At 72.8% G+C, this 53,975-nt stretch carries 53 protein-coding genes and 1 pseudogene (1 of these 54 running past the window's edge); 34 read left to right on the top strand and 20 right to left on the bottom strand.

Features of this window, described 5'->3' with window-relative positions; genetic code table 11:
* On the bottom strand, nt 1–1,174 hold the 5' portion of the coding sequence (locus ACIP4Y_RS22045) for an ABC transporter substrate-binding protein (RefSeq protein WP_401395993.1). It extends 26 nt beyond the left edge of the window; the window shows 1,174 of its 1,200 coding nt (coding positions 1–1,174); its start codon is at nt 1,172–1,174; its stop codon lies off the left edge, out of view.
* Nucleotides 1,175–1,201: 27 nt separating this feature from the next.
* Nucleotides 1,202–2,233 (bottom strand): ABC transporter ATP-binding protein, encoded by a 1,032-nt coding sequence (locus ACIP4Y_RS22050; RefSeq protein WP_401395996.1) that lies wholly within the window; start codon nt 2,231–2,233, stop codon nt 1,202–1,204.
* Nucleotides 2,234–2,343: 110 nt separating this feature from the next.
* Here ACIP4Y_RS22050 and ACIP4Y_RS22055 point away from each other — a divergent pair, with 110 nt between their 5' ends.
* Nucleotides 2,344–3,084: a FadR/GntR family transcriptional regulator gene (locus ACIP4Y_RS22055; RefSeq protein WP_401395999.1), complete on the top strand. Its 741-nt coding sequence runs from the start codon at nt 2,344–2,346 to the stop codon at nt 3,082–3,084.
* Between the two features lie 37 nt (nt 3,085–3,121).
* Nucleotides 3,122–3,880, top strand: coding sequence for a cache domain-containing protein (locus ACIP4Y_RS22060; protein ID WP_401396002.1), 759 nt, complete (start codon nt 3,122–3,124; stop codon nt 3,878–3,880).
* Nucleotides 3,881–3,956: 76 nt separating this feature from the next.
* Here the strand turns inward: ACIP4Y_RS22060 and ACIP4Y_RS22065 are convergent, their stop codons facing one another.
* The gene (locus ACIP4Y_RS22065) at nt 3,957–4,607 is read right to left on the bottom strand and encodes an FMN-dependent NADH-azoreductase (protein WP_401396005.1); all 651 of its coding nucleotides are present in this window, start codon (nt 4,605–4,607) and stop codon (nt 3,957–3,959) included.
* Between the two features lie 130 nt (nt 4,608–4,737).
* Between ACIP4Y_RS22065 and ACIP4Y_RS22070 the strand changes: the two genes are divergently transcribed.
* Both ACIP4Y_RS22070 and ACIP4Y_RS22075 read left to right on the top strand, forming a co-directional pair.
* Nucleotides 4,738–5,127, top strand: a complete 390-nt coding sequence (locus ACIP4Y_RS22070; protein ID WP_358643568.1) for a helix-turn-helix domain-containing protein — start codon at nt 4,738–4,740, stop codon at nt 5,125–5,127.
* A gap of 120 nt (nt 5,128–5,247) precedes the next feature.
* Nucleotides 5,248–6,567: a S41 family peptidase gene (locus ACIP4Y_RS22075; protein WP_401396008.1), complete on the top strand. Its 1,320-nt coding sequence runs from the start codon at nt 5,248–5,250 to the stop codon at nt 6,565–6,567.
* A gap of 6 nt (nt 6,568–6,573) precedes the next feature.
* Here ACIP4Y_RS22075 and ACIP4Y_RS22080 read toward each other — a convergent pair whose 3' ends face one another.
* The gene (locus ACIP4Y_RS22080; RefSeq protein WP_401396011.1) at nt 6,574–8,052 is read right to left on the bottom strand and encodes a glutamate--cysteine ligase; all 1,479 of its coding nucleotides are present in this window, start codon (nt 8,050–8,052) and stop codon (nt 6,574–6,576) included.
* Between the two features lie 240 nt (nt 8,053–8,292).
* Here ACIP4Y_RS22080 and ACIP4Y_RS22085 point away from each other — a divergent pair, with 240 nt between their 5' ends.
* Nucleotides 8,293–9,282, top strand: a complete 990-nt coding sequence (locus tag ACIP4Y_RS22085) for a hypothetical protein (RefSeq protein ID WP_401396014.1) — start codon at nt 8,293–8,295, stop codon at nt 9,280–9,282.
* 47 nt (nt 9,283–9,329) lie between these two features.
* Here the strand turns inward: ACIP4Y_RS22085 and ACIP4Y_RS22090 are convergent, their stop codons facing one another.
* Entirely contained in the window at nt 9,330–10,127 is a 798-nt protein-coding gene (locus ACIP4Y_RS22090) for an SAM-dependent methyltransferase (RefSeq protein ID WP_401396017.1), read from the bottom strand.
* A gap of 547 nt (nt 10,128–10,674) precedes the next feature.
* On the opposite strand from ACIP4Y_RS22090, the gene ACIP4Y_RS22095 reads away from it, so the two are divergent.
* The 4 genes from ACIP4Y_RS22095 to ACIP4Y_RS22110 all read left to right on the top strand — a co-directional run bounded on the left by ACIP4Y_RS22095 (nt 10,675) and on the right by ACIP4Y_RS22110 (nt 15,557).
* Complete coding sequence (locus ACIP4Y_RS22095) at nt 10,675–11,082, top strand: YciI family protein (protein ID WP_358643576.1); 408 nt, start codon at nt 10,675–10,677, stop codon at nt 11,080–11,082.
* An 8-nt stretch (nt 11,083–11,090) separates the two neighbouring features.
* Nucleotides 11,091–12,236 carry a DUF6596 domain-containing protein gene (locus ACIP4Y_RS22100; protein WP_358643648.1) on the top strand — a complete coding sequence of 382 codons (1,146 nt, stop codon included), beginning with the start codon at nt 11,091–11,093 and terminating at the stop codon, nt 12,234–12,236.
* Between the two features lie 139 nt (nt 12,237–12,375).
* Nucleotides 12,376–13,980 (top strand): ABC-F family ATP-binding cassette domain-containing protein, encoded by a 1,605-nt coding sequence (locus ACIP4Y_RS22105; RefSeq protein ID WP_401396021.1) that lies wholly within the window; start codon nt 12,376–12,378, stop codon nt 13,978–13,980.
* Between the two features lie 125 nt (nt 13,981–14,105).
* Nucleotides 14,106–15,557 (top strand): WGR domain-containing protein, encoded by a 1,452-nt coding sequence (locus ACIP4Y_RS22110; RefSeq protein WP_401396024.1) that lies wholly within the window; start codon nt 14,106–14,108, stop codon nt 15,555–15,557.
* A 7-nt stretch (nt 15,558–15,564) separates the two neighbouring features.
* Here ACIP4Y_RS22110 and ACIP4Y_RS22115 read toward each other — a convergent pair whose 3' ends face one another.
* The 3 genes from ACIP4Y_RS22115 to ACIP4Y_RS22125 all read right to left on the bottom strand — a co-directional run bounded on the left by ACIP4Y_RS22115 (nt 15,565) and on the right by ACIP4Y_RS22125 (nt 18,586).
* On the bottom strand, nt 15,565–16,293 hold the full coding sequence (locus ACIP4Y_RS22115) for a Type 1 glutamine amidotransferase-like domain-containing protein (protein ID WP_401396171.1): 729 nt from the start codon (nt 16,291–16,293) through the stop codon (nt 15,565–15,567).
* 113 nt (nt 16,294–16,406) lie between these two features.
* On the bottom strand, nt 16,407–17,978 hold the full coding sequence (locus tag ACIP4Y_RS22120) for a glycerol-3-phosphate dehydrogenase/oxidase (protein WP_401396027.1): 1,572 nt from the start codon (nt 17,976–17,978) through the stop codon (nt 16,407–16,409).
* On the bottom strand, nt 17,975–18,586 hold the full coding sequence (locus ACIP4Y_RS22125; protein WP_401396030.1) for a TetR/AcrR family transcriptional regulator: 612 nt from the start codon (nt 18,584–18,586) through the stop codon (nt 17,975–17,977). Before ACIP4Y_RS22125 ends, ACIP4Y_RS22120 begins: the two co-directional genes overlap by 4 nt.
* 135 nt (nt 18,587–18,721) lie before the next feature.
* Between ACIP4Y_RS22125 and ACIP4Y_RS22130 the strand changes: the two genes are divergently transcribed.
* The 3 genes from ACIP4Y_RS22130 (at nt 18,722) to ACIP4Y_RS22140 (ending at nt 21,660) form a co-directional block, all read left to right on the top strand.
* Nucleotides 18,722–20,311, top strand: coding sequence for an FAD-binding oxidoreductase (locus tag ACIP4Y_RS22130; RefSeq protein ID WP_401396033.1), 1,590 nt, complete (start codon nt 18,722–18,724; stop codon nt 20,309–20,311).
* A gap of 37 nt (nt 20,312–20,348) precedes the next feature.
* The gene (locus ACIP4Y_RS22135; protein WP_401396036.1) at nt 20,349–21,230 is read left to right on the top strand and encodes a diacylglycerol kinase family protein; all 882 of its coding nucleotides are present in this window, start codon (nt 20,349–20,351) and stop codon (nt 21,228–21,230) included.
* Between the two features lie 61 nt (nt 21,231–21,291).
* A complete protein-coding gene (locus ACIP4Y_RS22140) occupies nt 21,292–21,660 on the top strand; it encodes an NUDIX hydrolase (RefSeq protein ID WP_401396039.1) in 369 nt (122 codons plus the stop codon).
* A gap of 219 nt (nt 21,661–21,879) precedes the next feature.
* Here the strand turns inward: ACIP4Y_RS22140 and ACIP4Y_RS22145 are convergent, their stop codons facing one another.
* The gene (locus tag ACIP4Y_RS22145) at nt 21,880–22,341 is read right to left on the bottom strand and encodes a GreA/GreB family elongation factor (RefSeq protein WP_358643591.1); all 462 of its coding nucleotides are present in this window, start codon (nt 22,339–22,341) and stop codon (nt 21,880–21,882) included.
* A 313-nt stretch (nt 22,342–22,654) separates the two neighbouring features.
* Complete coding sequence (locus tag ACIP4Y_RS22150; RefSeq protein WP_401396043.1) at nt 22,655–23,032, bottom strand: STAS domain-containing protein; 378 nt, start codon at nt 23,030–23,032, stop codon at nt 22,655–22,657.
* 241 nt (nt 23,033–23,273) lie between these two features.
* Here ACIP4Y_RS22150 and ACIP4Y_RS22155 point away from each other — a divergent pair, with 241 nt between their 5' ends.
* From ACIP4Y_RS22155 to ACIP4Y_RS22170, 4 genes are all read left to right on the top strand, one after another.
* Complete coding sequence (locus ACIP4Y_RS22155) at nt 23,274–24,575, top strand: LPXTG cell wall anchor domain-containing protein (protein WP_401396046.1); 1,302 nt, start codon at nt 23,274–23,276, stop codon at nt 24,573–24,575.
* A gap of 178 nt (nt 24,576–24,753) precedes the next feature.
* Nucleotides 24,754–25,626 carry a trypsin-like serine protease gene (locus tag ACIP4Y_RS22160; RefSeq protein ID WP_401396049.1) on the top strand — a complete coding sequence of 291 codons (873 nt, stop codon included), beginning with the start codon at nt 24,754–24,756 and terminating at the stop codon, nt 25,624–25,626.
* Nucleotides 25,627–25,765: 139 nt separating this feature from the next.
* Complete coding sequence (locus ACIP4Y_RS22165; RefSeq protein WP_401396052.1) at nt 25,766–26,740, top strand: urea transporter; 975 nt, start codon at nt 25,766–25,768, stop codon at nt 26,738–26,740.
* A 154-nt stretch (nt 26,741–26,894) separates the two neighbouring features.
* Complete coding sequence (locus ACIP4Y_RS22170; RefSeq protein ID WP_401396055.1) at nt 26,895–28,610, top strand: LCP family protein; 1,716 nt, start codon at nt 26,895–26,897, stop codon at nt 28,608–28,610.
* A gap of 24 nt (nt 28,611–28,634) precedes the next feature.
* Here ACIP4Y_RS22170 and ACIP4Y_RS22175 read toward each other — a convergent pair whose 3' ends face one another.
* A complete protein-coding gene (locus tag ACIP4Y_RS22175) occupies nt 28,635–29,414 on the bottom strand; it encodes a DUF1206 domain-containing protein (protein ID WP_401396058.1) in 780 nt (259 codons plus the stop codon).
* Nucleotides 29,415–30,076: 662 nt separating this feature from the next.
* Between ACIP4Y_RS22175 and ACIP4Y_RS22180 the strand changes: the two genes are divergently transcribed.
* Nucleotides 30,077–30,739 carry a ScbR family autoregulator-binding transcription factor gene (locus ACIP4Y_RS22180; protein ID WP_358643605.1) on the top strand — a complete coding sequence of 221 codons (663 nt, stop codon included), beginning with the start codon at nt 30,077–30,079 and terminating at the stop codon, nt 30,737–30,739.
* 461 nt (nt 30,740–31,200) lie between these two features.
* Here the strand turns inward: ACIP4Y_RS22180 and ACIP4Y_RS22185 are convergent, their stop codons facing one another.
* A complete protein-coding gene (locus ACIP4Y_RS22185) occupies nt 31,201–32,022 on the bottom strand; it encodes a DUF1684 domain-containing protein (protein ID WP_401396061.1) in 822 nt (273 codons plus the stop codon).
* Nucleotides 32,023–32,373: 351 nt separating this feature from the next.
* Here ACIP4Y_RS22185 and ACIP4Y_RS22190 point away from each other — a divergent pair, with 351 nt between their 5' ends.
* Complete coding sequence (locus ACIP4Y_RS22190) at nt 32,374–34,557, top strand: MMPL family transporter (RefSeq protein ID WP_401396064.1); 2,184 nt, start codon at nt 32,374–32,376, stop codon at nt 34,555–34,557.
* Nucleotides 34,558–34,732: 175 nt separating this feature from the next.
* On the opposite strand, the gene ACIP4Y_RS22195 is transcribed toward ACIP4Y_RS22190, so the two are convergent.
* Nucleotides 34,733–35,131, bottom strand: a complete 399-nt coding sequence (locus ACIP4Y_RS22195) for an ACT domain-containing protein (protein WP_401396066.1) — start codon at nt 35,129–35,131, stop codon at nt 34,733–34,735.
* A 320-nt stretch (nt 35,132–35,451) separates the two neighbouring features.
* Between ACIP4Y_RS22195 and ACIP4Y_RS22200 the strand changes: the two genes are divergently transcribed.
* The 7 genes from ACIP4Y_RS22200 (at nt 35,452) to ACIP4Y_RS22230 (ending at nt 40,734) form a co-directional block, all read left to right on the top strand.
* Nucleotides 35,452–36,174, top strand: a complete 723-nt coding sequence (locus ACIP4Y_RS22200; protein ID WP_401396069.1) for an FAD binding domain-containing protein — start codon at nt 35,452–35,454, stop codon at nt 36,172–36,174.
* A gap of 112 nt (nt 36,175–36,286) precedes the next feature.
* Nucleotides 36,287–37,723, top strand: a complete 1,437-nt coding sequence (locus ACIP4Y_RS22205; protein ID WP_401396072.1) for an MFS transporter — start codon at nt 36,287–36,289, stop codon at nt 37,721–37,723.
* A gap of 50 nt (nt 37,724–37,773) precedes the next feature.
* The gene (locus ACIP4Y_RS22210; RefSeq protein WP_401396075.1) at nt 37,774–38,235 is read left to right on the top strand and encodes an AAA family ATPase; all 462 of its coding nucleotides are present in this window, start codon (nt 37,774–37,776) and stop codon (nt 38,233–38,235) included.
* A gap of 186 nt (nt 38,236–38,421) precedes the next feature.
* Nucleotides 38,422–39,291, top strand: a complete 870-nt coding sequence (locus tag ACIP4Y_RS22215; RefSeq protein ID WP_401396174.1) for an MBL fold metallo-hydrolase — start codon at nt 38,422–38,424, stop codon at nt 39,289–39,291.
* A gap of 289 nt (nt 39,292–39,580) precedes the next feature.
* Nucleotides 39,581–39,838, top strand: coding sequence for a DUF6400 family protein (locus tag ACIP4Y_RS22220; protein ID WP_401396078.1), 258 nt, complete (start codon nt 39,581–39,583; stop codon nt 39,836–39,838).
* Nucleotides 39,825–40,082, top strand: coding sequence for a hypothetical protein (locus ACIP4Y_RS22225; RefSeq protein WP_401396081.1), 258 nt, complete (start codon nt 39,825–39,827; stop codon nt 40,080–40,082). Before ACIP4Y_RS22220 ends, ACIP4Y_RS22225 begins: the two co-directional genes overlap by 14 nt.
* Nucleotides 40,083–40,194: 112 nt before the next feature.
* Complete coding sequence (locus ACIP4Y_RS22230) at nt 40,195–40,734, top strand: hypothetical protein (RefSeq protein WP_401396084.1); 540 nt, start codon at nt 40,195–40,197, stop codon at nt 40,732–40,734.
* Between the two features lie 211 nt (nt 40,735–40,945).
* On the opposite strand, the gene ACIP4Y_RS22235 is transcribed toward ACIP4Y_RS22230, so the two are convergent.
* Both ACIP4Y_RS22235 and ACIP4Y_RS22240 read right to left on the bottom strand, forming a co-directional pair.
* Nucleotides 40,946–41,521, bottom strand: a complete 576-nt coding sequence (locus tag ACIP4Y_RS22235) for a Dps family protein (RefSeq protein ID WP_401396087.1) — start codon at nt 41,519–41,521, stop codon at nt 40,946–40,948.
* Nucleotides 41,522–41,633: 112 nt separating this feature from the next.
* The gene (locus tag ACIP4Y_RS22240; RefSeq protein WP_401396089.1) at nt 41,634–42,077 is read right to left on the bottom strand and encodes an SsgA family sporulation/cell division regulator; all 444 of its coding nucleotides are present in this window, start codon (nt 42,075–42,077) and stop codon (nt 41,634–41,636) included.
* Between the two features lie 211 nt (nt 42,078–42,288).
* Between ACIP4Y_RS22240 and ACIP4Y_RS22245 the strand changes: the two genes are divergently transcribed.
* The 4 genes from ACIP4Y_RS22245 to ACIP4Y_RS22260 all read left to right on the top strand — a co-directional run bounded on the left by ACIP4Y_RS22245 (nt 42,289) and on the right by ACIP4Y_RS22260 (nt 44,493).
* The gene (locus ACIP4Y_RS22245; protein ID WP_401396092.1) at nt 42,289–43,281 is read left to right on the top strand and encodes a pirin family protein; all 993 of its coding nucleotides are present in this window, start codon (nt 42,289–42,291) and stop codon (nt 43,279–43,281) included.
* Between the two features lie 20 nt (nt 43,282–43,301).
* Nucleotides 43,302–43,640 (top strand): GNAT family N-acetyltransferase, encoded by a 339-nt coding sequence (locus ACIP4Y_RS22250; protein WP_401396095.1) that lies wholly within the window; start codon nt 43,302–43,304, stop codon nt 43,638–43,640.
* Nucleotides 43,641–43,915: 275 nt separating this feature from the next.
* Nucleotides 43,916–44,263: a hypothetical protein gene (locus tag ACIP4Y_RS22255; protein ID WP_401396098.1), complete on the top strand. Its 348-nt coding sequence runs from the start codon at nt 43,916–43,918 to the stop codon at nt 44,261–44,263.
* Nucleotides 44,264–44,295: 32 nt separating this feature from the next.
* Entirely contained in the window at nt 44,296–44,493 is a 198-nt protein-coding gene (locus ACIP4Y_RS22260; RefSeq protein ID WP_401396183.1) for a hypothetical protein, read from the top strand.
* Nucleotides 44,494–44,559: 66 nt separating this feature from the next.
* Here ACIP4Y_RS22260 and ACIP4Y_RS22265 read toward each other — a convergent pair whose 3' ends face one another.
* The 4 genes from ACIP4Y_RS22265 to ACIP4Y_RS22280 form a co-directional block, all read right to left on the bottom strand.
* Nucleotides 44,560–45,297 carry a YoaK family protein gene (locus tag ACIP4Y_RS22265; RefSeq protein ID WP_401396101.1) on the bottom strand — a complete coding sequence of 246 codons (738 nt, stop codon included), beginning with the start codon at nt 45,295–45,297 and terminating at the stop codon, nt 44,560–44,562.
* Nucleotides 45,278–45,802: a DoxX family protein gene (locus ACIP4Y_RS22270; RefSeq protein WP_401396104.1), complete on the bottom strand. Its 525-nt coding sequence runs from the start codon at nt 45,800–45,802 to the stop codon at nt 45,278–45,280. The genes ACIP4Y_RS22265 and ACIP4Y_RS22270 overlap by 20 nt, the downstream gene beginning before the upstream one ends.
* A gap of 53 nt (nt 45,803–45,855) precedes the next feature.
* Entirely contained in the window at nt 45,856–46,518 is a 663-nt protein-coding gene (locus ACIP4Y_RS22275; protein WP_401396107.1) for a hydrolase, read from the bottom strand.
* Nucleotides 46,519–46,609: 91 nt separating this feature from the next.
* Entirely contained in the window at nt 46,610–48,478 is a 1,869-nt protein-coding gene (locus tag ACIP4Y_RS22280) for an amidohydrolase (protein WP_401396177.1), read from the bottom strand.
* A 405-nt stretch (nt 48,479–48,883) separates the two neighbouring features.
* Here ACIP4Y_RS22280 and ACIP4Y_RS22285 point away from each other — a divergent pair, with 405 nt between their 5' ends.
* The 5 genes from ACIP4Y_RS22285 to ACIP4Y_RS22305 all read left to right on the top strand — a co-directional run bounded on the left by ACIP4Y_RS22285 (nt 48,884) and on the right by ACIP4Y_RS22305 (nt 53,657).
* A complete protein-coding gene (locus ACIP4Y_RS22285) occupies nt 48,884–49,855 on the top strand; it encodes an alpha/beta hydrolase (RefSeq protein ID WP_401396110.1) in 972 nt (323 codons plus the stop codon).
* A gap of 20 nt (nt 49,856–49,875) precedes the next feature.
* Entirely contained in the window at nt 49,876–50,595 is a 720-nt protein-coding gene (locus ACIP4Y_RS22290; RefSeq protein ID WP_401396112.1) for an alpha/beta fold hydrolase, read from the top strand.
* Between the two features lie 349 nt (nt 50,596–50,944).
* Nucleotides 50,945–52,057 (top strand): Gfo/Idh/MocA family protein, encoded by a 1,113-nt coding sequence (locus tag ACIP4Y_RS22295; RefSeq protein WP_401396115.1) that lies wholly within the window; start codon nt 50,945–50,947, stop codon nt 52,055–52,057.
* Complete coding sequence (locus tag ACIP4Y_RS22300) at nt 52,054–52,983, top strand: PmoA family protein (protein ID WP_401396117.1); 930 nt, start codon at nt 52,054–52,056, stop codon at nt 52,981–52,983. Before ACIP4Y_RS22295 ends, ACIP4Y_RS22300 begins: the two co-directional genes overlap by 4 nt.
* Entirely contained in the window at nt 52,980–53,657 is a 678-nt protein-coding gene (locus ACIP4Y_RS22305; protein WP_401396180.1) for a cupin domain-containing protein, read from the top strand. Before ACIP4Y_RS22300 ends, ACIP4Y_RS22305 begins: the two co-directional genes overlap by 4 nt.
* A gap of 228 nt (nt 53,658–53,885) precedes the next feature.
* Here the strand turns inward: ACIP4Y_RS22305 and ACIP4Y_RS22310 are convergent.
* Nucleotides 53,886–53,975 (bottom strand): annotated as a pseudogene (locus ACIP4Y_RS22310) (chitinase); the annotation flags it as partial.

The following is a 53,975-nucleotide window of genomic DNA, read 5'->3' on the forward strand; positions in this document are numbered from 1 at the left end:
GCACCCACCTGGCGTACGGCACGCACTTCACGTCCGTGCGGCCGTCCAGGCACTGCTCGATGGGCGTGTTCCAGAAGGCGATCCGCTTCCAGTAGTTCTCGTCGGCGGCGTGGTAGACGGTGCAGAAGTTCTTGTCCGAGGTCTGCGCGCACGCCTTGGAGTTGGCCGGGGCCTCGCCGAAGTACTCGGCGACCTGGGCGTTGACCTTGGGGGAGACGATCCAGTCGAGCCACTTGTAGGCGCAGTTGGGGTGCTTGGCCTTCGCGGAGACCATCCAGGTGTCCGACCAGCCGGTCGAACCCTCCTCCGGGACCAGCGCCTTGACCTTCGCGCCCTCGGAGGAGGCGAGGTTGGCGATGACCTGCCAGGTCGTGCCGACCACCGAGTCACCGCTCTTGAAGGCGGAGACCTCCTTCAGGTAGTCGCTCCAGTACTCGCCGACGTCCGCGTTCTGCCGCTTGAGCAGCGCCACGGCCGCGTCGAACTGCTTCTGGTCGAGGGCGTACGGGTCCTTGATCTTCAACTCGGGTTTGGTGGCCTTCAGGTACAGGGCCGCGTCGGCGATGTAGATCGGCGAGTCGTACGCGGTGACGTGCCCCTTGTACCGCGAGGCGTCGTCGAAGACGGCCGACCAGGAGGTGGGCGCCGGCTTGACCTTCGCGGTGTCGTACATCAGCAGGTTGGCGCCCCGGCCGTGCGGGATGCCGTACATCTTCCCCTTGACGGAGTTCCAGGCGCCGTTCTTCAACCCCTCGAAGACGTCCTTGTAGTTGGGGACCAGGTCGGTGTTGACGGGGGCCGCCTCACCGGAGGCGATCAGGCGCAGAGAGGCGTCGCCGGAGGCGGAAACGGCGTCGTACTCGCCGGTCTTCATCAGCTTCACCATCTCGTCCGAGCTGGCGGCGACCTTGGAGTGGACCTGGCAGCCCGTCCGCTTCTCGAAGTCGCCGACCCAGTCCGCCTTGGGGTCGTTGGAGCCGTCCTCGACATAGCCGGCCCAGGCGATCAGGTTGACCTGACCCTCGGTCGTGCCGAGCTTCGTCGGTGCCTTGAGGTCGGGCGGGTTGAGGCCGGTGGCGGACGTACCGCCGGAGCCGGTGGAGTCGCAGGCGGTGGCGAGCAGCAGGGCGGCGGCGCAGACGGCCGAGGAGCGCAGGGTACGGGTGAGGCGCACGGCGTTCTCCAGGGGGAGGGGACGGTGTCAGGAGGGCAGGCGGACGGCGTGCCGGCGGTGCCACTGGAGGCGGACCCGGGTGCCGCGGTAGGCGGCGACGTCGGCGGAGGAGGTCTCCAGGTTCTGCTGGAGCGCGGTGAGCCGGCCGCCGCCGTCCAGGTCGACCAGGAAGCGGGTGGCGTCGCCGAGGTAGACGACCTCGGCGACGGTGCCGGTGGCGGTGGTGTGCCCGGGCTCGTCCGGCTCGGCGGCGTCCTTCAGGACGCGGATCTTCTCCGGGCGGATGTTGTAGGTGCCCGGGGAGCCGGTGATCCGGTGGGCCGCCTCGCCTTCGAGGAGGTTGGAGGTGCCGACGAAGGAGGCGACGAACGGGGTCGCAGGGCGCTCGTAGATCTCCGCGGGGGTGCCGATCTGGGCGATGCGGCCCTGGTCGAAGACGGCGATCCGGTCGCTCATCGTCAGGGCCTCCTCCTGGTCGTGGGTGACGAAGACGAAGGTGATGCCCACCTCGCGCTGGATCGCCTTGAGTTCGACCTGCATCTGCTCGCGCAGCTTCAGGTCGAGGGCGCCGAGCGGCTCGTCCAGCAGCAGCACGCGGGGCCGGCCGACGAGGGCGCGGGCGAGGGCGACGCGCTGGCGCTGCCCGCCGGACAGCTGGGCGGGCCGGCGCTGGCCGTAGCCTTCGAGGCGGACCTCGGCGAGTGCCTTGCGGGCGCGGACCAGGCGTTCGGCCTTGGGCACCTTGCGGACCTTGAGCCCGTAGGCGACGTTCTGCTCGACCGTCATGTGCGGGAAGAGCGCGTAGTCCTGGAAGACGGTGTGTACGTCCCGCTCGAACGGGGCCAGGCCGGTGACCTCCTGTCCGGCGAGTTCGATCCGGCCCTGGTCCGGTGTCTCGAACCCGGCGACGAGCCGCAGGACCGTCGTCTTGCCGGAGCCGGACGGGCCGAGCATCGAGAAGAACTCGCCGTCCCGGATCTCCAGGTCGACCCCGGCCACGGCGGTGCTCTCGCCGAACGACTTGCGCAGGCCCTGCAACCGGATCGCAATCCCCTGCATGCGGGAACCTTTCTGGCGCGCTGAACGTTGACCGCAAACATATGAAGTCATAGGTCATAGCTCAAGGTCCCCTTAGGGTAAAGCTTGAGTCAACGCACGAGGTGGTGACCGTGAGGCAGCACGAGATCGACGCAGGCGCCCGCAAGGCCGTCTTCAGTCCGGTGGACAACCGGGCCCGCGTGGACGCGGTCGTCCGCCGCATAGGCGACGCCATCGACCTGGGCCTCCTCGCCGACGGTGAGCAGCTCCCCGGCGAGAGCGAACTGGCCGGCCGGCTCGGCGTCTCCACGGTCACCCTGCGCGAGGCGCTCATGGCGTTGCGGCAGCAGGGCCTGGTCACCACCCGCCGGGGCCGCGGCGGCGGCAGCTTCGTCTCGCTGCCCGAGATCCCCGCCGACGACCGGCTCAGGTCCCGGCTGCGCGGCTGGAGCACCGAGGAGCTGCGCGACCTCGGCGACCACTGGGCCGCCTTGTCCGGTGCCGCCGCCCGGCTCGCCGCCCAGCGCACCGAACCCGCGGACCTCCAGCCGCTGCGCCGCACGGCCGGGGAACTGGCGGAGGCCGGGGACACGGCGGCGCGCAGCCGGCTGTACGGCCGCTTCCACGTCGAACTCGCCGCCGCCGCCCAGTCGGCCCGGCTCACCCGCGAACAGGTCGCCCTGCAGAGCGAGGTGGGCGCCCTGCTGTGTCTCGTCCTGGCCGACGACGCATATCGTGAAGAAGTTGCGGAGCGTCACCGCTCCGTGATCTCCGCCGTGCAGGATGGGGCCCACGAAACGGCCGGCACGCTGGCCGAGCGGTGCGTCAGGGAGTCGACGGCGCGGCTCGTCGCCGTACGTCTCGCGCTCTGACCGCGCCGCGTCCGGTTCCCGTCCGCTGGAGGACACGATGGGCGTCAGCCCCGGGGCCACCGTCGCCACGGACCCGGAGACACGGGTGGCCGCGCAGGTGTGCGGCGCGCTGGAGGCCGTCTTCGCGGCGGTCGCCGCCACCCGGGCCGACACCGCGGCCCTGCTGCACCGGGTGGCCGCCGAGGGCCGCAGGCCCGCCAGCCGCGACCTCGCCGCCCTGCGTCCCGGACTGCATCTGCGGCTGCGGCACGAGGAACTCGTCTCCGGTGTCGGCTTCGTCGCGGCCCCCGGCCTGCTGGCCGACGTACCGGCCTGGCTGGAATGGTGGCAGACGGGCGCCGACGGCGCCGTACGCCCGCTCCTGCTCGATCTCGACCCCGGCCGGTCGGCCTACTCCGACTACACGCACTGGGACTGGTTCGCGCTGCCCCGCGACACCGGGCGCCGGGCCGTGGCCGGACCCTACGTGGACTACCTCTGCTCCGACGAGTACAGCCTCACCCTGTCCCAACCGGTGCGGATCCGAGGGCGGTTCGCCGGAGTGGCCGCGGCCGACGTGTATCTGCGGCACTTCGAGGCGGCCGTGCTGCCGCTGCTGCGGGGACTGCCCCGGCCGGCCCGTCTGGTGAACGCCCGCGGCCGGGTCGCCGCCTCCGCCGACCCCGCCCATCTGGCCGGCTCCCTCACCAAGGGCCCGGACTTCGGCGAAGTCCTCACCGCCGCGCGGCCCGGTGTGTACGACGGCCTGCGGCTGGTGCCGTGCCGGGGCGTCCCCCTGGTGCTGGTCCTGGCCTGAACGCGGCCGTGCGCACCACGGACCCCGGGCCGGCGCGGTGCCGGTCCGGGGTCCGCGGTGCGGTACGGGGGGACGCTCAGGCGGCGAGACGCTCCGCCAGCTGCCGGGCCTTGGCGGCCGCGGCCTCGAAGGCACGGTCACGGGAGGCCTCGTACAGCGGGACCAGCTCGGCCATCGCCGGGTTCTTCGTCGCCATGGTCAGCTCCGGGACGATGAACTCCAGGTCCAGGCCGAGGGCGTCGGCCAGGACGGCCTTGAGGTAGTTCTGCACGTACTCGTAGCCCTCGCGCGGGGTGCCCGGCGCGTACGAGCCGCCCCGGCTGGCGATGACGGTGACCGGGGTGCCCTTGGCGGACGGGTTCTCGCCCGCGGTGCGGCCCATGAGGATCACGTTGTCCAGCCAGGCCTTGAGGGTCGACGGGATCGTGTAGTTGTACATCGGGGCGCCGATCAGGATCGCGTCGGCCTGCTCCAGCTCCTCGATCAGCTTCACGCGCTCGGCGAAGACGGCGGCCTGCTCGGGCGTGTGCGCGCTCTGCGGTACGAAGCCGGCGAGGTGGGCCTCGGCGGTGATGTGCGGAACGGGCTCGGCCGCCAGGTCGCGGTAGATGACCGTGCCCTGCGGGTGCTGCTCCTCCCAGTGCTTGCGGAAGGCCTCCGTCACGGCGCGGGACGCCGACGCCTCGGCCGGGAAAACGGACGAATCGATGTGCAGCAGGGTGGCCATGTATGTCTCCAGAGAAGCTCAGGACAGCCGGACGCCGCAGCGCGCTCGGCTCACGTTTAGTACTGGACTATGTTTAACACACTGACTTACTTTTTCTCAGCCCCATACCGGGAAGTAGTACCCTGAGGTCATGGCGGCGGAGCAGAACCACGACAGCGCGGCGTGCAAGCGGGTGGACGATGGCATCACCCGGGTCTTCCAGCTGCTCGGCAAACGCTGGAGCGGCCCGATCGTGGCCGTCCTGGTGGAGCAGCCCGCGTACTTCGCCGATCTCCGGCGTGCCATCCCCGGCATCAGCGAACGCATGCTGTCCGACCGGCTCGCCGAACTCGGCGCGGCCGGCCTCGTCCTGCGCGAGGTCGACGAGGGCCCCCCGCTGCGCGTGTCCTACCGGCTGACCGATGCGGGCGCGGCCCTGGAGCCCGCCCTCCGCGCACTCGCCGAGTGGGCGAAGTTCCATCTGCCGGAGGCGTCGGCCTGCCCCGAGACGAGCCTGGAGCGGCCCGCCGTACACCGCTAGCGTCGGCTGCGCCCTGGGGCTGTCCCCCGGGCCGGAGCGCCGGTCCGCCGGATGGCGGGGGAGCCGGGGCGTCCGACACGGTGGGGGTCCGCCCACCCGCCCGACCCGGAGGACCCCACCGTGCGCATCGTCACGGCCGTCGCCGCCGCCCTCACCATCGCCGCCACCGCCTTACCCGCCGCCTCCGCCGCGCCGGCCGGCCCGCCCGCCACCGACGGGGTGTGGCGCACCGACGGCTACGGCACCCTGTTCGTCCTCGGCGGGGGAGCCCTGCGGGAGTACCAGACCACCTCCCTCAGCTGCATCGAGGGCGACTCCGCACGGCAGACCGGCCCCGGCAGCTACCTCACGGCCGACGGCACCGCACTCACCGTACGGACCACCCCCGACCGCGTTCACGCCCGGCTCGCCGCGGACAGCGCCGTCGGGCACCGGCGGCTGACCCGGCTCCGGGCCCTGCCCGCGAACTGCACCCGGCCCGCGTCCGCAGACCCGCGGACAAGCTTCGACGTGCTGTGGCAGACCTTCGAGGAGAACTACCCCTTCTTCACGCAGAAGGGCGTCGACTGGCACGCCGTCCGCGACCGGTACCGGCCCCAGGTGCACCCCGACACCACCAAGGCCGAACTCTTCGGCATCTTCAGCCGCTTCGCCGAGGTACGGCCAGGCACTGAGCTGCCGAGCAAGGAACTGGACGCCAAGGCCAAGCAGTTCATTGTCACCCGCGATCTCCACGACGCCGTGCACCGGCAGGACTTCGCCGCGGGCCGGATCACCTACGCCGACCTGCCCGGCGACCTCGGCTACCTGCGGATCTCCGGCTTCGGCGGCTACGCCGGCGACGGCGCGCCGTTCACCGCCGAGCGGGCGGAACTCGACCGGACGCTCGACACCGTCCTGACCCCGGCCCGCACCCGGCGCCTGCACGGCCTGATCATCGACCTGCGCGTGAACGGCGGCGGCTCCGACGCCCTCGGCGTCCGCATCGCCGCCCGGCTGACCGACACCCCGTACACCGCGTACGCCAAACGCGCCCGCAACGACCCGGCCGATCCCACCCGGCACACCCGGCCCGAACCCGTGCCCGTCGTCCCGGCCCGCGCGCCCCGGTACACCGGCCCGGTCGCCGTCCTCACCGGCGGATCGACCGTCAGCGCCGGCGAGACCTTCACCCAGGCCCTGCTCGACCGCCCCGGACGCACCGTGCGGATCGGACAGCCCACCCAGGGCGTCTTTTCGGACGTCATGATGCGCGCCCTCCCCGACGGCATGCTCTTCATCCTGCCGAACGAGGAGTACCTGACCCGCACCGGCCGCACCTTCGACGGTACGGGCATCCCGCCGCAGCTGACCGAACCGGTCTTCACCGAGGAGGAGTTCAGGCAGAACCGCGACTCGGCGTTCGACCGCGCGGTGAGCGTCCTGCGCCCGCGCCGCTGACCCCGCTCAGTCCACCGGCCAGGTGTGCACCGGGGCGTTGAGATGCATGTAGTCGATGTACACCTGGGTCATCCGGCGCAGCGCCTCGTGCCGGCCGGCGTGCGTGGTGCCGGCGACGTGATGGAACATCTCCTTCTGCCACACCGCTCCGTTGCGTGCCGTCACACAGCGCTGCTCGATGACGCCGAGCAGCGGCTCCCGCCACGCCGCGTCCATGCCGGAGTGCTCCAGCCCGCGGTGCGCGAGCGGCAGCAGCCGCCGCAGCACCAGCTCCGGCACCGGCACTTCACCCATCCCGGGCCAGTACAGCAGCGCGTCGATGCCCTGCCGGGCGGCGGCGTGCAGATTGTCCTCGGCGGCCGCGAAGGACATCCGCGACCACACCGGCCGGTCCTCCTCCACCAGGGCGCGGGTCAGCCCGTAGTAGAACGCACCGTTCGCGAGGGTGTCGGCCACCGTGGGTCCGGCCGGCAGCACCCGGTTCTCCACCCGGATGTGCGGCAGGTCGTTCGCGACGGCGTACACCGGCCGGTTCCAGCGGTAGATCGTGCCGTTGTGCAGGGTGAGTTCGGACAGCTCGGGGGTGTCGCCGCGGTCCAGCGTCTCCACCGGATCCTGCTCGTCGCACAGAGGGAGCAGGGCCGGGAAGTAGCGCAGGTTCTCCTCGAACAGGTCGAAGACGCTGGTGATCCAGCGCTCCCCGAACCACACCCGCGGCCGGACCCCCTGCACCTTGATCTCCTCCGGGCGGGTGTCGGTGGCCTGCTCGAACAGCGGGATCCGCGTCTCGTGCCACAGCTCCTTGCCGAACAGGAACGGGGAGTTCGCCGCGAGCGCCACCTGCACCCCGGAGATCGCCTGCGCCGCGTTCCAGTAGCCGGCGAACTCCTCCGGCGACACCTGCAGATGGAACTGCGTGCTGGTGCACGCGGCCTCCGGTGTGATGGTGTCCGCATACGTCCGCAGGCGGTCGGCCCCGTCGATCTCGATGCGCAGGTCCTCGCCGCGGGCCGCGAAGATCTGGTCGTTGAGCAGCCGGTAGCGGGGGTTCTCCGACAGGGCCTCCTCGGTGATGTCCTCCTGCCGCAACGTGGGCAGGATCCCGACCATGAGCAGCCGGGCGCCGACCGACCGGGCGCGCTGGTCAGCGTGGTTCAGCGCGGCCCGGATCTCCGACTCCCAGGCGTCCGGACCGCCCGCCGTCAGCCGCCGGGGCGGGACGTTGATCTCCAGGTTGAACCGGCCCAGCTCGGTGGACCAGAACGGGTCGGAGATCGCCTCCAGCACATCGGTGTTGCGCATCGCCGGCTCGGCCCCGTCGTCCACCAGGTTCAGCTCTATCTCCAGGCCGACCTGCGGCCGCTCCGACTCGAACCGCGCCTCGCGCAGCATCTGCGCCAGCGCGTCCAGGCACTCGTGCATCTTGATCCGGTACCGGCGGCGGTCCTCGCGGGTGAAGACGAGCGCCGGGACGTCGCGCCCCATCGGCCCTCCAGGTCCCCTCGTCGGACACCTCTCCACCCAGCGTCGCACCATCGCCCGAGGGGCACCAAGCGAGTGGGGGGCGCGGAGGTAAGGGCGTGCCGGGCGGTGTGCGGGCGTAACCGAGCGGAAGTGCGGATTCTCCTTGTTGTGCGGGCCGATCATGCGTCCGCGCCTTCCTCCCCGTGATCACTTGTCAGTAGGGTGCGGCAGTCCACACGCACCGCCTTCGAAGGAGCCCTCGTGTCCGCGCCCTCAGCCCGCCCCTCCCGCCGCCATCTGCTGACCGGGAGCGCCGGCCTGGCGCTCGCCGCCTCCGCCGCGTCGGTGGTCTCGCCGCCCCGGGCCGCCGCGGCCGAACCGAAGTCCGCCGCGCTGTACCCGCTCAAGCCGACACACCTGCTGGAGGCCGAGACGCTGGTGGAGTACCTGCGGCTGCGTGCCAACCCCTGGGACCACAACCGGTACAACGTGGAGACCGACGGCAGGACCCTGGGCAGAACCACGGTGACCTGGGGCCGTCCCGGACACCCGGAGGAGTTCGAGAACCTGTCCCAGTGCGCGTCGTTCATGACGCTGCTGCTGGAGCGCGCCTACGGCGCCGACACCGCCTACGGCTGGGCCACCCCGTCCTACTTCGACCAGTACTTCCCGACCAAGGGCGCCCCGGCCGGCACCACCCGCACCGGTACCTACCCCACCGCAGAGGACCTCCAGGCCGGTTTCCTCAACGCCTCCGACGTGCCGCACTTCGACCCGGTGACCAAGCCGGTCAACCTGCGCCCCGGTGACATCGTGGCCTGGGACAAGAACCCGGACGAGAAGACCGTCCCCTACACCGGGCACACCGTGATGATCCGCGCCTACCTGGGGACCTACGCCTCCTCCGTCGACAGCAAGCTCGACATACCCGGTGTCGTCCCGCACCTCTTCCAGATCGTCGACTGCACCGACAACCCGCACGGCGGCCCGGACCTCGCCAGCCAGACCAGCATCGACCGCTACCGGGCCTACCCCGACACACGGGCCGAGCTGAGCGACGACAACCGCACCTGGACGCAGCACAACGGCGTGGGCTACGGCCACATGGTCTTCTACGCCGACCCTGCCACGGGCCTCTTCGCGGGGTACCGCTGGAGCCTCAACAGCTCCCAGCCGTACCCGGCGGTGGCGCAGCCGGTCGAGGGCAAGCGGCAGATCGCCGCGGGGCGCGTCAACGCGTTCGTGGTGTAGGACGGCACTGCCGGCGGACCGGGCCCGGCGACCGACACCCCGGCCGGTCAGGCGGTCTTGCGGGCCACGCCGCCGTAGAAGCCGATCTCCTCGGACCGGGGCGGCGGCGGGGTGTCCGGGCGCCAGTACGGGACCTGGGCCAGGCCCGGCTCGACCAGGTCGAAGCCGTCGAAGAACAGCTCCACCTCGGCGCGGGTACGCAGGTTCAGGGAGGCGGTCGCCCTGGTGTAGACCGCCTGGGCGGCGCTGCGGTCGGCGAAGTCGCCGGTGGCGTGCGAGAGCACCAGGAAGCTGCCGGCCGGCAGCGCGTCGCGCAACGTGGCGACGATCTCCTCTGGCCGGTCCGCGTCGGTGAGGAAGTGCAGGACGGCGACGAGAAGCAGGGCGACCGGCTGGTCGAAGTCGATGAGCCGGCGGACGTCGCGGTGGTCCAGGACCGACCGTGGGTCCCGCAGGTCGCCGAGGATGATGCGGGTGGTCCCGGAGCGGCTGAGCAGGGCGTTGCCGTGCGCGGCCACGATCGGGTCGTTGTCGACGTAGGCCACGCGGACGTCCGGTGCCACCGACTGGGCGACCTCGTGCACGTTCGGCGACGTGGGCAGGCCGGTGCCGATGTCCAGGATCTGGCGGACCCCGCTGCCGACCACGTACCGGACGGCGCGCTGCAGGAAGGCACGGTTCGCCCGGACACCGATCCGCGCCTCGGGTGCCGCGGCGGCGAGTTCGTCGCCCGCCCGCTGGTCCACCTCGTAGTTGTCCCTGCCGCCCAGTAGATAGTCGTAGATCCGGGCGGGATGCGGTCTGCTGGTGTCGATGCCCACGGCCTCGAAGCCGTCCTGTGTCACGCCGAGCTCCTCTCCACGACCGGCACGCCTCGCTCCGCACACGGCCGGGCACAGCCTCCCACGCCACCTTCAAACTTCCGCGCGCACCTTGGGAGTTCCCGCAGAGGTGATCCGGTCGGGCGGTGCCGTGGACGGGGCGGCGGTGTGGGCCGACCGTGCCGCCTCACCCGGCCGGACCCGTCGGGCTGGCGCGTGCGGGCGCGGTGCCGGAGGGTCGGAACAGGATCGATCATCGGAGGGTCTGCGACGGGACCGGTGGTTCGGTACGTCCGCCGAGGTCGTGAACCCCACGGACCGGCACGCCGCCTCGGCCCCGAGCGGCGGTGGGCCGACCGGCAGGGACGGGGAACGGTGAATCCATGCGCTCGGGCCGTTCCCCGCCCCGTCGGACTCCGGCTGGTGACCGGGACCCGGCGACGGCTCGCCCGGGCTGTTTTTTCGCGAGAGTCAAAAAAATCTCGCCGGCGATGTCGAGAACCCCCGACCGGCTGCGTCCCAGGGGTGAACGCGACCACAATGTGTCGCACGACCACCAGGGAGAAGCACGATGGCCAAGTACTTGCTGCTGAAGCACTACCGCGGCGCTCCGGCTCCGATCAACAACGTGCCGATGGACCAGTGGACGCCGCAGGAGATCTCGGCGCACGTGCAGTACATGCAGGACTTCGCCGCACGGCTCGAGAAGACCGGCGAGTTCGTCGACGGTCAGGCGCTCGCCCCCGAGGGGACGTGGGTCCGTTACGACGGTGAAGGGCGCCCGCCGGTCACCGACGGCCCGTTCGCCGAGACCAAGGACCTCATCGCCGGCTGGATGGTGATCGACGTCGACAGCTACGAGCGTGCCGTCGAGCTGGCCGGGGAACTGTCGGCCGCCCCCGGAGCGGGCGGGAAGCCGATCCACGAGTGGCTCGAGGTCCGCCCGTTCCTGGCCGCGCCGCCCACCGTCACGGAGTGATCTCCTCGATGGACGAGGCCCTGCTCAGGAGCCTCACGCCGAGGGTGCTCGGGATCCTCGTCCGCCGCGGAGCAGACTTCGCGGCGGCCGAGGACGCCGTACAGGACGCCCTGGTCGAGGCGATCCGCGTCTGGCCGGCCGACCCGCCGCGGGATGCCAAGGGCTGGCTGGTCACCGTGGCCTGGCGCAAGTTCCTCGACCAGGCCCGGGCGGACACCGCCCGCCGCCGTCGTGAGGACCTCCACGACGAACAGCCGGCGCCCGGGCCCGCGCCCGCGGTGGACGACACACTCCAGCTCTACTTCCTGTGCGCCCACCCGTCCCTGACGCCGGCCTCCGCGATCGCGCTCACCCTGCGCGCGGTCGGCGGTCTCACCACCCGCCAGATCGCGCAGGCCTACCTGGTGCCGGAGGCGACCATGGCCCAGCGCATCAGCCGGGCCAAACGCACCATCTCCGGCGTACGGTTCGACCAGCCCGGCGACGTCGCCACCGTGGTGCGCGTCCTGTACCTCGTCTTCAACGAGGGCTACTCCGGCGACGTGGACCTCGCCGCCGAGGCGATCCGGCTCACCCGGCAGCTCGCCGCCCGGATCGACCACCCGGAAGTGGCGGGGCTGCTCGCCCTCATGCTGCTCCACCACGCCCGCCGCGCCGCCCGGACAGCGCCCGACGGCAGCCTGGTGCCCCTCGCCGAGCAGGACCGCAGCCGGTGGGACACCGGGTTGATCGCCGAAGGCATCCGGATCCTGCAGGCGGCCCTCGCCCGCGACCGGCTGGGCGAGTTCCAGGCGCAGGCCGCCATCGCGGCACTCCACGCCGACGCGCCCACCGCCGAGGAGACCGACTGGGTACAGATCGTCGAGTGGTACGACGAGCTGGCCCGTCTGACCGACAGCCCCGTCGTCCGGCTCAACCGCGCGGTCGCCGTCGGCGAGGCCGACGGGCCGCGGGCCGGCCTGACGGCGCTCGCCGGGCTGGACGCCTCGCTGCCCCGCCACGCCGCGGTGGCGGCCTACCTCCACGAGCGCGACGGCGACCTGGCCACGGCGGCACGGCTGTACGCCGAGGCGGCACACAAAGCGCCCAACCTCGCCGAGCGCGACCACCTCACCCGCCAGGCCGCCCGCCTCAACGCCCGCCGCCGGCCCTGAGGAACGCGGCCGGAAAAACGGCATGCGCCGGTGCGGGCGCCCGCGTTACCGTGGCGGCATGTCTACGCCCCGAATCTCCTAGCCGAGAACCCGCTTCCACGCCAGAAGTGTGTCCTCTTGCTTTTCGGAGCGTTTCCACATGATCACCGTTCGTGACGCCGAGCTGCGCGCCGGCGCCCGCCTCCTGCTCTCCGGCGTCTCCTTCACCGTCTCCCCCGGGGACCGGATCGGCCTCGTCGGCCGCAACGGCGCCGGCAAGACCACCCTCATGACCGCCCTCGCCGGGCAGTCCCGGCCCGCCGCCGGCGTCGTCACCCAAACCGGGCCGGTCGGCTTCCTGGCGCAGGACTCGCGCGCCGCCGACCCGGCCGTGAGCGTCACCGACCGGATCCTGTCCGCCCGCGGACTCGACAGCGCGCTGCGCACTCTGCGCGAGGCCGAGACGGCGCTGGCCGAGGCCGCCGACGCGGCGGCGCTGGACCGGGCGATGCGCGCCTACGCGCACGCAGAGGCCGCCTTCCAGGCGGGCGGCGGTTACGCCGCCGAGGCCGAGGCGGCCCGCGTCGCGGCCGGACTGGGCCTGCCCGAAAGGGTGCTGGGCGAGCCCGTCGGTGCCCTCTCCGGCGGACAGAAGCGCCGCGTGGAACTGGCCCGCATCCTGTTCGCCGGCACCGACCGCACCCTGCTGCTGGACGAGCCGACCAACCACCTCGACGCCGACTCGCACGCCTGGCTGCGCACCTTCCTCCAGGCACACCAGGGCGGTCTCGTACTGATCAGCCACGACACCGCCCTGCTCACCGACGTCGTCAACCGCGTCTTCCACCTGGACGCCACCCGGGCCGCCCTCGACATCCACAACACGGGCTGGCGGACGTACCTGAGCCGGCGGGAAGCGGACGAGCGGCGCCGCACCCGGGAGCGGACGAGCGCCGAACGCAAGGCCGCCGCCCTGCACGCCCAGGCCGACCGGATGAAGGCCCGCTCCGCCACCGCCACCATGGCCCGGAGCATGACCCGGCGCGCCGACCGGATGCTGGCCGAGCTGGAACCGGCCCGTCGCACCGAGAAGACCGCCCGGATCCGGCTGCCCGAGCCCGCCCCGTGCGGGCGCACACCGCTCGGCGCGATCAGCCTCGCCAAGTCCTACGGCGGCCACCGCGTCCTCGACGGGGTCGACCTGGCGGTGGACCGGGGCAGCCGGCTGGTCGTGCTCGGCCTCAACGGCGCCGGCAAGACCACCCTGCTGCGCATCCTCGCCGGCGCCGAACGGCCCGACGGCGGACGCGTGGTGCACGGCCACGGACTGCGCCTGGGCTACTTCGCCCAGGAGCACGACACCCTTCGCACCGGGCGCACGGTGCTGGAGAACCTCACCCTGGCCGCACCGCACCTGAGCCCGGGTGAGGCACGGCGCGCGCTGGGCGCCTTCCTGTTCACCGGCGACGACGCCGACAAGCCCGCCGGTGTGCTCTCCGGCGGGGAGAAGACCCGGCTGGCGCTGGCCGGCCTGGTGCACTCCGGGGCGAACGTGCTGCTGCTCGACGAGCCGACCAACAACCTCGACCCGGCCTCCCGCGACGAGGTGCTGGCCGCGGTCGGCTCGTACCCCGGCGCGATCGTGATGGTCACCCACGACGAGGGCGCCGTCGACGCGCTGCGACCGGACCGGGTGCTGCTCCTGCCGGACGCGGCCGAGGACCTGTGGAACGAGGACTACCGGGACCTGATCGCCCTGGTCTGACACCGGGTTGCGTCCCTGGGCCGGCCGCCGGGCCCAGGGGCGTTGTCAGTGGGTCCCTTTACCGTGAGGAGCAGTTGAGGACCTGCGGGAACGGCCGGGGGTCCGCACTCGGGGAGGGGTCTGCCATGTCCACGGGGTCCGCGGTGTCGACGACGTATCTGGAGCTGTCGCAGGAGGGCGGCGGTGCCCACAAGTTCTACGAGGTGACGGTCGACGGGCAGGTGGTGACGGTGCGGTACGGCCGGATCGGCGCCGCCGGGCAGACGCAGACGACGACGTTCCCGACCGCGGAGAAGGCACGGGCCGCCGCAGCGAAGAAGGTGGGGGAGAAGGTCCGCAAGGGATACGCCCCGGCAGTCAGGGGCGGGCGCCCCCCGCGTGCGGTGACCCGCCGTCAGGTCAGCTCCGCCCCGTCCACCGCACGGGCCGTCGCACCGGTGCTGTGGCGGTTCCGCACCGGCTCCGCCGCGTTCGGCATCCATGTCGACGACGAGCGCTGCTGGGTGGGCAACCAGGCGGGTGACGTCTACACACTGGACCACGAGGGCGCCGTGCTGGCCCGCTTCAGCCTGCCGGACGGGGTGAAGTGCCTGGTCGCCGACGACTTCTGGATCTACGCCGGCTGCGACGACGGCAAGGTCTACGACCTCTCCTCCAAACTGCCCTTCGCCGCCTACGACATCGCCGCCGACGTCGACATCTTCTGGCTGGACATCCACGAGGGCGTCCTGGACGTGTCCGACCGCGACGGCCGGCTCACGGTCATCGACCACGAGGACGAACACCAGTGGTCCCGCCGCAGCCAGGGCGAGCACGCCTGGATGGTCCGCGCCGACGACCGCGCCGTCTACCACGGCCACCACCGCGGCGTCACCGCCTACGCACCGGACGGCGGCGGCGAGTTGTGGCACACGCCCACCAAGGGCGGCGTGCTCTTCGGCTGGCAGGAGCAGGACGCGGTGTACGCCGGCACCGCGCACCGCGTGGTCCAGCGGCTGTCGAAGGACACCGGCGCCATCGAGGCGACGTACGCGTGCGACAGCGCGGTGTACTCGTGCGCCACCTCGCCCGGTGGCCGGTTCGTCTTCGCCGGGGACTCCGCCTCCTCCGTCTACTGCTTCGACCAGGACGGCACGCGGCTGTGGAAGCTCGGCACGGGCAGCGGCTCGGCACTGTCGATGCAGTATCGCGACGAGCGGCTGTACCTGGTCACCACGGACGGCTCGCTGGTGTGCGTCGACGCGAGCGAGGCGGCGATCTCGGCGGCCCAGCAGGGCACGGTGCCGGTGGTACGGGACGTCAAGCTGGCCGCCGCCCTGCCGACGTACGCCCCGGCCACGGCCGTGGCCGCGGTGTCCACGGTCGCCCAGGCGCCCGCCGGAGCGGTGGTGGTCGAGTGCGTCCAGGAGGCGGGCCGGCTGCGGGTCCACGTGCTCTCCGACGGCTACGACTCCTCCTGGAACGTCCAGTTCCCACGCGCGATACGCGAGCCCGGCGCCCGGTACGTGGTCGACGCCCTGCACTCGGCGGCGGGCGGCTTCTACCGTGTCCGCGGCGACATCCGCCGCCTGCTCTGACGCGGTGTCACGCCACCGTACCGAGCGGGCGGCAGGGCACCGGGTGCTCGTCGGTGCCGCCCGGCTCACCCGGTGTCCCCGGCTCCACCCGGTAGAGCCGGGCCCCTGGCCTCCGCGTCACCGCCTGCTCCAGACGCCCGTCCGTGAACAGGGCGCCCACGCCGTCCTCCAGCGCCCAGCCGCCGGGCAGCGTTCCGCCGGCGACGGCCTGCCGGTAGGAGGTGCGGCGGCCCGGTTCGCTGTCGTAGTGCGGGCACACGGAACCCGGCAGCAGGCCCAGCCCGTCCCGCAGGGAGGCCAGCGGGCCGAAGGAGTCGGTGTGCGCAGCATCGGCCCAGCAGTTGGCGCCGGCGCTGATCCCGCACAGCAGCGTCCCCCGGTCGCAGGCCTCCCGCAGCAGCCGGTCCACTCCGTGCACGCGCCAGACCGCCAGCATGTTCGCCGTGTTGCCGCCGCCGACGTACACCACGTCCTGGGCGAGCAGGAACGCGCGCAGCGCGTCGTCGTCCAGTTCGCGCCGGAACAGCGGTAGCACGGCGGGCGTGCAGTCACGGGGGCGGAACGCGCTCAGGAACCGGTCGACGTATCCGGGGGCGTCGCCACTCGCCGTGGGCACGAAGCACACCCTCGGGCGGGGGTTCCTCGCATGGGTGAGCAGCCAGTCGTCCAGCAGCCCGTCCTCGTCCATGGAGAACCCTCCGCCGAGGAGCACCACACGACGACCGGGAACGAGCATCACGGAGGCCCCCTTCGGCGGACTGGCGGACGGGCTGTGCCGAACGATGCCGGGGCCGGGGGCCCTGCGCAATCGAATACCGGGCGGGCGGGGGTCCCGTCCGGTCACCCGGGTCAGGAGTGCACCGGCGCCGCCCTGCCGAGGATCTCCCGCGCCGCGGGGAGCGCCTGGGTGCGGTCCTCCGGGACCACGCCGATGCGGGTGCGGCGGTCCAGGAGGTCGGACTCGTCCAGTGCGCCCTCGTGCTGGACGGCCCAGAGGAGTTCGGCGCGGGTGACGGGATGGCCGGGGAGTACCGGCTCGGCCAGGGCGGGGTCCTGGGCGGCGAGGGCGTGGACCGCGACGGCCTCCGTGCCGTAGCGGCGGACCAGGCGGCGGGGTACGGGCAGCGCGCGCAGCCGTTCGGGCGCGGCGGCGCCGATCAGCGGCAGCGCGGCGGTGGAGGAGGGCGCGGCGCGCAGGCCCCGGGCCTCGGCCGCGGCGTCCACGGCGTCCTGTGCCATCCGCCGGTAGGTGGTGAGCTTGCCGCCGACCACGGTGGTGACACCCTCGGGGGAGGTCAGTACGGCGTGCCGGCGGGAGATGTCGGAGGTGCGGTCCGGTGAGCCGCCCGCGGAGGTGTCGAGCAGCGGGCGCAGTCCGGCGAAGGCGCCGACCACCTCGTCCCGGCCGACCGGCGCGTCCAGGGCCGAGCCCAGCACGTCCAGCAGGAAGCCGATGTCGGTCTCGGGCACCTCCGGCACGTCCGGGATCCCGCCCTCGACCGGCTCGTCGGTGAGACCGACGTAGACCCGGCCGTCCCCCTGCGGCAGGACCAGCACGAAGCGGTTGGTCTCCCCGGGGATCGGGATGTGCAGGCCGGCCGGCAGCGCGCCGAGCCGCTCCGAGCGCAGGACCAGATGGGTGCCGCGGGACGGCCGGATCCGGATGCCGTCGGCGAGGGTGCCCGCCCACACCCCGGTGGCGTTGATCACGGCGCGCGCCCTGATCTCGCCCTCCTCGCCGGTGAGTTCGTCCCGGACACGGGCGCCCGTCCCGGTCAGCTCCAGCGCGCGCACCCGGGTCAGAACCCGGGCGCCGTGCGCGGCGGCCGTCCTGGCCAGGGCCGTCACCAGACGGGCGTCGTCGGTCACCTTGCCGTCCCAGGACAGCAGTCCGCCGCGCAGCCCGGCCGCGCGGACCGGGGGCGCCAGGTGCCGGGCCTCCGTCGCCGACAGCCGGCGTGGAGCCGGCAGTACCCGGCGCGGGGTCCGGGCGGCCAGCCGCAGCATGTCCCCGGCCCGGAACCCGGCCCACGCGAGCGAGGCCTGGGCCCGGGACACCAGCGGGGTCAGCGGCAGCACGAACGGCTGGGCGGCCACCAGGTGCGGGGCCGTCCGGGTCATCAGCACCCCGCGTTCGACCGCGCTCTCGTGGGCGACGTCGAACTGCGCCGAGGCCAGATAGCGCAGCCCCCCGTGGATGAGCTTCGAACTCCAGCGGGAGGTGCCGAAGGCCAGGTCGTGGCTGTCCACCGCGACGACGTCCAGTCCGCGGGCCGCCGCGTCCAGCGCGACTCCGGCCCCGGTGGCGCCGAGCCCGACGACCAGGACGTCGGCCGTCCGGCCGTCCGCGGCCTCGGCCAGTTCCCGGTGGCGCCGGTGTGCGCTCAGGGACGAGCCGGGCGCGGCCTCGGTGTGGCTCATGGCGTCAGGGTCCTCTCCAGGAGGGTGCGCAGCTCATCGAGGAACGCGGCGGAATCCAGTTCCGGGTCGTCCTCGTCGGTCATCGTGCGCAGGGACAGGGTGAAGGACTGCACGGTCAACAGCAGTGCGCGCGCCTGCCGTTCGGTGTGGCCGGGTCGTACCGAACCGTCCGCGTGGCCCTCGCGCAGCGCGTTGCCCAGCAGGGCCAGCAGCGCCTCCTGGCTCGCGCCGCGCCGGTCGAGGACGTACGGCAGGAGCAGTTCCGGATCGACGTCGACGATCTTGCGGAACAGCGGGTGCGCCCGGAACGCCTCGACCCCGGCCACCATTCCGTCCACGATCCGGGCGCGCGTGCCGGTGCCGGGCGCGGGCTCCGGTATGGCCCGGGTGGCCACGTCGATCCACTCCCGGGTCATCAGATCGCCCACCAGGGTCCGCAGGTCCGGCCAGCGCCGGTACAGCGTCATCCGGGAGACACCGGCGCGGCGGGCCACGTCGGCGAGCGTGGTGCGCCGTACCCCGACGGCCAGTACACAGTCGCGTACCGCGTCGAGCACGGCGTCGTTGTCCGAACCGTTGCCCGAACCGTTGTGACGAATAGGCGTCATGTGTCACAGTGTAACGCCCCGGTGCCCGGACGGAAGGGGCCCGGCCCCGGAGACGGCAGCCGAGCCGCGCGGACCGCGCATCCCGACCAGACCAACACCCCGACCAGCACACCGACCTGTGAGGACGACCGTTCAATGGACATGCTGTGGAACGGCTGGGGCGACCCGGCCAAGGCGGCACCGCTGCCCGAGACGGTGACCGGGCTGCTGCGCGACCTGCTCGGTGTCAAGCCACGCAGCACCCCCGCCCTCGGCCTGGAGGACATCCGCCCGCCCGCCCCCACGGCCGCCCCCGCCGCCCTGCGCGCCCTCGCCGCGGCCGTCGGCGACGAGCACGTCCGCACGGACGCGGAGAGCCGCGTCCGGCACACCCGCGGCAAGTCCACCCCCGACCTGCTGCGCCTGCGCGCCGGCGACGTCACCGACGTCCCGCAGGCCGTCGTCCTGCCCGCCGACCACGACGAGGTCCTCGCCGTCCTGCGCGCCTGCGCCGCACACGGCCTCGCCGTCGTGCCCTTCGGCGGCGGCACCTCGGTGGTGGGCGGCCTCGCCCCGCAGCGCAGCGCGTTCGTCGCCCTGGACCTGCGCCGCATGAACGGCCTGCTCGACCTGGACCCCGTCTCCCGCACCGCCGTCCTCCAGCCCGGTCTGCGCGCCCCCGAGGCCGAAGCCCTGCTCGCCGAACACGGCTTCACCCTCGGCCACTTCCCGCAGTCCTTCGAATGGGCCACCATCGGCGGCTTCGCAGCGGCCCGCTCCAGCGGCCAGGCCTCCGCGGGGTACGGCCGCTTCGACGAGATGGTGCTCGGGCTGACCCTCGCCACCCCCGAGGGCACCATCGAGACCGGCCGCGCCCCCCGCTCCGCCGCCGGACCCGACCTGCGCCAGCTCATCCTCGGCTCGGAGGGCACCTTCGGCGTCATCACCTCCGTCACCGTACGGATCCGCCCGCTGCCCGAGGTGCGGGTGTACGAGGGCTGGCGGTTCGGCTCCTTCGCGGAGGGCGCCGCCGCACTGCGCCGGCTCGCCCAGGACGGACCCCGGCCGACCGTGCTGCGCCTGTCCGACGAGACCGAGACGCTCATCGGGCTCGCCCAGCCCGACGCCATCGGCGCCGACCTGACGCAGGGCGGCGCCGGCTGCCTGGCGATCACCGGGTACGAGGGCACGGCCGAGGACACCGCGTACCGCCGCGAGCGGGCGGCGGCCGTCCTGACGGACTGCGGCGGCACCCTGGCCGGCACCGAACCGGGCGAACGCTGGGCGCACGGCCGCTACTCCGCGCCGTACCTGCGCGACGCCCTGCTCGACGTCGGCGCCTTCGCCGAGACGCTGGAGACCGCGGCCTTCTGGTCCCGCGTCCCCGAGCTGTACACGGCCGTCCGCACCGCCCTGACCGACACCCTCACCCGGGCCGGCACCCCGCCGCTGGTGATGTGCCACATCTCCCACGTGTACGAGAACGGCGCCTCCCTGTACTTCACCGTCGTCAGCGCCCAGGGCGAGGACCCGGTGGCCCACTGGACGCCGGCCAAGCACGCGGCCAACGAGGCCGTACTGGCGGCCGGCGGCACCATCTCCCACCACCACGGGGTCGGCACCGACCACCGCGACTGGTACGTCCGCGAGGCCGGCCCGCTCGGCGTCTCGGCCCTGCGCGCCGTCAAGCGCCGGCTGGACCCCGAGGGGCTGCTCAACCCCGGCGTCCTGCTGCCCACCGACTGACCCACCCGATCCGACCGCCTGCCTCGGAGGCCCACCGATGCGCCAGTTCACCGCCGTCGTCAACCCCACCGCGGGCGGCTCCACCGGGGCGGCGTCCCTGCTCCAGCTGGCCCGGCTGCTCCGCGCGGCCGGCGCCGAGCTGGAGACGGAGTACAGCCAGAGCCTCGCCCACGCCCAGGACATCGCCCGCGCGGCCGGCGAGCGTGGCCGGATCGTCCTGGCCGTGGGCGGCGACGGCATCGCGGGCGGCATCGGCGGCGCGCTCAGCGGCACCGGGAGCGTGCTCGGCCTCGTCCCCGCCGGACGAGGCAACGACTTCGCCCGCGCGCTGGACCTGCCCGCCGAGCCGGAAGCCCTCGCGGACATCCTGCTGCACGCCGAACCCCGGCCCGTCGACACCATCGAGGTGGAGTCGGCCGTCCACCCGCGCACGGTGGTCCTGGGCAGCGTGTACGCCGGAGTCGACGCGGTGGCCAACCGGTACGCCAACAACGCCCGTCTCCTGCGCGGTGCCGCCTCCTACTACGCGGGCGGCCTGCGCGCCGTCACCACCTGGCGGCCGGCCGACTACCGGGTCACCGTCGACGGCGAGGAGCACCTCCACCGCGGCTACACCGTCGTCGCGGCCAACTCCCCCTACTACGGCTCCGGCCGGCTCATCGCGCCCGGCGCGCGCGTCGACGACGGGCTGCTGGACATCGTGCTGATCCGCGAGGCGCCGCGCCGGCTGTTCTTCACCTTGATGAACGAGCTGAAGACCGGCGCCCACGTCCGCCGCCCCGAAGTACGCGTCCTGCGCGGCCGGGAACTGCGCATCGAGGCCGGCCGGCCCGTCCCGTACGGCGCCGACGGCGAAGTGGAGGCCATGCTCCCGGTCACCGTACGGGTACGGCCCGGGGACCTGCCGGTGCTGTACTGAGGCCCACGGCGCATCACCCGCCCACCCCTGGGTAGGCAAGGAGTGCGGGGAGGGGAGCCGTATGACGCCGGAGCAGGCCGAGTGTGTGGTGCGGGCGGTCGTCCTGTACGACGGCCGGGTGCTGCTGGTGCCGGAGGGAGACGGCTGGGGACTGCCCTCGGGCACCCCGGAACCTGCCGAGACCGCCCAGGCCACGGCGGCGCGGATCGTGTACGAGGTCACCGGGTACCTCGTCGACGGCACCGAACCGCTGGAGCCGGGGGAGGCGACGGGGGAGACGGCCGTGGTCTGCCAGTTGCTGAGCGAGTCACCGTCGTCCGGCGGTCGCTTCACGTCGGACCAACTGCGCTGGGCCCCGATAGAGCAGACCACCGACACACCGCTGCCGGACACCGTACGCGCCTACCTCCAGGGGCACACGCAGGTGTGAACACCCCGGTGCGACGGGGCACGTGTGAACAGGTCCGCCCGCCGGACCGGTGTGAACAGCCCGTACGACGAAGCCTGTGTGATGACGTCCGACATCGGCGCGCACCGGATTCCGGAGCCACAAGGGCGGTGTGTCCGAACCCAAGGGCGCGTTGACGGACGACCTGCGCGGCCGGTTCCTGCCCGAGTTCCTCAACCGGCGCAGGGCCGGGCGCCCCGGTCATTCCCCGATCGACACGACGACCGCCGTCGCCGGTCCGTCCGGGGTGTCGTAGTGCACGGTGTCCCCGGGCCGGCGCCCGAGCAGCGCCCGCCCGAGCGGGCTGTCGGCGGTGACCAGCGTCTGGTCCAGCGCCTCGGCGACCTCACCGATCTGCAGGGTCTCCGTCGCGCCGTCGGAGAAGCGCACGCCGACCGTGCTGCCCACGCCGACCACGTCGGTGGGGGCGGGCCCGGCCTGCGCCGCCTGTCGGAGCCGTACGGTGATGTCCTCGATACGGCGGTCCAGGCGCTCCAACTGGTCGGCGCGCCGCAACTCGTCGGCCTGGTCGGCCTGGTCGCCCACCGAGGTGGCGTCCCGAAGCGTGCCGGCGACCAGCCGGCGCTCGGCCTGGAGGTCGGTCAGCTCCTGCTCCAGGGCCCGACGGGCCTGGGCGCTGATCGGCTCCGGATCACCGGTCATGGGGTCTGCTCCTCTGCGCGCGGACGGGCAGCCGGATGAAGTGTGGAAAGTCCGGCATTTCGCATCATAGCCATGGGTGTGCCGGGCGCCCGGCTCCGGTGGATTCACGCCGAATGCAGGGATATCGTGCTTATGTCCTCGGGCGGAGCCGATCGTGCTCCGTTCATTGCCGTCAGGAGGTGTCCATGTCCTCGAAGCGACGTCGGAAGAAGAAGGGGCGGCGCAAGCACGCGGCCAACCACGGGCGACGCCCGCAGTCCTGACACCCAGTCCCCTACGGGGAAGGGGGGGACCGGTTGAGGCGGGCGGCCTGTCAGCCCTCCAGGGCTTCGCCGACGCTGGGGTAGCAGGGGAGGAGGGGGGTGAGGCCGACGATCTCCAGGGTGCGCAGGACCGGCCTCCGCACGCCTGCCAGCCGTAGCCAGCCCGCGGGAGCGTGGGCCTGATGGCCGGCGATGAGCACGTTGATGCCGCTGGAGTCCATGAACGGCACGCCGCTGAGATCCGCCACGGTGCGCGCCCCGTCGGGGTCCTCCGGGGTGAGGGCCTGGCGGAGGGCGCCGGACGTGTGGTGGTCGACCTCGCCGATCACCGTGACGACGGTGACACCGTCGACGACCGACCGGGTGACCGACAGCCCGTCCGGTTCTGCCTGTTCGTTCGTGTCTGCCGCGTCTGCCGTGTCTGCCACGTGATCCTCGTCCACGCTCGCCCGATCCTTGCCCTGAGCTTTTCTCTCCGGGAGGCTGCCCAGGATCGCACGGAGGATGCCGGTCGGTCCTGCCGTGCTCCCGCGACACCGGTGAATTCCCTGCAACCTCTCACGCCTCTCGTGTGTCCAGTACATGACGGCCGAGCCGTACCGGGCCCGGCCGCCGGCTTGCGGCATGCCGATGTGCATACCCCTGTGCATACCGAAGAGGAGATTCACCGTGCGCTCACCCCTGCGTTCCACGGCGGCGGCCGTAGCCGCCGCAGCGATCGGCATCGGCGTTCCCGCCCTCGCCGTCCCCGTGGCGCACGCCGAGGAACTCGCCCCCGACCTGGTGATCTCCACCCTCCCGACCGCCTCTCCCAAGCCGGGCGAGCTCTACGACCACGCCGTCACCGTCACCAACAAGGGCACGGCGCCAGCGGCCCACGTCACCTTCCGGATCCGGCTGACCCGCGGCCTGGACTTCCCGGACCAGGCCAAGGGCTGCACCTACTCCACCCTCGCCGACCACGTCCGCCAGGCACTGTGCGAACTGGACCCGGTCGTCCAGCCCGGCGCCTCGATCACCACGCCGGTACGGTTCAAGGCCCTGCCGCAGGCGCTGATGGAGGCCGTCGAGTACGGCACGGGCCGCACCGGCGAGACGCCGGGGGAGGGCTTCGGCGACAGCTACCGGCGGCTGGCCCTGACCGCGGACAGCACCGCCGACCTGGCGGCGGAGGGAGACCTGGTGGAGGGCGCGCCCGGCAGCCGGGTCACGGTCACCGCGACCCTTCGCAACTACGGCCCCGGCTGGATCCGCGAGGAGGAGAGCGACGACCAGCCGGCCCTGATGGTGCGCATCCCGGAGGGAACCGCCGCCAAGGAGGTGCCCGAGGACTGCCAACCGTTCGGCATCGACGGGCCGACCGGACCCTCGGAGCCGGGTCACCCGCGGTACGTCTGCCGGCCCGCCGACCACACCATCGACGCCGACCAGTCCCTCGACTACACCTTCGTCCTGGAGATCGGGAAGACGGCACGCAACACCAAGGGCCGGGTGACGGCCAGTTCGGTGTACGGCATCCACCCCGCGTTCGACAAGAACCCGGCCAATGACACCGCTTACCTCGCCGTCGACGTCACCGGCAGCGAGGACCCGGGCACCAGCACCACCGGCGGAACCACGACCGGCGGCGACACCGGCAGCGGCGGATCCGGCACGGGAGGCGGCGGCGACCCGCACGGCCAGTCGACGGGCGGCTCCGGCACGACGGGCACGACGGGTACCACGGGCACGACCAGTACGACGGGGGCGACGGGGGCGACGGGCACGTCCGGCGGCACGTCCGGTACGACGGGCACCTCGGGGTCGGCGGCCACCGGCTCCACGACCTCCGGTTCCGGCACCGCGACCGGCGGCACCCTCGCCAGCACCGGCAGCGACGGCATGCCGCTCCTGGCCGCCGGCGCGGTGGGCGCGGCGGCCCTCGGCGGCCTCGTGCTGGTGGCCGTACGCCGCCGGAGCACCGGGAAGTGAGCGGTGGCTCCCAGTCCCACCGGGAGCCAGCGGCCGGCCGTGCCGTCAGCCCGACGCGCGCAGGTCCCGCGGGGCAAGACGGCACGGCCGTCTTGCCCCGGGCCGCCCCGCCCACTTCAATGCTCCCTACCCCCGCAGGAGAACACCTGTCTCACACCAGCCAGTGAAGGGGTTCTTCTTGACAGCCGTACGCGCCACCGCCGTCACCGCCGCCGCCTGCGCCACCGTGCTCGCCGCGGCGCTGCCCTCCTCCGCGATCAACTCGTACAACGCCACGCCCGCACCCGAACGCACCGAGGTCGGCGCGCTCGTGGCCACCTGGGACGACGACAACGACCCGGCGACCCCGGACCGCGTCGACTGGGTCTGCTCCGGCACCATGATCGACGCGAACACCTTCCTGACCGCCGCGCACTGCACCAGCGACTGGCCGGCCGGCGTCCGCTTCTTCGTCTCGCTGGACCAAGACGTCCAGGCCGGACTCGACGCCGCCGCGAAGAGCCACCCCGCAGACCCGGCCGCCCAGGCGAACGCCGTGGCCGTCGAAGGCATCGCGCACACCCACCCCGACTACCCGGGCCCCGCCTCCGACCCGCACGACATCGCGGTCGTCGAACTTCCCGCCGCCAAGGTCGCCGCCCGCTGGTCCTTCACCCCGGCCGCCCTGCCGACCGCCGACCAACTCGGCGCCCTCGGCCCGCAGGGCCTGAACTCCACCCACTGGTTCGTCGCCGGCTACGGCACGCAGGAGGCCGCCAACGGGCCCGGCGGCCCGACCCACCCCGGCGGAGGCGTCCGCATGAAGGCCCCGGTGACCTTCTACGCCCTGAACGCCGCCTGGATCCGGCTGGGCATGACGGCTCCCCAGGGCAACGGCGGCGCCTGCTACGGCGATTCCGGCGGGCCTGACTTCGCCGTCCTGGGCGGCCGCACCGTCCTCGCCGCCACCACCATCACCGGCGACACGCCCTGCTACGCCACGAACGTCACCTACCGCCTGGACACACCCGGAGCCCGCGCCTTCCTGGCCCCCTTCGTGAAACTGCCGTAGGTACCGCAGGGGCTGGGCCGGGCCGGGCCGTGCCCCGGCCCCCGGCCGCGCCGCCGCATTCCCAGCTCGACAAGTCGTACCGCATGTCGGAATATGTATGCCGCACAGCGGAAAAGGTGCGTCGAGGGAGGGGCGGGGCGTGCGGCGGTCGGACGGGGGCCGGCGGCGGCGGGGGAGGGGCGCGGCATTCGCGCGGCCCCTGCTGCGCGGCCCGGCCCAGGTGATGTTCCTGGCCGACGCGCGGTCGGGCGCCGTCTTCTGCCTCGCCCTGTGCGCGGCCGACTGGCGCTACGGCTGCTACGCGTTGGGCGGCGCCGCCCTCGGCGCCGGCACCGCCCGGCTGCTGCACGTGGCCCGCGACCGGGTCGCATCAGGACTGGAGGGCTTCAACTCGTGCCTGCTCGCCCTCTGTTTCGCGGTGTTCCTGGGCGCGGGCCGACTGTCCACGGTGCTGCTCGCCGCCGTGGGCTGCGCCGTGACCTCGGTCATCACCGCGGCCGCGGTCCGGCTGCTGCACGTGTGGCACCTGCCCCCGCTGACCCTGCCGTACTGCCTGCTGGCCGGTGCGGTCACGATCGCCGCGCCCGCCTTCCGGCGCATCCGGCCGGACGGCGGCAGCCTCGCCGTCCTGCCCCGCGCCTCCTCCGGTCCGACGGAGCTGCGCCCGGGCGAGCTGTGGCGGGCGTTCTTCCGCAACGTGTCCGAGGTCTTCTTCCTGGACGAGTGGTACGTCGGCGCGCTGCTGCTCGCCGGCCTGCTTGTGGCGAGCCGGGCGGCGGCCCTGGTGGCCTGTGCCGGCAGTGCGAGCGGCATCGTGACCGCGTGGGCGCTCGGCGCACCGGCGGCCCGGATCGCCGACGGCACGATGGGTTACAACGCGGTGCTCGTCGCCCTCGCCCTGTGCGGGGTGTTCCTCACGGCAGCGCCGGCCACGCTGCTGTACGCGCTGCTCGGCGCGGCGACGGCGACAGCGGTGACACCGGCCGTCGCCCATCTGCTCGCCCCGTCCGGCGGCCACGTTTTCACCTGGCCGTTCGTGCTGACGACGCTGGGCTTCCTGACCGCCGCCCGCTCCTTCCCCCGGCTGACCCCCGCTCTCGGCAGCGGCACGTAGACTCCCGCTTCCCGAGCCGCTGCGGGCGAGTGCGGCTGCGCTGAGCTGGGCCGCCTGTGACTCGGGTGTGCATCTGCGCTGTTCGGACAACCTGTTTGCTAGATTGCGCAACTACGCAATCGAGCGCTGGTGCGACCGTTCAGGGGAGTGGGAGATGAGCGACCCGTGGGACGGGCCGGCCGGCCAGGCCACGCGCAGCCGCGGCACACAGGTTCCCGGGCAGCGCGGGGCCGAGCCGGACGGCGCGCGTCCACCGGGCGGCCGGGCCGCGGCCCGGGCTGCCTTGCGTGCGCGCGGCGGCTCACGGTCCCGGCGCCGGGCCCGCCCGGCGGGCCGCGGCAAGCGGATCCTGAAGATCACCGGGATCTGCCTGTCCGTCCTCGTCGTGGTCACCGCCGGCGCGGGCTGGTGGTTCTACCAGCACCTGAACGGCAACATCCACAGCGTCTCGCTGGACGGCAAGGGCGGCACGGAGAAGGCCGACGCCTTCGGCCGCACCCCCATCAACATCCTCGTCATGGGCTCGGACGGCCGTACCAGCGCGACGGACTGCAAACTCGGCGGCGGCTGCGCGAAGACCGGGGTGCAGACCGGCAGCAACGCGGACGTGCAGATGGTGCTGCACATATCCGCCGACCGCTCCGACGCCACCGTGATGAGCATCCCCCGGGACACCATGACCCGGGTCCCGGCCTGCAAGGACAGTGAGACCGGCCGGTCCACCGCCGGCTACTACGGCCAGATCAACAGCGCGCTCCAGTACGGCCCCGCCTGCCAGGTGGCCACGGTCCACCGGCTCACCGGCATACCCATCGACCACTTCGTCAAGCTCGACTTCTCCGGCGTCGTGAAGATGTCCGACGCGGTCGGCGGCGTCTCCGTGTGCGTCAGCGACGACGTCTACGACACCTACTCGCACCTGAAGCTCTCCAAGGGCACCCACACCCTCAAGGGCGTCGCGGCCCTGGAGTTCGTACGGTCCCGGCACGGCTTCGGCGACGGCAGCGACCTCGGCCGTACGATCTCGCAGCACATCTTCCTGAGCGCGATGATCCGCAAGTTCAAGAGCGCGGGCACGCTCACCGACCCCACCGCGGTCTACCACCTCGCCGACGCCGCCACCAAGGCCCTGACCGTGGACGACGGCCTGGGCACCGTGGCGAAGCTGAGCGCGCTCGCGGACGACGTGAACAAGGTCCCGACCAAGCGGATCACCTTCACCACCATGCAGACGGCCCCCGATCCGGCCGACAGCGACCGGGTCGTGGTGGGCGCCGGCGCCCGGTCCCTGTTCTCCACGATCGCCGCCGACCAGTCCCTGACCACCGGCTCCGGCAAGAAGTCGGTGGCGGCCTCGGCGACCGCGAAGGCGACGGCCACCGCCTCCGCCGTGCCGGCCGCGCAGATCACGGTGACCGTGGAGAACGGCACCACGGTCGCCGGCCGCGCCTCAGCCGTCGCCGCCGCCCTCACCGACGAGGGCTTCAGTCCAGGCACGGCCACGGCCAACGCCCCGAGCCCCGCGACGAGCACCACCCTCACCTACGGCGCCGGCCACAAACCGGAGGCGCAGACCGTGGCCAAGACGCTCGGCCTGCCCTCCTCGCACCTGAAACAGGGCACCGGCACCGGCCTGACCCTCGTGATCGGCAGCGACTGGCCCAGCGGCAACAGCTACCCGGGCGGCGGTTCCTCGCCCGCGCCCGCCGACACCAAGGCCGCCGTCGGAGGCGCCCACGCCTCCACCGCCGACCAGGCCAGGACCTGCGCCAAGGTCAGCCCCTACAGGACGGTCAGCCTCGACGGCGTCGCCATGACCCCGGCCCAGGCGTACGCGGCGGCACGGAACAAGCCCGACTCCGACGCCTGAGCGGCACGGCGGGCATCCGTCGGATCAGACCTTGCGCCAGCGCGCGTTGCACCAGGAGAAGGCGCCGAACGCGGCCAGGCCGAGCGCGACCAGGGCGAGCAGCCACGGCCCGGCCGGCAGGTCCCGGAACCCGCGCAGGGTGTCGTCCATGCCCCTGGCCTTTCCCGGCTGGTGCTGGACGGCGGCGACGACGGCGAACACCCCGGCCGCGGCGAAGACGACACCCCGGGCGCTACCGCCGGTCACCCCGAGGGCCTCCACGACCGTGCGGGTCCGGCCGGACATGGCGTGGGTCTGCAGGTTCTTGCGGAACGACCGCTGCACGGCCCGTACCGCGATCCACAGCCCCGCGATCACCACCCCGGCACCCGCGATGCCGAGGAGCCACTGGCCGCCGGGCCACTCCAGCACCCGGGCGGTGACGTCGTCGGTGTGCCGGTCGGAGGACCCGCTGCCGCTGCCCCGGTCCCCGGCCGCGTAGGCGAGCACCGAGTACGAGACGAAACAGTAGAAGACGAAACGGAGCAGATCCGCCGCCCGCCGGGAGAGCTTGGACCCGTCGGGGCCCGGCCCGCCGAACACCGCTTCCGACAGCCGCCACACCGCCATCCCGGCCAGCCCGATACCCACGATCCACAGCATCGCCGACCCGAACGGCCGGCCGGCCAGCTCACCGAGGGCGCCGCCGCGGTCGGCCTGCTGCCCGCCGCCGTCACCGCCGAAGGCGATCTGCAGCGCGATGACCGCCACGAGTACGTAGATCAGCCCGCGGGCCGCGAAGCCCGCCCGGGCCGCTACGGCCATGGCCGTGCTGTCCGCTGCCCGGCGCGCCCCGAACCGTCCCTGCAGTGCCCATGAGCGTGCGTTCATATACCGCCGATGCCCCCGCACCGCGGTCCGACACCTGCTCGCCGGGGGCGCGTCGGCAGCATGCCGCGGTTGCGTGCCCATGGCCACAAGGGGAACGCCGACGCGCCGGACCCGGCCACAGCCCCCGGCCCCGGGACAGAGCGGAGCGCTGCGGTGCGGTCGGTCAGCGAGATGACCGGCCCGCACTGGTCGCCGGAGCCGGGGCGGAACAGCGGGAGGAGCCGCCCGGAGGCGCCGCCGTGGACCGACATCCCCAGGCCCCTGCGCGGATGCACCGGCCGGATCGAGCTCCAGGAGGCCACCGGCAGGTTCTCCGCGGTGTCGAAGGTGAAGGCGGCCAGCATCAGGGCCCCGAGCACAGCGGTCCCGCGCCATGGCTCCGGTCGCGTCGTGACCCCGCGGTCGCGTCCCGACCCGGCCCACCGCGCCTGTTCCGTGACACCGCCCGTGGACCCACCACACCGGCCACACCGGTCGCGCCGCAACCGCATTGCGGGCCCACAGACTACGGCCAACCGCCCCGGCTCGCCTTCCCGTTGACATCGGTGCGGTATGGTACGAGCTGGTTGGTTTAATTTTCAGCTTGAGGGAGGGTCATGGCTCAGCAGGAGCGAGCTGTCCGGACCCGACGCGCTGTTCTGGAGGCCGCCGCGGCCGTCTTCGCCGAACGCGGCTACGCGGCTGCCACCATCGCCGAGATCCTCAACCGGGCCGGTGTCACGAAGGGCGCCCTGTACTTCCACTTCGACTCCAAGGCGGCCCTCGCCCGTGGGGTGCTCCAGGAGCAGATGCGGACCGAGTACCACCTGCCCCGCGAACTCAAGCTCCAGGAGTGGGTGGACGCGGGCATGACCCTGGCCAAGCGGCTGCCCAAGGAACCCATACTGCTCGCCGGGGTCCGGCTCTCGGCCGACCTCCAGGGCCAGGACGTCCTGGGCAGCGCCTGGCCGGCCTGGGCCCGGCTGACCTCGTGCGTCCTGACGGAGGCCAAGCAACGCGGCGAGGTGCTCCCGCACGTCGTGCCCGAGGAGACCGCGCAGGTCTTCCTCGGCGCCTGGATCGGCGTGCAGTTCGTCTCGCAGGCCGTGGCCGGCTGGGCCGACCTGGACGAGCGCATGTCGGCGCTGTACGGCCACCTCCTCCCCGCGATCGCCGCCCCGGCCGTCCTCGTCCGCTTGGACACCGCACCGGACCGGGGCGCCCGCGTGATCGCCGAGGTCCACGAGAAGTCGGCGGCCCTCGCCGGCGTCCCCGGCTGACACACTCCCCCCGTACGGCCGTCTCCCATGCGGCGCGACGGGCACACGTGTCGGCGCGTACCAAACCGCTGGGACGGTTTAGGCACTCCCTGATCGGCCGACAGCCGCCCGTCCGGGAGCGCTCGTGGCCGTGGCATCATCACCGTCGTCCGCACGATCCCCGCCCACCGGAAGGGCACGGGCCACGATGACCGACTGGGAGCGGGACGAGACGCCCGTCGCGGGCACGGCCCCTGGCTACCGGCAGGGCCGACTGCCGTAACCGACCGGGCTGGTGCGGAGTCTCGCCGAGGTGCTCGCGGCCGACGGCACCGGAGCCTGCCCGACGTGGGCTGCGGACCCGGACCCCGGCATGATCGCCGTGACCGAGCGCCGGGCCGCCGCCGCGGGGCCGGCCGGGCGGACCCGCTGGCTGCGGCTGCCGTACGGTCCCGGCCGCGCGTACGGCGGCTGGCGTGGGGTCAGGGCCGGCCGCCGCGCTCCAACGGGATCCGCTCACCGGCCTCGACCGCGACCGGGAGCCGGTTCTCGGTGGGCGGCAGCGGGCAGGTCGCCAGGTCGGTGTAGGCGCACGGCAGGTTCGCGGCGCGGTTGAAGTCGAGGATGACCGTGCCGTCGGGGCCGGGCGGGGCGATCTGAAGGGAGCGGTTCGCGGCGTACGTCGTCACGCCCGAGGTGCTGTCGGTGAACAGCACCATGAGGCCGCCGGGCGCCGAGCCGTTGAACGCCGTCAGGCGGTGGCGCGCGCCGGCCAGCTCGAACTCGACCTGGCCGGGGGAGTCGTACACGTGCTCCAGTCCCTCCACCGCGGCGCCGACCGTGACGGGTCGAGGCTCCGCGAAGGGCAGGAAGCGGCCGGTGACCGCCCAGCGCGGATCCGGGTCGTAGGCGGGCGTGTACCGGAAGGCGGTGCGCAGCGCGTTGCCCGGATGGCGGGGGCGCAGGATGTCGTGGCCGCCGCGCCGGGCGACCTCCAGCACGGCGTCGCCCCAGCCGACGTACCGGCTGTCCCGCTCGGGGAGGACCCCGAACGCGTACCGGCCGTGCACCACCAGGCCGTCCACCGTCAGTTCCTCGCCCTCGGCCAGCTCGACCACCACCCCGTCGGCGGTGGCCGACCAGGCGCCGGGGGCGTCGGTGAACCGCGCCGGTTCGGGGCTCAGCCAGTGCAGGCCGGTGATGGCGAGGAAGCCGTGCGGTCCGGCCAGCACCTCCTCCTTGGCTCGGTGCCACTCCTCCCACTGCTTGACGAAGTCCGCTCGGTCGATGTCCTGCACGGTCATGTCCGCTCCCTCGGTACGGCGCTGCCGGTCGGGTCCCGCCCAGCTGTCAACCACCGCGCACCACCGGTTCATCCCGCCCCGCCGGTCTGCTGCGCGCCGATCTCCCGCACGACAGCCCGCTGTTGACGGGCCGTTCACCGTCTGGCCTCGGCTTTGTCCGGAAAATTGGCCGGTTTGCCTGTCTGGCCCCGGCCGCGCGCGTCTCGTGCGGGAACGCGTGTTCACGGTCACTAGGATGTGAGACCAAGACAACCATGCGACCGGCCCGTTGGATCCGGGCCGGTCGGGTCGCCGATGCCAGGGACCGCTCCCCGGGCTGCGGTGATCTTCCTTCCCAGGAGGACCCTCCGCATGTTCCGACGAATAGGCAACGCCGTCGTCCGTCATCCCATTTGGACGATAGTGGCGTGGCTGATCGCCGCGGTGGCGATTGTCGCCACCGCCCCGAGCCTGCCCTCGAACAGTGACGAGAGCAGTTTTCTGCCCAAGAGTTACGAGTCCATCAAAGCGGCGGACCTGCAGCAGAAGGCGTTCCCCAGCGCCTTCACTCCGTCCGCCATCGCGCTCTACCAGCGCACCGACGGCGGCAAGCTCACCGCCGCCGACCAGAAGGACGTCGCCCGGATCACCACCGAACTGGGCAACAAGCACATCGACCAGGTGCAGAAGGTCGTCCCCGGCCAGCCGTCCAAGGACGGCAGGTATGCCCTGACCCTGGTGCAGATGGACAGCAAGAACGCCGGTCAGCCCAAACAGGCCGACGCGGCGAAGGAGTTGCGTGACGAGGCCAAGAAACTGGCCAAGGGCACGCATCTCGACGTCAAGCTCGGCGGCTCCGCCGCGCAGGCGCTCGACCAGCAGGACTCGTCCAAGCGCGGCGAGGCGTTGATCGGCATCGGGACCTTCGTCATCATCCTGGTGACGCTGCTGATCATTTTCCGGGCACCGATCCTCGCCATTTTGCCCCTGATACTGATCGGTCTGGTGTCCGCCGTCGCCAACGGGCTGATCGCCTACGCCACCAAGCTGTTCAACCTCGAGGCCAACAGCTCGATCTCCTCCATCCTGATCGTCGTGCTCTTCGGCGTGGGCACGGACTACTTCCTGTTCCTGATATTCCGCTATCGCGAGCGTCTGCGCGCCGGTGACGAACCCAAGCTGGCCATGATCAACGCGGTGGGCCGGGTCGGCGAGGCCATCGCCTCGGCGGCGGGCGCGGTCATCATCGCGTTCCTCGCCCTGGTGCTGTCCACGCTGGGCTTCCTGAAGCAGATGGGCCCGGCGCTCGCCATCGCGGTCGGCGCCACCCTGGTCGCGGGCCTCACCCTGATCCCCGCCGTGGTCTCGCTCATCGGACCGAAGGTCTTCTGGCCTTCGAAGTCCTGGCAGAAGGAACCGCAGAACGCCCGCTTCGCCGCCCTCGGCCGGGGCGTCCAGCGCCGCCCGGCGCTGACCGCCGTCGCGTCCGGACTCGTCCTGCTCGCCCTGTCGACCGGCATCCTCGGCTACAAGGCCACCTTCGACCTGGCGTCCGGCTCCATGCCCAAGACCAAGGAGTCGATGGTCGTCCAGGACGAGATGCAGAAGGCGTACTCGGCGGGCGCCGCTGCACCCACCGACGTCTACCTGTCCAGCACCGACGGCAAGCCGCTGGAGCGGACCGCCTTCGACGCCTACGCGCAGAAGCTCGGCGCCGTGGACGGCGTGGCGAACGCCCGAATGACCCAGCTGAACAAGGACGGCACCACCGCGGACTTCACCGTCACGCTCAAGTACGAGGCGTCGACGGACAAGGCGATCGACGCCGTGGGCCGGGTCCGCGACGTCGCGCACTCCGCGGCGCCCGACGGCACCGAGGCCCTGGTCGGCGGCATGTCCTCGATCTACAAGGACATCGACGCGGCGGTCAACCACGACTACCGGACGGTCTTCCCCGTCGCCGCCCTCCTCATCATGGTCATCCTGGGCCTGCTGCTGCGCAGTGTGGTCGCCCCCTGGTACCTCATCGCCTCCGTGGGCCTCGGCTTCGGCGCCACCCTCGGTGCCACCGTGTGGATCTTCCAGGAGGGACAGGGTCACTCGGGCCTGATGTTCATGCTGCCGGTGATCATGTATCTCTTCGTGGTCGCGATCGGCACCGACTACAACATCCTCATGATCGCCCGGCTGCGGGAGGAGGCCCGCGAGGGCCGGGAGCCGCGTGAGGCGGCCGGCATGGCGCTCCGGCACGCCGGGCCGACCGTGGCCGCGGCGGGCTTCATCCTGGCGGCGACCTTCGCCACGATGATGCTCGCGGGCAACTCGCTGCTCTCGGAGATGGGCTTCGCGGTCTCCTTCGGCATCGCGGTGGCCGCCTTCATCATGGCGATGTTCTTCACGCCGAGCCTCACGGCCCTGATCGGCCACGCGGCCTGGTGGCCGGGCCACGGGGACCGGGCGGAGGTGCCGGCCGCCGGCACCGGAGGCTCCGGCCCCGTCCGGGGTGACGAGGAGCGGGACGGCACCGCCCACGATCCCGCCGGGCGCCGCGGCTAGGGCCTTTCTTATCAGGCCGGCTCCGACCGACCGCACCACCCGGCCGACCAGGCCCCGCGACACCGGCAAGAGCCGGAAGCGAGGCCCTGGCGGCACACGGTGTGACCGATGAGTCCTGCCGGGCCCCGCGGCCCGGCAGGACTTTTTCCTGCCCGCGACCGAGTGCCCGTACAGCTCAGCGGTCGGCGTCCGCCAGCCCGCGCAGGACCTCCACCGCCTGCTCGGCCTGCCCGTACGGCACGAAGAGGTGGTCGTGGTGGAAGCCCGCGACGACGTTGCAGCTCAGGCCCGCGTCGGCGAGAGCCCGGGCGACCGCGGCGGTCAGACCGACCGCGTGCAGCGCGGAGTGGACGCGCAGGGTGATCCACCCGGCCACATAGTCGTACGCCATCCCGGCCGCGTCCGCGTCCGCCTGCGGCACCACGAGGGTCAGGCCCTCCCGCTCGGCGACCGTGACCACCGGAGCAACCCCGGAGGGCACGCCGCCCTCGGCCATGGTGAAGACATAGCGGCCCGGGTTCAGCTCCGGCCGCATGTCGCTCAGCAGTGTGCGCAGATCAGTGTCACCGGTCACAACACCCACCCTAAGGGCCGTCAGGCCGGTCGGCCGCTCAGGCGTCCTCCGGGCGGGCGGCCGGACCCTGCGCCGTGGCCGGCCGGACGGCGACCGACCTCGAACAGCACACCGGGCAGGGCGTGCGTACGCGAGGCAACAGCCGCTTTCCCCTTCCCCAACTCCCGGACAGCGCCAGGCACCCCGGCCGTGGAGCGCGCGGCGCATGCTCGTGTGAGCCCTGTATGCGCCCCCTGCCCTGCGACAAGACTGCGCTGTCGGCGGGCGGCGGCCGCCACCGTCCGCCCGTCGTCCGAGCCGAGAAAGGCAGGTGGCCCGCCGTGCTGTTGCGTCTGCCCACGTCCGTGTCGGAAGCCCGGGAATGCCTGGCCGAGGGGGCCGTACCGATCGGCGGGGCGACGCTCGTGTGGGCCACCTGGCAGCGGGACGGGTTCCCCGAACTGGCCTTCTCGCTCCGCGAGTTGCCGGAGGCCAACGTTCTGGGCCCGGAGACCGTGGGCGGTGCCGTGCTCCTGCACCGGATCGACGCCACCGTGCCGGACGTCCTGCGGCTGGCCGCCGGCACCGTCGGCACCGGTGCGGTGCGGCGGACGGCGACCGTCGGTGGCAACATCGTCGGCAGTTCGCTGCGCTGCCTGCTGCCCGCCGCACTCGTCCTGGACGCCCGGGCGACCGTCCTGGAACCCGACGGCGTCCGCGAGGCGGACCTGGCCGAGGTGGTCGCCAAGCGTCCCGTCCTGCTCAGCCTGCGCTGGCGCCCGCCGATCGCCTCCGCGTACCGCAAGCTGCCGGGCGAGGCGGGCGGAGCGCCGCCCCTCGTCGTGGCCTCGGCCCTGCACGCCGGGCACGGGACTCCCGACCGCCTGCGCGTCGCCGTACGGGACGGCTACGACGTCCTCAGCGGCACCACCCCGTGCGAGCCCGGCGCCGAAGCGACCCTCGACGCGTTGCGCGGCACCGCTCTCGGTGAACTGCCCGCCACCACGTGGGACTTCGTCCGGCCCCAGGTCATCGGCCTCCTGGGAAGCCGCGGCACGCACTGAGGAGACGGCCGGTCCGCCGGTCGTTTGCGGTCTCGGCAAAGATGCTGGCCGGTCAGCGCCGTCCTGCCCGAGCCTGGCCCGGTACACGACCCGCGTACCGGAGAGGCGGACGATGACCGTGCCGACGATGTCCCTGGCCCAACCCCCTGCGCTGAGCAGACGCAGACGCTGGACGGTGCTGGCCGTCTGCTGTCTGAGCATGTTCCTGGTCGGTCTGGACACCACCATCGTGAACGTGGGCCTGCCCGCGATCGGGCGCGGCCTGGACGTGGGGACACGCGGCCTCGAATGGACCGTGGACGCCTACACCATCGTCCTGGCCGGTCTGCTGATCTCCTCCGGCGCGCTGGCGGACCGGTTCGGGCGGCGGCGGGTGTTCCAGTGGGGGCTGACCGTCTTCGGGGTGGCCTCGCTGGCCTGCGCGCTGGCCCCGTCGGTGGGCGCACTGGTCGCGGCCCGCGCGGTGCAGGGAATCGGCGCCTCCATGCTCAGCCCCGTCGCCCTCGCGATCGTGGTGAACGCGATGCCGGACCCGCGGGAGCGGGCGCAGGCGATCGGCGTGTGGGCCTCGGTGTTCGGGCTCAGCATGGCGGCGGGCCCGGTCACCGGCGGCGCCCTCGTCGCGGGCCTCGGCTGGCGGTCGCTGTTCTGGATCAACGCACCGGTCATCGTGGCCGCCCTCGTGCTGAGCGCGGTGTTCGTGCCCGAGTCCCGGGCCCGGCAGGCGCGGCGGCCCGACGTTCCGGGGCAGCTGCTGCTGACCGTCACGATCGGCGTGTGGGTCGGCGTCCTCATCGAAGGGCCGCGTATCGGCTGGGCGTCGGTCGCAGCGCTGGCCGCCTACGCGGTCGCCACCGCGGCCACGGCGGGGTTCGTGTGGCTGGAGCTGCGCCGGGACGAGCCGCTCATCGACCCCCGGCTTTTCCGCGGCCCGGTGTTCAGCGGCGCGGTCCTGGGTGCGGTGGCCGTGTTCGTCGCCCTGAACGCGGCGCTGCTGCTGAACACCCTCTACTTGCAGCACGCTCGGGGATTCAGTCCGCTGGCCGCCGGGACGGCGACCCTGCCGATGGCGGTCGGTGCGACCGTCTGCGCCCCGTGGTCCGGCCGCCTGGTCGGCCGTAGCGGCCCTCGACTGCCGCTGTGCCTGGCGGGCGGCTTCCTCACCGCCGGCGGGCTGTGCCTGGCCGGGCTCGACGGGGACACGAGCCTCTCGCTGCTGCTGTTCGCCTACCTGCTCATCGGGATCGGGTTCGGCTTCGCCAACGCGCCGATCACCAACACCGCGGTCGGCGGGCTGCCGCCCGCCAGGGCCGGCGTGGCGGGCGCGATCACGTCCACCGCACGCCAGGTCGGCGCCGCCCTCGGCATCGCCCTCGCCGGCGGCCTGGTCGCGGACACCGGTCCGGCCGGGCTCGCCCACGCCTCCCGCCCGGGCTGGCTCCTGGTGGCCGGCTGTGGACTCGTCGTGCTCCTCGTGGCCCGCACGGCAGGGCGCACGCCCCGGGCGCGGGTCTCCGGTACGGCGTCGTCCGTGGCGCGGGCACGCTGAGCGGTCGGGGGTGTTCGCCGGGCCGCCGGGGGCGTGCCATCGTGGCGGGTATGGCGACAGCACCGGACGTGGCGGTGCTGGTCGGGCTACAGGCCTCGGGGAAGACCTCCTTCTACGCGCAGTGCCTGTCCGACCGGTACGAGCTGGTCAGCAAGGACCTGTTCCCGCGCGGTGCCCGGAACAAGCAGCGCCGGCAGATGCGGCTGCTGGCGGAGCACCTGGCGGCCGGCCGGGCCGTGGCCGTGGACAACATCAACCCGTCGCCTCAGGAGTGGGGCCCGCTGGTGGAGGCGGCCCACGCCCGGGGCGCGACCGTGACGGCCTACTGGTTCCCGCCCGACGCGGCGGGTTCCCTCGGGCGCAACGCCGGGCGCGAGGGCCGCGACCGGGTTCCCGACGTCGGCGTCCTCGCCACGCTGAAGCGGCTGCGCAGGCCGACGGCGGCGGACGGGTTCGACGCGGTGCACGAGGTGCGGTTCGACGGGCGGGGCGGTTTCGAGGTACGGCCCTGAACCGCCGGCCCGGGAGACCGGGTTTCCCGGATTCGGCTGCTTTGTTCCCCGCGCGGAATCCCCTGGTGAGAGTGGACCGGCGCCGGAAACACAAGGTCAGCGGGGCCTACCGATTCGACGGCCGACGGGATACCCCTGGAAGGACGGCCTCCGCCGAGGCCGCTTCCCCGTGGAAGGAGTCCGGCCCTGGACGGATGGTACGTGGACGACCGCTGCACGAACTGCGATGTGGCCCGGCAGTTCGCACCCGAGCTGATCGGCGAGGCCGAGGGGAAGTCGCGCATCCTGCGCCCGCCGGCCGACGAGGCGGAGAACCGGCGCTTACACGCGGCCGTCTTCGCGTGCCCCACCCGCTCGATCCGGCCGGTGACCGGCCGCGCGGACCAGTCGCTGGACCCGTTCCCGATGCCCCTGGACGACGGCGTACTGATCTGCGGGCACAACTCGCCCCACACCGCCGGCGCCAACTCCTACCTGCTCCTGCGGCCCTCCGGCACCAGCATGATGTTCGACACGCCCCGCTGGAGCCGTACCCTGGCCGAGCGCTACACGGCCTCGGGCCCCGTCACCGACGTGCTGCTCACCCACCGCGACCACGCCGCACACGGCCGCCGCTACGCCGACCACTTCGGCGCCCGGCTGTGGATCCACGAGGGCGACCTCGACGCCGCCCCGGACGCCGACCAGGTGATCCGCGGGCTCGAACCGCTGGAGATCGCCGAGGGTGTCACCGTCCACCCCCTCCCCGGACACACCCGGGGCAGCGTCCTCTACCTCGCCGACGACCGGTACTGCTTCAGCGGCGACAGCTTCTACTGGTCGCGTACGACCGGTGACCTGGAAGTCGCCGAGAGCGTGACCTGGTACTCCATCGAGGAACTGGCCGCGTCCCTGGCCAGGACGGCCGGGCGGCTGCGGTTCGAGTGGGTCCTGCCGGGCCACGGAGACCGGCGCCGCCTGCCGGCCGACGAGATGTCCCGGCGGCTGCATGCCCTGACGGACCGCACCCGCCTGCTGCGCCCGCGCCCGATCGACTTCACAGGGCTCCGCTGGTGAGCGCCCGCCGGGCCGTTCGCTGACGGACAACACCCGGGGCGCTGTCGGGAACACCGCCCCCGCGTCCGTAGAGGGTGCCCCGGGTTCCGGGTTCCGGTGCTGTTGCCTGCGGCGCCATGATCTCCGCCCTTCGCAAGTGCGCTTTCCGGACACACCCTGCCAGCGTGGCGTGGCCGCCACATCACGTGAATCCGTGAGACCAGGGGTAGGGGGAGGAGGCTGCCGGGCTCGGTGTGATGTGTCCCACGGGCCCTTGGCGTGGCCGAAAACTGTACCTAAGTTCGGTCATATGTCCACCCAAGACGCCGCACTTCCTCCCGAGCCCGTCGACTTCGCCGTAGACCTCACCGGCCATGAAATGACCCGGCGGACCCACGTCATGGCCGCGCTCGGCGCCGACTGGGACCCCGTCGAGGCGCTGCGTGGCGAGGAGGAGGCGTACGACATGCTGTACTCGGGCCTCGACGAGGAACAGCAGCGGCTGTACGACACCCTCGTCGAAGCGGGGGTCCTCCCGGTGCGTGGGAGCGGCAGTGCTGCCGCTTGACCCGCAGGCGGACATCGGGCGCCGCGCCTGGGTGACCTGCCCGAACTGCGAGGACCACCTCGCCTGCGCCACCTGCCGGCAGGGCCGCAGGTGCACGGACCACTGGCGCTACCTGCTCTCCAACACCGGCAGCCTCCTCCACCTGCAGTGCCCCTCGTGCACCCACATCTGGGACCACGAGACGGGCTTCGGCGCCACCCGCACCCGCTGGACCCGCACGATCAGCGGCCGGGAGCCGGAATGACGTCCCGCGTGCGCGCCGAGGCCGTCCGCCGCGGTGCGCCGTGCGCGTGTGCCGGGTCCGACGTGCCGGTGCGGTGATTGCGTCCGCGCGGGGCGCTGGCCACCGTTGACGGGTGATTCTCGTTCCGGGCTGGCTGTGGCAGCGGGGGACGGTGGGCCGGGGCGTGGGCGCCGGCCTCGCCACGGGCGTCTTCTTCGGTGCCTTCGTCCTCGTCGAGTCGGGGGCATGGGCGGGCGCCATGGTCGTCCTCGTGGTGCTCGGCCTGTTCTACGGGATCCGCGTGCCACGCCGCATGAGCCGGCTCTGGCCCGAGGCCGAGGACCTGAGCCGGGCCGACCGGGCGGCGGTGGTACGCGCCACCCGGCGGGGCGAGCCGCCCGCCGATCCCGGGCTGGCCCCCTCGGTCGTGGCGTACGCCGACGCCCTGCGGCGGGCCGCGGAGGAGGACCGGCTGCGCCGCTGGGTCGTCCTGGTCGTCACCCTGCTCGTGATCGCCCTCGCCGGGTACGACACCCTGACCGGGACCACCGGCGAGATGATCTCCTCGTGGCTGGTGGTCGCCCTCTGCCTGGCCGACCTCGTGTGGTGGCCCCGCAGACGAGCCCGCCTGCTGGACCGGGCCGGCCGGGCGGTGGCGTCGGCCCGTCCGTGACGGCAGGCCGACGTCCTGATGCTGCGGCGCGATCACCGGCGAGGGGCACTCCAGTACAGCTGGGCCGGCAGCAGGTACAGAGGGTTTCCCGGTGCCGAGGTGCACCGGTGACGGGATGGCGGGCGGGCGGGGGCGCGGACGCACCCGGCGGGATCGCGGTCACGCGCGCCCCCGCCCCCGCCCGGTCCGCCTTCGGCGGCCCCCGCCCGGTTCAGGAGCGGACGAGCGGGGTGTCCACCAGGTGTTCGGCCAGGAACCAGGCCTGCAGCTCGCCGGTGCGGATGATCTGTGAGACCAGCAGGTCGTTGGTGCCGTCGTCACCCAGCTCGGCGACGCGCGCGGCCGCGTCGTGGGCCTCGGTCAGGATGGTCTCGTGGGCCTCCAGCAGTCGCGAGAGCATCGCCGGGACCTCCTCGGCACCGTCCGGCGGGCGCGGGATCGAGGTGATCTCGGCGACGTGCCGGGAGTCGCCCACCGCGACGCCGCCCAGGGTCTGGACGCGCTCGGCGAGGGTGTCCACGAGTTCCAGCTGCTCGCCGGCGTGCTTGTCCAGGAGCAGGTGCAGCTGGTAGAAGGTCGCGCCCCGCATGATCCAGTGGTGCTTCTTGTACAGGCCGTGGAGGATCTGGGTGTCCGCCAGCACCTTGTTCAGGCGCTGGCTGGAGTACATGCGCGCCTCGTAGGACAGGGCGAGCGGGAACTGCTTGACGGTTCCGAACTCCTGGATGACCTCACCCTTCTGGTGCAGCCACGGCTGGCTGCTCGGGGGCTTGGTGCTGGTGGTCATGGGGTGCCTCCTGCGGATGGCGTGCTGTGTACGCGGTCGACGCTAGGGGCGGAAACAGGGGGCGGGTTGCCCGGGAGCGCACGTACGGGTGCTCGTCAGCGCACCGGGCGGGTCACTCGCTGCCGGCCGTCAACTGCTCGACGACGCGGTCCAGATCGATGTGGCGGTGCTCCGTGCCCGGCGGCACCAGCGCATCGGCGCGCCGCAGAAACGCGGTGACGGCGGCGCCGGCGACCTCCAGGACCGCCGCCCCGGCACGGGTCCTGAGCAGGATGCGGATCGCGTCGGAACGGGGCCGGAGCCTCGGGAACACCACGACGTCCCCCGACCCGCTGGGCCGGCGCAGCCCCTGGGCGAGGAGCGACCGGGCGAACACCCAGTCGACGGAGGGGGCGGTGGGCGCGCCGAGGGACAGGCACACGGCGTAAGGGTCGGCCGCCGAGTACCGCAGCTCGGCGGGGAGCGGCACCGGCGGATCGTCGGCCACGGTGACGTGGACGCTCGTCCTGCATACGATCGGATCTTCGTCCGCGGCCTCGGCGGGCTCGTGTGTCATGCCGTCCCCCTGTCTGCGTCGGTTCGGTTCGGTTGTTTCGGTCCGTCCTGGGGCGGGCCGAGGTGCTGACGACCGTAGGGAGGGTCCGGGGGAGTGGCTTGCCGAGGAGCGCACGGGTTGTAGCCCGTAGACGAATCGGCATGGCGCCCGGGCCCGTCCGGCCGCATGATGGTTGAATATAGAACAACTAGCGGTCGAGAGGTGGTCCACGATGAGCAATGTCGAGACGGAGCCCGTCGAAGTGCGCTGCGGTACGGCGGCGGCGGAGGAGGAGCCGGCGGCCGGGACGCCCCGGGTCGACGTCCTGACCCCGCGCGATGTGCCCCTCGGTGGCCCCCGGGCGATGACCGTGCGGCGCACGCTGCCGCAGCGCGCCCGGACCCTGATCGGCGCCTGGTGCTTCGCCGACCACTACGGCCCCGACGACGTCGCCGCGACCGGCGGCATGGACGTCGCCCCGCACCCGCACACCGGGCTGCAGACCGTGAGCTGGCTCTTCAGCGGCGAGATCGAGCACCGCGACAGCCTCGGCAGCCACGCCTTCGTACGGCCCGGCGAGCTGAACCTCATGACCGGCGGGTCCGGCATCAGCCACTCCGAGGTCTCCACCCCGCGGACCACCGTCCTGCACGGCGTCCAGCTGTGGGTGGCCCTGCCGGAGGGACACCGGGCCGCCCCGCGGGACTTCCAGCACCATGTGCCCGAGCCGGTACGGACCGACGGCGCCGAGATCAGGGTCTTCCTCGGTGCCCTCGCCGGAGCCGCCTCCCCGGTGCCGACCTTCACGCCCCTGCTCGGCGCCGAGATCGTCCTCGAGCCGCACGCGGCCCTCACGCTCGCCGTGGACCCCGGCTTCGAGCACGGCCTGCTGGTCGACCGGGGCGCCGTCCGCCTCGCGGACGTCCACCTGAAGCCCGCCGAGCTGGGCTACGTCCACCCCGGCCCCGGCACGCTGACCCTGACCAACGAGTCGGACGACACCGCACGGGCGGTCCTCCTCGGCGGAACTCCCTTCGAGGAGGAGATCGTCATGTGGTGGAACTTCATCGGCCGCAGCCACGAGGACATTGTCAGGGCCCGCGAGGACTGGCAGAACTCTTCCGATCGCTTCGGCGCCGTCGAAGGATATCCGGGAGCCCGTCTCCCCGCCCCCGTCCTGCCGAATGCGACCCTCACGCCGCGCAGGAATCCACCGCGTCGCTGACGCCGCCAGAAAGGCACCCGATGAGCCAGCCTTCCCCCGTTCCCGTCGTCGAACGCGTGGACGCCAGGAATCGCTACGACATACGCGTCGACGGCGAGCGCGCCGGACTGACCGCCTACCGCGACCGCGGTGAGCAGCGCGTCTTCTACCACACCGAGATCGACGACGCCTTCGCCGGACAGGGCCTCGCCTCCCGGCTGGTCCAGGAGGCCCTCACCGACGTACGCGACTCCGGGAAGCGGATCGTGCCCGTCTGCCCGTACGTGGCCAAGTTCCTCAAGCGGCACGAGGAGTTCGCCGACCTGGTCGACGCCGTGACGCCCGACGTCCTGCAGTGGCTGGACACCGAACTGGGCTGAAGGGAACTCGTCCGCGGTCGGCTCGCGCGCCCCCGTGTTGAAGGCTCAGTCGACCCGGCGTTAATTGACGGCGCAACCTTCGAATTCCACAGGTTGCGTGCAGTGTCCTGAGGTGCGTTCTGGTAGTGGCAGCGGCGGGCGCCAAATAGCACCTGCGAATCGACACCTCGCCATCACCCGAACGGACGCATCCAAATGGCGGTACTCCATCTGGCGACTCTACGGTCGGTTCAGATCTCGGTTCCGAGACAGGTGGCTAGCTAGGGAGGTCAACCATGAACCGACTTCGCGCCCTCGCCATCGCGGCCGCGCCCGCGGCATTGCTGATCGGCCTGGCCATTCCGGCTCCCGCCACACCCGCGTCGAAGGCGCCGACAACGCCGAACGCCGGCTGCTACATGCCGCGGGCCGACCAAGTTCTCACTGCCCACGAAGGCATCAAGCTCGCCAATGCCTGTGCGACTCAGAAGAAGGCCGACCCCTCGTGGCACTGGATGGGCAACTACGGCTCGGTCTACGACGTGGTAAGCGTCGCGAACAGCAGGGGCGTCGGCGCCGGCGGGCTGGTAACGGTACCGAATGCCAGCGGCGGCGGCCTGATCCCCACGTTCATGTACTACTGAACAGGCGGCCAAGAGCGCCAGGGAGCAGACTCGTGCCCATCGTACCCGGGTCCACCATCACCCGGTCCGCGCCGCGTTCCGGGCCTGTGCGGGCGGCGCGTCACCTCACTCCGAACGGCCGCCGCCGCATCCTCGACTCGTTCGTGCACGGCTCCACGGCCAACGCGCTGCCGCAGGCCATCGGCGCGCAGTTCCTCCCCGCCCCTGGGCCACAGGCACGGTGGGGGTGACGGCCGCCGGCCGTCACCCCCACCGTCGTGTCACGTGATCACGGGCGATGTCACCGTGCCCGTTGCTCAGGACGGCGGCCGGGTCCAGGGCGCGTCGCCGGCGGACAGGCGGTGGGTCACCACGGAGGTGAGCGCCAGGAGCAGCAGGCACAGGCCCAGCGTGAGCACCAGATGCCCGTGCAGGACAAGTCCGGCTCCGCCGAGGGCGCCGAGCACCATGGCCAGCACGGACAGGATCCGCCGTCCGGGCCGCGGCGCCGCACCGCCCGCCGGGGTGGAGTCCGCGGCCAGACCGGTGAGCGTGAGCGTCAGCACGGTCGTGGTGAGATCCGGGACCCCGAGGCGCCGGGCGACCGCGTTCTGCAGCCCCATGGCGAGCCCGAGGCACACGATCAGCGTGTACTCGACGGCGGTGGTGACCCGGCCGCCGGTGACCGCCGTGACGATGACGGTGACGGCGACCAGGACCGTCTGGACGGCGGTGGCCGTCGTCAGCAGGCGGCCGCGGTGCCCGCCGAACCGGCTCCCCAGTCCGCCGCCGGCCAGCGCGCCCAGGAGGAACGCCGCCAGCGCGACCACCGAGGCGAGCGCGGACAGGGTCTTGGCGCCGCCCAGCGCGAAGCCGAGGAACACCACGTTGCCGGTCATGTTGGCGACGAAGACGTGTCCCAGCGCCAGATAGCTCACCGCGTCGACCAGACCGGTGACCACCGTCAACGCCAGCATCAGGGGAGGCAACGGCCCGTGCCGGTCCCCCCTGGGCGGTGCCAGCGTACGGACGGCGTCAGTCAACAGGCTGCGCAAGGCTCTTTCCTTCCGGTGCCGTCGGCGCCCGGTGCAGCACCAGGCGGGTCAGCAACCCGCTGACCGGGCCGCTCACGATCGCGGCGAGGGCGACCCACGCCGGCCACGGGGTAACGCCCAGCGCATGGTCCAGGGACCACCGGCCGGGCCCGGTGAGCGCCAGCGCCGCGGAGACGACGACGAGGACCAGCGGGTACTCGTAGCCGTCGTTCTGGACCCAGAGCCCCTTGGGCCACTTGACGGTGCCCGCGACCGTCATCACACCCATGGCGGCCATCGCCGCCAGGGGCGTGAGCAGACCGGCGGTCAGGAACAGGCCGGCCCCGATCTGACTGGCGCCCGCGACGACCGCGGTCAGCCGGCCCCCGCGGAACCCGTCGTGCCGGAACTCCTCGGTTCCGCCTGCCAAGCCGTGGCCCCCGAGCCGGAAGCTCACCTTCTGCACTCCGTGGCCGGCGACGAGGAGTCCCGCCACCACCCGGAGGATCAGCAGTCCCGCGTCCATCTCTTCCTGCCTGTTCCTGCCTCGGTCCTTGATCGCCGTGCCGGGGGAGGGGATCAGCCGGCCGCGTGGCCGCCGATGAACGCCTGGGCGTACACCAGGCCGAGGCCGTAGGCGCCGCCGTGCTCCTTCACGACCTCCGTCACCGGCACGTACGTCTCGCCGCAGGCCCAGTCACGCTGGAGCTCCAGCAGCACCTGCACCCAGGTGACCGGGACGGCACCGCCCTGGATCATGCGCTGGACGGCGTGCTCGTGGGCCTGCGGGCTGACACCGCCGGACGCGTCGGTGACGACGTAGACCTCGTAGCCCTGGGCGAGGGCGGAGAGCACCGGCAGGACGACGCAGACCTCGGTCCACAGACCGGCGATGACGATCTTCTTGCGGCCGGTCGCCTTGACGGCCTCGACGAACGCGGGATCCTCCCAGGCGTTCATCGTGGTGCGGTCGATGATCTTCTGGTCCGGGAACACGTCCGCCAGCTGCGGCAGGATCGGACCGGAGAACGACTCGGCGGCCACGGTGCTCAGCACGACCGGCATGTCGAACACCTTGGCGGCCTTGGCCAGACCGAGGGTGGAGTTGATGATCGCGGTCCGGTCGCCGCTGCCGGTGCCGAAGAACATCTGCGGCTGGTGGTCCACGAACAGGACGGCACAGTTGTCGGGGGTCAGCAGGCCGGGGCTGGGGGACGCGGTGACCTGGGCGATGTCGACCATGAGAGTGCCTTTCCGTCGGTAGTGGCGCGGACGGGCGTCCGCGTCGGGCAACAACCGTCCGGGGGACGGGGGTTGTGGGTGTCCGTCCCGTTCAGAGGACGAAGCAGGGATCGAACGGGGCGTCGGCGGCGCCGGGAGCCGGGCCGCGCCGGGCGCGCCACGCGCGGTGCAGCTCCGACTCCGCGACGGCCTCGCCGAGGGCCTCGGCCTGGCGCACCCCGGCCGGCCGGGACGCCTGGTAACCGCCGAAGTGCGCCACCGGGCTCCAGGCGGGGGAGACGGGCGGCAGTTCCTCGTCGAGCCCCTCGTACTCGCCGGCGGCGTAGACGATCCGGCCACCGGTGACCGTCAGCAGCGACTCGATGTGCGCGATGTCCGGCTCGGGCACGGTGAAGTAGTCCTCCGACAGCACCGCGAGGTCCGCGTAACAGCCCGGCCGCAGAACGCCCTTGACCTGTTCCTCGCCGGTCAGTTCGGCCCCGGCGACGGTGAACATCCGCAGGGCGGTCTGCCGGTCGACCCGGTTGCCGCGCGGGCGGAGCACGGCGTCACCGACCGTGCGTCCGCTCACCAGCCAGTGCAGGGCTATCCAGGGGTTGTAGGTGGAGACCCGGGTGGCGTCCGTGCCGGCGGCCACGGTCAGCCCGCGGTCCAGCATGGCCCGGATCGGCGGGGCGTCCGCGGCTCTGCCCGGGCCGTAGCGGCGCAGGAACGCCTCGCCCTGGAAGGAGAGTCGGTTCTGCACGGACAGGGCACCGCCGAGCGCGGCGACGCGGTCGAGGCTCTCCGCGGACACGGTCTCCGCGTGGTCGAACAGCCACCGGTTCCCCGCCGGGAAGAGCCCCTCGGCGGCGAGCTTCTCGAAGACCGCGAGGTCCCGGCGGATGGTCTCGTCGTACGTGGCGTGCAGCCGGAACCCCCAGCCGTGCTCCATGAGCAGACGCACGGCCTTCGTGAACTCGCCTTCATAGGCGCCGAGTTCGGGGCGCGGCTGGTTGAAGTTCTCGAAGTCCGCGGCCGCCCAGGTGAGGTTCTCGCCCGCACCGTTCAGGCGCAGCCACGCGTCCCCGTCTTCCGGGCGGGCCGTCTCTGTCCAGCGGGTGAGGTCGGCGAGCTCCTGGCCCGCGGTCTGCGGGAAGAGGTGATAGGCGATGCGCAGCGACAACTGACCGGCCGCGGCCAGCTCGATGACGGTGCTGTAGTTCTCCGGGAAGTTCTGGAACCCGCCGGCCGCGTCGATCGCCGAGGTCAGGCCGAACCGGTTGAGTTCGCGCAGGAAGTGCCGGGTCGAGAGCTTCCTGTCCGCCCCCTGCAACACCGGCGCCTTGGCCAGCGTCGAGTAGAGGACGAGGGCGCTGGGCGCGGCCAGCAGCATGCCCGTCGGCTCCCCGCCCCGGCCCCGGACGATCTGGCCGCCCCTGGGGTCGGGCGTGTCCTTGCCGAAGCCGGCGGCCCGCAGCGCCGCCCGGTTCAGGACGGCCGACTGGTACAGGTGCAGGACGAACACCGGGGTGTCCGGGGCGGCGGCGTTCAGTTCGGCGACGGTCGGCAGCCGCCGTTCCGCGAACTGCTCCGCCGACCAGCCTCCCACCACCCGCACCCACTGGCCCTTCGGTGTCCGCGCGGCCTGCTCGCGCAGCATCGCCAGCCCCTGGCGCAGCGTCCGAACGCCGTCCCAGCGCAGCTCCAGTACGTAGTTGAGGCCGCCCCGGATCACATGCAGATGGGCGTCGTTGAGTCCCGGGATCAGCCGTCGGCCGAGCGCGTCCACCACCTTCGTGCCGGGCCCGATGTGCGGGGCCACGTCCCTGTCGTCGCCGACGACCGTGACGACACCGCCGCGGACGGCGAGCGCCTCGGCGTGCGGGCGGACCGGGTCACCCGTGTGGATTCTCGCGTTGCGGACGACGAGCTCCGCGGCATCGTCTACGGCCTGGGGCACCAGCCCGCCGACCGGCATTGCAGACACGTGTGCAGGACCTCCTCCGGGATGACCCTCTTGGGTGAGCCGCTTGGCTGTGCGCCGCGCTCGGACTCGGCGCCTGAGGACGCTGACGAGAAACGGGAACGCGGCGGGGAACAGCGGTGAGGCGCGAGAGCCGGCCGTCGACCGCTGTGCCCTCACGCTAGGTCCGCGGGAGGTCGCTGTGTGTCCCGTCCGTGCACTGGCGCGTTCCCCACAGCGCACCGGCCGCGGCGCGGGGGCCGCCGTGCGCTGTGAGGACGTCAGGCGTGCGCTGGCGGGCAACTACCGGCCCGCCGGCGGTTCTACGGTGGCGGTCAGCGGCGCCGGAGTGCCCAGCACGACGATCCGGGTCGTGGCCGGACCGACCGGCGCCCCCTACGCAATGTCCAGGAGATTCCCATGTCTGATGCCGTAGTGCCGGTGGAGCCGGTGCTGGAACCCGCGGCGGCCGAGTTCGCGGCGGCGACCGCCAACCCGCCCTACCTGTTCGACCTGTCCCCGGCCGAGGGCCGCAAGGCCGTCGACGAGGTGCAGTCCGGCGAGATCGACAAGCCGGCCGTCGACGAGGAGTGGATCACCGTCTCCGGCGGCCCCACCGGCAGCGTCCGCGCCCGGATCGTCAAGCCCGCCGGCGCCACCGGCACCCTCCCCGTCATCCTCTACATCCACGGCGCCGGCTGGGTCTTCGGCAGCGCCCACACCCACGACCGCCTGGTCCGCGAACTCGCCGTCGGCGCCCACGCCGCGGTCGTCTTCCCCGAGTACGACCTCTCCCCCGAGGCCCGCTACCCGGTCGCCATCGAGCAGAACTACACCGTCGCCACGTGGGTGGTGGAACAGGGCGCGGACAAGGCACTGGACGGCTCCCGGCTGGCCGTGGCCGGCGACTCCGTCGGCGGCAACATGACCGCCGCGCTGACCCTGATGGCCAAGGAACGCGGCGGGCCCGCGCTCGTGCAGCAGGTGCTGTTCTACCCGGTCACGGACGCGAACTTCGACACGCCGTCCTACCACCAGTTCGCCACCGGCTACTTCCTGCGCCGCGACGGCATGCAGTGGTTCTGGGACCAGTACACCACCGACCCCGCCGAACGCGCCCGGATCACCGCCTCCCCGCTGCGCGCCACCACCGAGCAGCTCACGGGCCTGCCCCCGGCACTGGTCATCACCGGCGAGGCCGACGTGCTGCGCGACGAGGGCGAGGCCTACGCCAACAAGCTTCGCACCGCCGGTGTCCCGGTCACCGCGGTCCGTTTCCAGGGCATCATCCACGACTTCGTGATGCTCAACGCCCTGCGCGGCACCCACGCCGCCCAGGCCGCCGTCGACCTGGCGGTCCGCACCCTGCACACGGCCCTGCACACCGCCTGACACCGAGGAGAAGCACAGACATGACCACCTCCACTCCCACCGTCGTCCTCATCCACGGCGCCTTCGCCGACGCGGCCAGCTGGTCCGGGGTCATCGAGGAACTGCAGAGCGACGGCATTCCCGTGATCGCCCCGCCGAACCCGCTGCGCGGCCTGGCGGCCGACGCCGCGTACGTCGCCTCCGTCGCCGCCCAGATCGACGGTCCGGTCATCCTGGTCGGGCACTCGTACGGCGGTGCGCTCATCACCGTGGCCGGTACCACGGAGAACGTCGTCGGCCTGGTCTACGTCGCCGCGTACGCCCTCGACAAGGGCGAGAGCCTCGGCGAACTGCAGGGCCGCTTCCCTCTGTCGCCGCTGGTGAGCAACCTCAAGCAGTGGACGTACCCCGTCGCCGGCGGTGATCCTGCCGTCGAGGTCACCATCGCCGAGGACGCCTTCCCGTCGGTCTTCGCCGCCGACGTGCCCGCGGAGGTCACCAAGGTCCTCGCGGCGGCCCAGCGCCCGCTCGCCGCCGCGGCCTTCGAGGAGCCGGCCTCCGCCGCCGCCTGGCAGACCAAGCCGTCCTGGGCCCTGGTTGCCGCCGCGGACAACGCGATCAACCCGGAGGTGGAGCGCTTCGGCGCGAAGCGGGCCGGGGCGACGGTCGTGGAGGTCGAGGGCGCCTCGCACGCCGTGGCCGTCTCCCGGCCGAAGGCCGTCGCCGACCTGATCCGCGAAGCGGTCCGCGCGACGAGCTGACCGGGCCCACGACCGACCGCGCGGATGCCTCCCCCGTAGGGCGTCCGCGCGGTCTCCGCCGTTCCTGCGGGTGTCCGCTGGGCCGGAGGCAGCACCGCCAGATGGCTGTAGGCGTGGGGGGACCGAGCGTTCCCGTGGCGCCGCCCTGCTGATCGGTCGAACCGACGACGCGGCGCCGCCCGCGCCGCCTGGCCGGCGGCCGGGGCCGACCCGCTGAAGACCCCCGGCACCAGCCAATTCCCTTACAGGGGGGTTGTTCTGACAATCCCTCGCCCCTAGGGTCGTCCCGGTACGGGAGCAAGCGCTTTCCATCGCTGCTTCCGACCTGTCGATCTCCGAGGAGCGCCGCATGTCCCTGCCCGCACCCCGCCGGGTCGCCGTGATCGGCACCGGTGCCATCGTCACCGGCAGCCATCTGCCCGCGCTCAGAGCCCATGCCGAGCGGGTCGAACTGGTTGCCGCCGTCGACGTGGACGAGGGCCGGCTGGACGCGTTCCGGCAGCTCGCGGGTGCGCAGGTCGCCGGGTTCACCTCGACGGACGCCATGCTGGACGCCGTACACCCGGACCTGGTGCTGATCGGCACCCCGCCGGCGCTGCACCGGGAGCAGACCGTGGCCGCGCTCAAGGGGGGCGCGTGGGTGCTGTGCGAGAAGCCGCTGTGCCTGTCACCGGCCGAACTCGACGACATCACCGCCGCCGAGGAGGCCTCCGGCGCCTACGCCTCGGTCGTCTTCCAGCACCGCTACGGCTCCGGTGCCGTACACGCCCGCGACCTGATCGCGCGCGGTGAACTGGGCGCCCCGCTGGTGGCGCACTGCCAGACCACCTGGCACCGGGACAGCGCGTACTACTCCCTGCCGTGGCGCGGCCGGTGGGCGACGGAGGGCGGCGGGCCCACGATGGGGCACGGCATCCACCAGTACGACCTGCTGCTGCACCTGCTCGGCGAGTGGGAGGAGATTCGGGCCATGGCGGCCCGGCTGGTCCACGACATCGAGAGCGAGGACGTCTCCACCGCCCTGGTCCGCTTCCGCAACGGCGCGCTCGCCACCGTCGTCAACAGCGTGCTCTCCCCGGACGAGGTCAGCCGCATCCGCATCGACTGCGCCGACGCCACGGTGGAGCTGACCCACCTGTACGGACACGGCAACGACGACTGGGCCTACACCCCGGCACCGCACGTCCGCCCCGAGCGCGCCGCCGCCTGGCGCAGCCCCGCCGAGGACGTCCCCAGTTCGCACACCGCGCAGCTCGGCGCCCTCCTCGACGCCTACGACCGTGGTGTACGGCCCCCCGGCAGCGGCCAGGACGCACGCGCCGCCCTGGAGTTCGCCGCCGCCCTGTACAAGGCGGCGTTCACCGGACAGCCGGTGCGCGCCGGCGAGATCGGCCCCGGCGACCCCTACTACACGGCCATGCACGGCGGACACCCCGACTGGGCCCCGAGGGAGCGCGCATGAGCATCCGCGTCAGCCACGTCCACGGCGAGCACCTCGCGGTCGAGGCGCCGAACGGCACCGAGATCCTCCGTTACGTCTACCGCCCCGACCCGGACCCCTTCGAGTCCCGCAAGCCGTACGCCCACCCCGTGCGCACCCTGGCCGGCCGTACGGTGACCGGATACCGGCCGAGCGATCACCGCTGGCACAAGGGCCTGCAGATGACGGCCAGCCATCTGTCCGGGCAGAACTTCTGGGGAGGCAACTGCTATGTGCACGGACGGGGTTACCTGGCGCTGCCCGACCGGGTCGGCTCCATGCGCCACGACGGCTTCACCGCACTCACCGTCGAGGACGAACGGCTCGCGTTCACCGAAGAGTTGACCTGGGTCGAGAACGGCGGGCAGGAATGGGCCCGCGAGGCGCGCGGGATCACGGTGCACTCGGTCGACGAGGAGGCCGGCTCCTGGGCGCTGGACTGGTCGATCCGGCTCACCAACATCCGTGCCGATCCGCTGGTGTTCGGTTCCCCGACCACCGCGGGCCGGGAGCTGGCCGGGTACACCGGACTGCAGTGGCGCGGGCCGCGCGACTTCACCGGCGGCCGGGTCCTCGCCCCCGGATCCGAGGACAGCGGCGCCGAGGAACTCATGGGCAGTCAAGGGCCGTGGCTGGCCTTCAGCTCCGCGCACGACGAGGTCGACGGGCAATCCACCCTCGTCTTCGCGCACGCGCCGGAGAACCTGGACGGGACGTCCGCGATCCACGAGTCCCACTGGTTCGTGCGCGCCGAACCCATCCCCACCGTCGCCTACTCCTGGGCGTTCTTCGAGGAGTTCACGCTGGAGCCGGGGGAGTCCTTCGGCTACCGCTACCGGATGGTGATCGCCGACGGGGCCTGGGACCGCGACCGGATCGCCGCCCACCTGGGGGGCCTGCCGTGGTGACGGCACCGAAGGGCGCCCTGCCGCACCCGCTGCCCGGAGCCGTCGGCCTGTCCCACCTGAGCGCCTACGACTGGGAGGCCGCCGACGGCGTCTGCGGCGGCAGCCCGCATCTGCACCTGGTGTGCAATGAGGCGTACGTCGTCACGGGCGGCCGGGGCGCGGTGCAGACGCTGGGCTCCGACGGCTACCGGGACATCCCGCTGCAGCCCGGCTCGGTCGCCTGGTTCACACCGGGGACCGTGCACCGCATGGTGCAGGGCGGTGACCTGCGCATCACCGTGCTGATGCAGAACAGCGGCCTGCCCGAGGCCGGGGACGCCGTCTTCACCTTCCCGCCCGAGGTGCTCGCCGACCCGGAGCGGTACGCGGCGGCGGCCACCCTCCCGCCGGGCACCGGCCCGCGGACCGAGGCGGCGGCCCGGCGCCGCAGGGACCTCGCCGTCGAGGGCTACCTCGTCCTGCGCGAGGCCCTGGTCGCCGGGGACGACCGCCCCTACCGGGATTTCCAGCGCGCCGCCGCCCGCCTGATCCGCGCCGAGGTGCCCGCCTGGCGTGAACTGTGGCGCGCGGCCGCCCTCGCCACCGCCGCGACGAGTACGCCCTGCCGGGCACGACCCTGCCGTACCACGCCGGCTGAACCGGCCGGTCCCGGCACCGGTTCCGGCCCCCCATGAGACGTCCGAGGAGAGGAGAGGTGACCTCGGCAACCGGTCGAACCACACCGTGCGCCCGCCGCGCAGGCTGTAGCCGACGAGGAACTGCCCGACGGGGCAGGGGTACTTGGTGTACCCGGACGTCCGGTCGCCGCCGGCCGGGACGTACCGCCCGTCGGCGACGACCGTCTGGCGGGCCTCGCCGGCGCCGGTCGCTCCGCTGTGGAGTCGGGGCTGGCGACAGGGGCGTCAGCAGTACAGGTTGCCGCCCGGGCTGACGCCGAGGATCTGGGTGAACCTCTGGTAGGCGTCGACGCGGCTCTGCACCTGCGCGGGGTT

Origin of the sequence: Streptomyces sp. NPDC088810 (assembly GCF_044750305.1) — a bacterium.
Lineage (GTDB): Bacteria > Actinomycetota > Actinomycetes > Streptomycetales > Streptomycetaceae > Streptomyces.

Bases quoted from the DNA above. Each gene is read 5' to 3' on its own strand.
- ACIP4Y_RS22220 (WP_401396078.1), top strand. From the start codon at position 39,581: ATGTCCACCCAAGACGCCGCACTTCCTCCCGAGCCCGTCGACTTCGCC.
- ACIP4Y_RS22245 (WP_401396092.1), top strand. From the start codon at position 42,289: ATGAGCAATGTCGAGACGGAGCCCGTCGAAGTGCGCTGCGGTACGGCG.
- ACIP4Y_RS22065 (WP_401396005.1), bottom strand. From the start codon at position 4,607: ATGGCCACCCTGCTGCACATCGATTCGTCCGTTTTCCCGGCCGAGGCG.
- ACIP4Y_RS22210 (WP_401396075.1), top strand. From the start codon at position 37,774: ATGGCGACAGCACCGGACGTGGCGGTGCTGGTCGGGCTACAGGCCTCG.
- ACIP4Y_RS22115 (WP_401396171.1), bottom strand. From the start codon at position 16,293: ATGCTCGTTCCCGGTCGTCGTGTGGTGCTCCTCGGCGGAGGGTTCTCC.
- ACIP4Y_RS22270 (WP_401396104.1), bottom strand. From the start codon at position 45,802: ATGGACGCGGGACTGCTGATCCTCCGGGTGGTGGCGGGACTCCTCGTC.
- ACIP4Y_RS22175 (WP_401396058.1), bottom strand. From the start codon at position 29,414: ATGGCCGTAGCGGCCCGGGCGGGCTTCGCGGCCCGCGGGCTGATCTAC.
- ACIP4Y_RS22290 (WP_401396112.1), top strand. From the start codon at position 49,876: ATGACCACCTCCACTCCCACCGTCGTCCTCATCCACGGCGCCTTCGCC.
- ACIP4Y_RS22190 (WP_401396064.1), top strand. From the start codon at position 32,374: ATGTTCCGACGAATAGGCAACGCCGTCGTCCGTCATCCCATTTGGACG.
- ACIP4Y_RS22235 (WP_401396087.1), bottom strand. From the start codon at position 41,521: ATGACCACCAGCACCAAGCCCCCGAGCAGCCAGCCGTGGCTGCACCAG.
- ACIP4Y_RS22060 (WP_401396002.1), top strand. From the start codon at position 3,122: ATGGGCGTCAGCCCCGGGGCCACCGTCGCCACGGACCCGGAGACACGG.
- ACIP4Y_RS22145 (WP_358643591.1), bottom strand. From the start codon at position 22,341: ATGACCGGTGATCCGGAGCCGATCAGCGCCCAGGCCCGTCGGGCCCTG.
- ACIP4Y_RS22240 (WP_401396089.1), bottom strand. From the start codon at position 42,077: ATGACACACGAGCCCGCCGAGGCCGCGGACGAAGATCCGATCGTATGC.
- ACIP4Y_RS22170 (WP_401396055.1), top strand. From the start codon at position 26,895: ATGAGCGACCCGTGGGACGGGCCGGCCGGCCAGGCCACGCGCAGCCGC.
- ACIP4Y_RS22205 (WP_401396072.1), top strand. From the start codon at position 36,287: ATGACCGTGCCGACGATGTCCCTGGCCCAACCCCCTGCGCTGAGCAGA.
- ACIP4Y_RS22280 (WP_401396177.1), bottom strand. From the start codon at position 48,478: ATGCCGGTCGGCGGGCTGGTGCCCCAGGCCGTAGACGATGCCGCGGAG.
- ACIP4Y_RS22125 (WP_401396030.1), bottom strand. From the start codon at position 18,586: ATGACGCCTATTCGTCACAACGGTTCGGGCAACGGTTCGGACAACGAC.
- ACIP4Y_RS22180 (WP_358643605.1), top strand. From the start codon at position 30,077: ATGGCTCAGCAGGAGCGAGCTGTCCGGACCCGACGCGCTGTTCTGGAG.
- ACIP4Y_RS22185 (WP_401396061.1), bottom strand. From the start codon at position 32,022: ATGACCGTGCAGGACATCGACCGAGCGGACTTCGTCAAGCAGTGGGAG.
- ACIP4Y_RS22300 (WP_401396117.1), top strand. From the start codon at position 52,054: ATGAGCATCCGCGTCAGCCACGTCCACGGCGAGCACCTCGCGGTCGAG.
- ACIP4Y_RS22255 (WP_401396098.1), top strand. From the start codon at position 43,916: ATGAACCGACTTCGCGCCCTCGCCATCGCGGCCGCGCCCGCGGCATTG.
- ACIP4Y_RS22285 (WP_401396110.1), top strand. From the start codon at position 48,884: ATGTCTGATGCCGTAGTGCCGGTGGAGCCGGTGCTGGAACCCGCGGCG.
- ACIP4Y_RS22120 (WP_401396027.1), bottom strand. From the start codon at position 17,978: ATGAGCCACACCGAGGCCGCGCCCGGCTCGTCCCTGAGCGCACACCGG.
- ACIP4Y_RS22080 (WP_401396011.1), bottom strand. From the start codon at position 8,052: ATGGGGCGCGACGTCCCGGCGCTCGTCTTCACCCGCGAGGACCGCCGC.
- ACIP4Y_RS22100 (WP_358643648.1), top strand. From the start codon at position 11,091: ATGGACGAGGCCCTGCTCAGGAGCCTCACGCCGAGGGTGCTCGGGATC.
- ACIP4Y_RS22275 (WP_401396107.1), bottom strand. From the start codon at position 46,518: ATGGTCGACATCGCCCAGGTCACCGCGTCCCCCAGCCCCGGCCTGCTG.
- ACIP4Y_RS22095 (WP_358643576.1), top strand. From the start codon at position 10,675: ATGGCCAAGTACTTGCTGCTGAAGCACTACCGCGGCGCTCCGGCTCCG.
- ACIP4Y_RS22070 (WP_358643568.1), top strand. From the start codon at position 4,738: ATGGCGGCGGAGCAGAACCACGACAGCGCGGCGTGCAAGCGGGTGGAC.
- ACIP4Y_RS22130 (WP_401396033.1), top strand. From the start codon at position 18,722: ATGGACATGCTGTGGAACGGCTGGGGCGACCCGGCCAAGGCGGCACCG.
- ACIP4Y_RS22140 (WP_401396039.1), top strand. From the start codon at position 21,292: ATGACGCCGGAGCAGGCCGAGTGTGTGGTGCGGGCGGTCGTCCTGTAC.
- ACIP4Y_RS22110 (WP_401396024.1), top strand. From the start codon at position 14,106: ATGTCCACGGGGTCCGCGGTGTCGACGACGTATCTGGAGCTGTCGCAG.
- ACIP4Y_RS22135 (WP_401396036.1), top strand. From the start codon at position 20,349: ATGCGCCAGTTCACCGCCGTCGTCAACCCCACCGCGGGCGGCTCCACC.
- ACIP4Y_RS22295 (WP_401396115.1), top strand. From the start codon at position 50,945: ATGTCCCTGCCCGCACCCCGCCGGGTCGCCGTGATCGGCACCGGTGCC.
- ACIP4Y_RS22050 (WP_401395996.1), bottom strand. From the start codon at position 2,233: ATGCAGGGGATTGCGATCCGGTTGCAGGGCCTGCGCAAGTCGTTCGGC.
- ACIP4Y_RS22105 (WP_401396021.1), top strand. From the start codon at position 12,376: ATGATCACCGTTCGTGACGCCGAGCTGCGCGCCGGCGCCCGCCTCCTG.
- ACIP4Y_RS22250 (WP_401396095.1), top strand. From the start codon at position 43,302: ATGAGCCAGCCTTCCCCCGTTCCCGTCGTCGAACGCGTGGACGCCAGG.